Here is a 57,169-nt window from a genome sequence, read left to right on the forward strand (position 1 = left end):
CCATCAGCGTCTGGCCCAACCCCAGCCCTGACGGGCGCTACGTGCTCGGCGCCACTGAGCCGGCCCTGCTGGCCGCCCCGCTCACCGTGCTCGATGCCACCGGCCGCGTCGTGCGCCGCGAAGACGCCCCCGGCCGGAGCGCCGTCGCCACCCGCGCCCTGGACCTGAGCGGGCTGCCCACCGGCATCTACACTATGCAGCTCGCCACCCCGCGCGGACTCGTTACCCGCAAGCTCGTTCGCTAGAGTTTCAGAAGGTTGTTTAAAAAAAGGAGCGCCCCCTCAGGGCGCTCCTTTTTTGTTTCCCATTTATAAGCCGCAGCGCCAACGGCCAGGCCTACTGCGGGGCCGCCTGCCGGCGCTGCCGCCTACCCCCCCCGGCAGCGGCCGAGTCGCGTGTTTCTTCGGACGTGCGGCTGCCCTCGCTGATGTCGCGGTTGAACTCGGCCGCTTCGGGCGAGGAGGCGCGCATCTCACCGCCGCCCACCGCTTCGCGGCTGCACGCGGGCAGGCCCAGGGCCAAAAGAGCAAGCGCGGCAGCGGACAGAAAGAGGGCAGATTTTTTCATGACGGTGTGATTATGAATAAGTTGAGCTGACAGCTTTCGGGGCCGGCCAACGCTAGGCGACGGGCGCCGCCGACGCCGTGGGCGGCGCAACCGTCAGCCCCACGCGCAACTCCCGGAAGCCGGCGCTGACCACCACGCTGGGGTTGTTCAGGTCGGCTTCGAGCGGGTCGCGGGTGTCCTCTACCACCTCGCCGTTCACCGAGACGATGGCCGGTGGCTCGGGCAGGCCGTGCAGCACCACGCAGTAGGTGGCGTAGCTGGGCTCGTAGTCGCTGCCCTCGATGGTCTGGGTGATGGTCAGGGCCCGCGCGTCGCCGCTCACGCTGAAGCGGCGCAGGGTTTTGAGGTCCTGCTCCTGGTAGGCGTAGCCTTCGCCGCCGTCGTCGTAGAGCACGCTCTCGACCGTGCCGTGGAGGAAATACACGTGCAGGGTCAGCTCCTCGACCTTCTTTTCGCCCACGTACTGCATGATGGGCTGCATGGGCACCACGGCGCCGGCCCGCACGAAGAGCGGAATGCGGTCGAGGTCGGCGGTGGCCCACACTTCCTGGCCGCCGCTCTTCAGCTCATCGGTCCAATAGTAATACCACTGGCCCTTAGGCAGATACATCCAGCGGCCATCGACGCTGGGCTGCGTGATGGGACACACAAGCAGGTGGTCGCCGAGACTGAACTCGGCCATGCGCAGGTAGGTCTCGGGGTCGTTCTGGTCCAGGAACGTCAGCGGGCGCAGCATGGGCGTGCCGTGCGTGGCATACTGCCAGAACGTGGTGTACATGTAGGGCAGCAGCTGGTAGCGCAGCTCAATGAAGTAGCGCGCCACGCTCGTAAAGGGCTCGCCAAAGCTCCAGGGTTCCTGGTCGCCGTGGTCGCCGGAGGAGTGGGTGCGGAAAAACGGGTGGAAGGCGCCCAGCGCAATCCAGCGCGAGTACAGCTCACCGCTGGGCGTATCGACGAAGCCGCCAATATCGGAGCCGACAAAGCTAAAGCCGCTGATGCTCAGGCGCTGGCACTGAATGTTGGCCAGCCACAGGTGCTCCCAGGAGGCGATGTTGTCGCCGGTCCAGCCCGAGGAGTAGCGCTGCCCGCCGCTGTAGGTGCTGCGGGTGATGGTGAAGGGCCGGTTGGGGTAGCAGAACTGCTTCACGCCGTCGTTGGTGGCGCGGGCCATCTGCATCCCATAGATGTTGTGGGCCTTTTTGTGAGAGGCCGAATGGCCGTCGTAGTCGAAGCGCACGTCATCCGGAAAAGTACCTTTTTCGAACACCGCCGGCTCGTTCATGTCGTTCCAGACGCCCTTCACGCCCACGTCCTGAATCAGCTCCTTGAACAAGCCCGCCCACCACGCGCGCACCGTGGGCTTGGTGAAGTCGGGGAAGTTGCATAGGCCCGGCCACACCGAGCCTTTCATCAGCGGGCCGTCGCCGCGGCGGCAGAAGTAGTCGTTGTCAATTCCCTGCTGGTACACGTCATATTCCGGGTCAATCTTGATGCCGGGGTCGATGATGACGACCAGCTTAAACCCGTCCTCGGCCAGCTTCCGCACCATCCGCTTGGGCTCGGGGAAGTAAGATTTGCTCCACGTAAAGCAGCGGTAGCCTTCCATGTAGTCGATGTCGAGGTAAATCGCATCGCAGGGAATGCGGCGCTCGCGCAGGCCCTGGGTGATTTCCTTGACGTTGCTTTCGGGGTAGTAGCTCCACTTGCACTGGTGGTAGCCCAGCGTCCAGAGCGGCGGCAGCTCCGGGGTGCCCGTGAGCAACGTGTATTCCTGGCTGACTTCGAGCAAACTAGGGCCGTAGATGAAGTAGTAGTTCAGCTCGCCGCCCTGCGCCCAAAAGCTCGTTACATCAGCTCGCTCGGCGGCGAAGTCGAAGCTGGCCTTGAACGAGTTATCGAAGAAGATGCCGTGGGCAATCTTCTGCTGGAGCACGTGGTAGAACGGAATGTTCTTGTAGAGCGGGTCGGAGCCCTTGGTGTAGCCGTAAGTGTCGGAGCCCCAGTTGGTGAAGCGCTTGCCGCGCAGGTTCATATTGTCGGGCTTGTCGCCGAGGCCGTAGTAGTGCACGCCGCTGGGCACCTGGTGGCTCATCTTGACGATGTCGTTGCCGGTTTCGTAGGGCTGCTCCCAGTGGAAGCCCTTCTCATCTTCGCTGAGCACCGTGCCCGAGCGGTCAAGCACCTTGGTGCGCAAATCCTCTTTCTGCACCAGGCAAATCAGGCGGCCCGTGGTGAGGCGGTAGTGGTCGGCTTTCTCCTTGAATTCCAAAAACTCGGTCGCGGGCCGCGGCCGGGCCGTTTCGGCGGGCAGCGCGTAGCTGAAATCGGGCGCCAAGGGTCCGTCGGTAAGGTAGCGGAAGCGCAGCACCTTGTCGCTGATGACGTAGAGCGCCAGGCGCACGCCGTTCTGGCACGTAAACACAAACCGCTGGCCGTCCTGCTCGGCGCCGACCACCGGGCCGGGGTAGTGTTCGTCCTGGCCGCGGGTGGCCAGGTCGTTTATCATGTAGTTGTTCTCCTGTATAGCGTTAGCCATGACTTAGTTAGGGCTGATTATGAAGCGTTTGCAATGGTTTGGCTCGTGAGCCATCGGCGTTGGAGCGCAATAGTTGGGCCAGCCGGGCTAGCTGAAGCCTGCAGGCGGGACCAAAGCGAGAAGTGGCTCAGCGGCGCCAGGCCTTACGCGGATTAAGCCCGCAAGATAAGGAGCCGCGCCAGGTTTTTTGCCGATTTCGCGGATTCCGGCGGGTGAGCGGGCCGGGTTTGCTTAGCTTGCGGCGGCTTGCCCCTACCCCTGTTCCGCCTCCGCCCTCATGCCCGTCCTCGTGAATGATGCCCCGCTTTCGGTTTTGCTATTGGCCTGGGATGATGCCGACCCAGCGCCCGCCCACCTGGGCGCGCCGCTGCCGGCCGGCGTTGCCCTGCAAGCCGCCCTGGCCGCCCGCGTCGCCCTGACGGCCATTTTGCCCCAGCTGCCCGCGCCGACCATCTCCGAGCCCTCAACCACAGCACCGGCCGCGACCCCGCCCGCCGACGACTTAGCGCTGGCCGTTTCCGCTGGTGAAGCCGCCGTCGGGTGGGCCTCTCTCGCCGGCCCGCCGGCGCCACCAACCGCCGCCGGACCCGGCAGCGCCCCGTCGGCCACGGGTCCGGCCGCCGCCGGCCAGTCATTCCCTACCCCCCCTGCCGGCCCCGAGCCGGGCGCGCCAATGCTCATCGGGCTGGCTGATTTGACCTTGCCCGAGCTGAGCGCGGAAGCCCGCCGCCGGGGCGACGCCAGTGGACAGCCCCGCCCGCCGGTGGGCGCGTGGCGCCCACCGGCCGCGCCGTACGTGGGCCGCGCTGCGCACGATACCGCCACCAGCTCAGCGGCAGCGGCCCCAGCGGCGCCAGCCCCTACCCCCCCCGCAAAGCCGGAACCCGGCTCAGCCCCGGTCGCCAGTCTGGCCCCGGACGAAGTCTTGGACAACACCTTGCGCCACAACTTGTCGTTCGGCCCCAGCCCGGCCCAGCCCGGCCCAGCGCCGGAAGAGCCTGAGGCCGCCGCCGACCCTGGTCCGGCCGAAGCCGCCGACCTGACGCAGTGGACCGACGACCTGACGCTGGACCCCGCCCCGCCGGATGCGCTGACCGCCCCGGCGGCGCGGCCGGCGGCGCTGGCCGCGCTGCGGCGCCCTACCCCCCCCGCCGGCGCCGAAGCCCTAGCGGCGGCGGCGGCGCTCTCGTTTCGCCTGATTCAGTTCGCGCGCTTTGCCACCCAGCTCACGGCGGGCGGGGCCGGGTTTGCGGTCATTTTCGCGGCGGCCTGGCCTACCTGGCTGGCGGCGGTCGAAATCCGGCAGCGCACGGGCCGCCCGCTGGTGCTCTACGTGGCCGGGCTGCCCTCCGAGCAGGGGCCGCGCCCGGCCCGCGGCTGGCTGCTGGAGCTGGAACGGCAGGCCTTCGCGCGGGCTGATTTGGTTTTGGTGCCCACGGCGGCGCTGGCCGAGCAGCTGGGTCGCCGCTACCCGCTGCGGCGCGCGGCGCAGGTGCTCGGCAGCGCCCCTCAGCCGGGCCAGGCCGACGACTCACCATTTGATTTCGAGCACTTTACCGCTGAGTTGCTGCCACAGCTACGGGCCGCGGCGGGCGGCCCGGCGTAACTTGCCACTCCCTACCCCCCTGCTACGCTGCCATGTCCGCCAACTCCGAATCAGCCCCCGAATTTTCTCCCGCTGCCCCGGCACCCGCCCCTCTGGCCTTCGAGGCCGAGCTGGAGCACGACAGCGAAACCGGCGGCGTATACGTGGTGGTGCCCCCGGCCGTGACGGCCGCTCTGGGCCCCGCCGGCGGGCCGCGCGCCAGGCTGGCCGTGCGCGCAACCTTCGATGGGTTTCCGCACAATGGCCTGCTCACGCCCCTGCCCGCGGGCGCCGAGGGTGAGTACATCCTGCTGGTACCCAAGCAGGTGCGCAAAGCCATCGGCAAGACCTGGACCAACGACGTGGCCGTGACCCTGGCGCCCGACCCTGAGGCCCAAGCCCTGGACCTGCCCGCCGACCTGCTGGTGGCGCTGGCCGCCGTGCGCGGCTCGCGGGCCCGGTTCAATCAGCTTTCCAAAGCCCACCAGCGCGAGTACGTGGCCTGGATTGCGGCGGCTAAAACCGAACAGGGCCGAGCCGAGCGCGTCGCGCAAACCGCTGAGCGCATGTTGATTGGCGTGCGCCGACGCTCAGCCTAGACGGCGATGCCCGCGCCGGCGTCCGCGCCATCACGCGCCGCGAAATCCGGTTTTTAGCTAACTCTGGCAGCTGCCTTTTCGCGCCTTGGCCAGGAGCACTGAATTTTGTTTAATTCCGCTTAAATTACTAGTCACTACGCACATCTTTAGTCTCCTGAATACGTACTACTACGTAGGTATTTGCAGCGTATCCGCCCTTTTCTAGTCGCCTGGCTTATGGTAGCGCTCACTCAGGAATTTTATCAGGTTGATTTTCAGGCGCTACCGCCGCTGTTGCGGGGTCTGACGCTGCGCCCGCTCACGGTGCCGGAATTTACGCTGGTCAGCGAGCAGCTGCTGGCAGAGGCCCGGCGCACCGGCTGTCCCTACTGGCTGCTCGACTGCCGGGCCGACCGCGCCCGGCAGCAGCCGGAGCTGTACCACTGGATAGAAGACGACTACCTGCCGCGAGTACGGGCGGCGCTGGGGCGCGTGCCGGTGGTGGCGTTTTTGGGTACGTCAGCGTTGTGGCAGCAGCTTGAGGACCAGGGCAATGCCGCGCCCGAGCCGATGCTGCTCTCGGGCGCCTTTCGCACCGAGTGGTTCGTGGAAGAGGGGCCCGCTCTGGCCTGGCTCGACCAGTTCAGGCGCCTCGACGGCTAAAGCCCGCGCCGCCAGGCCTAGCGGACGGGCAGCTCGCGCTGGAAGTTCACTTGCAGGATGGTGTTGATTTTTTCTCTGGTCAGGGGCTTGCTAACCAGGCCGGCGATGGGCAGCTCCTGAATGCGGGTCAAATCGCGGGCGTGCATGGTGGTGGTGAGCATGACGATGACAATGGCCTGGCGCTGCGCCAGGGGCAGGCGCTGGTAGGCTTCCAGAAACTCGATGCCGTTCATGATGGGCATGTTCACGTCGAGCAGAATCAGGACCGGGCAGGCCGGCGCGGCCGACTCCGGGCAGGTGCGGGCCAGTGTTTGCAGGGCCTCGGCGCCGTTCTCGGCTACCAGCAGCTGCTCAGCGACGCCCAGACTATTGAGCAGCAGCTGATTAAGAAAGTTGGTGGTCGAGTCATCATCGACCAGCAGGACGCTGGATAATTTTTGCATACTGACGGCTGGCTACTTAACTGCTGACGCCGGCTGGGGGGCCGCCAGCCCGGTTTCCGGCAAGAATACGCGAAACGTGCTGCCCACGCCGGGCTCACTTTCGACCGTGATGGTGCCGCTGGCATTGTCCACGATTTTCTTGACCATGTAGAGCCCAATGCCGGAGCCCTCGACGTGGGTGTGCAGGCGCTGAAACATGCCGAAGAGCTTGGCTTGCTGCGCCCCGTCCAAGCCCAGGCCGTTGTCCTGCACTTCCAGCACGACCCCGGCCCGGCCCCCGACGTCGGTGGCGGGGTAGGCGCGCAGCTCGACTATGGCCGGCCGGGCCGGGTGGCGGTACTTGACGGCATTGCTGAGCAGATTGTAGACGATGGAGCGTAGATTTTTGGGTGCGAACGAGATGTACGGCCTGGCGCTCACCTCCACGCGCACGTCGGCGGCGGCCCCGCGCAGCGCGGGGTCCAAATCCAGGCGCACGGCCTCCACCAAGGCGGCCAGGTCCACGGCTTCGGCGGGCTGGGTCTGGGCCTGCTGGAGCCTGGTGATGTCGGTGAGCTGGGTGATGGTGAGCTGAAAGCGCTCTACCGCCCCTTGCATCATGGCCAGCAGCTGCGGCACGGGCTCCACCTGGCGGGCCGCGGGCGGCAAATGCTGGCGCAGAGCGTCGAGTAGGCCCTCGATGTTGGTGATGGGCGCCTTGAGGTCGTGGGAGGCGGTGTAGATGAAGTTGTCCAAATCCACGTTGGTGCGCGTGAGCTGCTGGTTGGCATCGCTCAGCTCCTCATTCGTGGCTTGCAGCTCCTCGTTGATGGCGGCCAACTCCTCGTTCAGGTCTTGCACCCGCTGGCGGGCCTCGACCTGCCCGGTGACTTCCACGGCTACGCAGGTGATGGCCGCCACCCGGCCGGCGGCGTCGCGCAGGGGCTGGTAGGTGAAGGTGAAGTAGCCGGCCTCGCCGGCGCCGTGGCGGGCCAGGCGAATTTGCTGCTCCTGGGCCACGAAGGGTATGCCGGTCTGGCGCACACCCTCCAGCAGCGCGGGCAGGCCCTGGCTGGTCAGCTCGGGCAGGGCCTCAAAAAACGGCCGGCCCACCAGCTCGGCCAGAGGCCGCCCCAGCATCTCGCCCATCAGCGGGTTGACGACATCGAGCACGTAGTCGGGGCCGCGGAACACGCAGATGGCTACCGGCGCCTGGCTAAACACCTGGGCCAGCTGCTGCCGCTCGGTTTCGCGCTCCTGCCGGGCCCGCACCTGCTCCGTAACCCCGTAGGCAAAAATGGAGATGCCGGCTACCTGCCCGTTTTCCTGGTAGGCCTGGTACGTGAAGTTGTAGTAGGCCATCCGGGCCGGCTGGCCGGCGGCGGGCGGCACCTCAAACGCCGTGTCGGTGCCGAAATACGTTTCGCCGGTCTGGTACACGCGGTCCAGCAGGGCCACGAAGCCCTGCTCTTCCACTTCGGGCAGGGCATCAACCATGTCGAGTCCGACCAGCTGGCGGCCGGGAAAAAGGCGCTGGTAAGCTGGGTTGACGTACTCGAAGCGGTGACCGGGGGCGCGCAGCAGCGCAATCAGGGCCGGGGTTTGCTCAAACACCTGGTAGAAGGCCTCGCGCTGCTGGCCCTGGCGCTGGGCGGCGGCCAGCAGTTCGGCCTGCAGCGTCCCGGCCTGTTGGCGGGCGAGCACCTTGTCGGTCACGTCCACGGCGAAGACCATGATGCCCGTGGTCTGGTGCTGCTCGTTGGTCAGGGGCTGGTAGATGAAGTCGAGGTAGCGCGGCGCGGGCCGGCCGAGGGCCGCGTCGTAAAGCTCGACCAGCATTTCGGTGCCGGTAAAGGGCTGGCCGCTCCGATACACCTCGTCGAGCAGGCCAACGAACCCCTGCGCTATCGTTTCGGGATACACTTCCGCCACCGGCAGGCCCACCTGGGCCCGGTTGCCCGACAAGGCATGGTAGCCGGCGTTGAAGTAGGTGTGCTGGTGCGCAGGGCCTTGCAGCGTGGCAATAAAGGCCGGCACCTGCCCCAGAATCTGCCGCAGCAGCCCCTGCTGCCGCTGCAGCTGCGCGGTGCGCTCCTGCACGCGCGTTTCCAGCTCCTGGTTGAGCTGCTCGACCTGGCGGCGGGCCCGCACCTGCTCGGTTACGTCGTAGGAAAAGTCCAGCACGCCATCAATGCGGCCCTGCGCATCGCGCAGCGGATGATAAACAGCGTTGATGAACCGCCGCTTGCCGTTGTCGGGGGGGCTGGACGGCAGCTGCACTTCCCGCTCGTGGCCGTAGAACGGCTCGCCCGTCTGGTACACGCGGTCGAGCAGGGCCAGGATGCCCTGTTCGCCGGCCACCGGCAGCACCTCGTGCAGGGCGCGGCCCAGCAGGGGCAAGCCGGAAAAGTTCGTCTGGTAGCGCGAGTTGACGAAGTTGAACACATAGTCGGGCCCGTGGTAAACGGCCACCTGGGCGGGCAGCTGCATCAGCACCTCGTAGAAGCGTTGGCGCTGGGCCTCGGCGTCGGCGCGGGCGGCCTGCTCGGCGGCCTGGCTCTGGCGCAGGGCCTCCTCCACGGGCGTGCGGGGCTGGTCGCCGGTGTCGTTAAAGCTGACGACGAGCACGTCGCCGCAGCGCTGAGCGGCGAGGTGAAAATAATTGTCGAGGCCGTCGTGCTGGTAGTTCACGTCGTAGCGGCCGGGCGTGCCCGCCAGAAATGTATCGCGGTAGAAGGCGAAGATGCCCGCCTCGGTCGCGTTGGGGTAGAGCGTGAGGAAGGTCTGGGCGGGGCGCTCGGGCAGTTGCAGCATCCGCTGGGCGGCGGGATTGAGCTGCACGTAGGCCAGGTCAGTGATAGTAGCCGGGTCGGGCGAACCCCAGACGGGCCGGAAGATGATGACGCCGCTCAGCGAAATGGCCAGCAGCGCGGGCAGCAGGTCGTCGTCGGGCGCAGTGAAAGGGGCCGGCGCGGAAGAACTAGGAGCCATAAGCAGGCGAGGGGGTCAGCGAATCAAGAGGGGGTAGGCGCCGCGCCGGCCGGCAGCTCACCTGGCTGCGAGGCTCTCGGGAGTAAAGCCAAACCAAGCTTCCCCTATCCAAAACAGACAGTCGGCCCACTTTTCGGCCGGCGGGCCACAAACTTACGCCGGCCCCAGCACCAGGGCCGTGCGATTAATCAGGTAGAGGCGCAGCTTGGGCGCGTCAGCCGTGCCGCCCCCGCCGAGCGTGTCGTAGATGAGGCTGTCATCCAGGCGGTTGAAGCCGCCGAACTCGGGCCGGTCGGAGTTGAGCAGCACCTGGTAGCGGCCGGCTTGCGGCACGGGCAGCTGGTAGTCGGCCACGCTGCGCTCGACGTGGAAGCTGAAAATAAACACCAGGCCGCCGCGCTCGAAAATCAGGACCTGATTCACGTCGTCGATGTTGAGCAGCCGGGCCGGGCCGGCGGCCAGCACGTGGCGCGTGGCCGCCAGGTGCAGCATGGCCTTATCAAAGGCCAGCAGGTAGCCGTACTGCAAGTTGGGGTTGTCGGCCAGGCTCCACTGGCGGCGGGCGAAGTGGTAGCTCCAGTTGTTGCCCTGGCGCGGGAAATCCACCCATTCGGGGTGGCCGAACTCGTTGCCGATGAAGGTCAGATAGGCCTCGCCACCGGCGGCCAGGGTGCTCAGCCGAATGAGTTTGTGCAGGGCGATGCCGCGGGCCGTCACGGCGTCGGGGTCGTCGCGGCGCATGTGCTCGTAGATATTCTTATCCAGCAGCCAGTGGGCCAGCGTTTTGTCGCCGACCAGCGCCTGGTCGTGGCTTTCAGCGTAGGCCACGGTTTTCTCGCCCGCCCGGCGGTTGCTGAGCTGATGCCAGAGCCCACCCAGCGGCCAGTCTTCATCGCGCGAGTGCTTAAGCAGCTTAATCCAGTAGTCGGGAATGCCCATCGCCAGGCGGTAGTCAAACCCTACCCCCCCCTCGCTGAGCGGACGGCACAAACCCGGCAGCCCGCTCATATCCTCGGCGATGAGCAGGCTGCTCTTCTTGATTTCGTGGGCCAGCGTGGTGGCCAGCTGCAAGTACAGAATGGCATCCTCATCGGCCTCGGGCCCGAAATACTGCTCGTAGGAGCTGAAGGCGACGCCCTCGCCGTGGTGGTGGTAGAGCATACTCGTCACCCCATCGAAGCGAAAGCCGTCGAAGTGAAACTCTTCGAGCCAGTAGCGCAGATTAGAGAGCAGAAACTGCTGCACCTCGGGCCGGCCGTAATCGAACAGGCGCGAATCCCAGCCGGGGTGCTCGCCGCGCGCCCCGGCGTGGAAATACAGCCCGCCGGAGCCGTCGAAGTCGGCCAGCCCCTCGGCCTGATTTTTCACGGCGTGGGAGTGCACCAAATCCAGCAGCACGGCCAGGCCGCGGCGGTGCGCTTCATCCACCAGATACTTCAAATCCTCGGGCGTGCCGAAGCGCGAGCTGACGCCAAAAAAGTTGGCCACGTGATAACCAAACGAGCCGTAGTAGGGGTGCTCCAGCACGGCCATCAGCTGCACGCAGTTGTAGCCGCCGGCCTCAATGCGGGGCAGAATTAGGTCGGCAAACTCGCGGTACGTGCCCACGCGGCCGTCCTCCAGGGCCATGCCCACGTGCGCCTCGTAGATGAGCGGCTCGGGCACGGCTTTTTGCAGATTAAACTTCTGGTCGGTCCAGGCAAAAGGGTGCTCCGGGCGCCAGAGCTGGGCGGCGAAGTCTTTGGTGGCCTCGTCCTGCACGGCGCGGCGCAGGTAGGCGGGCAGGCGGTCGTGAGCGCCGTTGGCCGCCACCACGTGCACTTTGTAGCGCGAGCCGTGGGTGAGGCGGTCCTGGTAGGTTTTGTCGGGCAAAAACACCTCCCACACGCCGTCGTCGCCGCGTTGCAGGGGCGTGGCCTGCCGGTCCCAGCCGTTGAAGTCGCCAATCAGAAACAGGCCCTGCGCGGCCGGCGCCCACTCCCGATACTGGTAGCCGCGGCGGCGCCCATCGTAGTGCAGGCCCAGGCGCTGGTGGGCGCCGGCAAACTTCAGCAACGAGCCGTGCTGGCGGGCTATTTCCTCTAATCGGGCCGCCAGGCGCTGCTGGCGGCGGCGCAGCACGGGCTCGTAGGGCAACAGCCAGGAGTCCTGTTGAACAAGGGCAAGGGCAGGGGCGGCGGGAACGGCGGGCGGGTTCATGGGGGCAAGTTAACGAGTCGCCAAACGGAAAAGTCCGGCGGCGCCGGCCAGTTTCGCCCAATTCCCTACCCCCCTCTGAAAAAGCAAAGCCGCGGCCCTGAAAACAGCTGCTGCCGCCGAGCTTACTTTTAATTTATCATTTTTAATTTATCATTTTTAATTCTTAACTGCCCCGCTTTGGCGGCCGTTACGCCGCTCTTATGACGCGCTTACTCAGCGAAAAATAACGAGTGCGATTTCCCTACCCCCTATCTTCCGTCCCATGATGCGCTACTCCCGCCTGCTCCCGCTCCCGCTGCTGGCCACGCTGGCCTGCACCACTGGCCAGCCTGCCGCGCCGCCCACAGCCCCAGCCCGGACAGCCTCTCCTGATGCCGCTGCTTCGGCCACCGCGCCGGTCACGGCCAGCCGGGCGATGGTAGTTTCGGCTCACCCAGAGGCTTCGCGCATTGGGGTCGAGATTCTGCAAAAGGGCGGCAATGCGTATGACGCGGCCATTGCCGTGCAGTTTGCGCTGGCCGTGGCCCTGCCCGTGGCCGGCAACATTGGCGGGGGCGGCTTTATCGTGTACCGCCACCAGGACGGCACGGCCGGCACGCTCGACTTCCGCGAAACCGCGCCCGCCGCCGCCCGCCGCGACATGTATTTGGATGCGCAGGGCAACCCCGTGGCCGAGCGTAGCCTGGCCGGCCCGCTGGCCGTGGGTGTGCCCGGCACCGTGGCCGGCATGGTGGCCCTGCACCAGAAGCTAGGCAAGCTGCCCTGGGCGGTGCTGGTGGCGCCCGCCGTGGCCCTGGCCGCGCAGGGCGTGCTGCTGACCGAGAAAGAAGCCGCCGGCCTCAACCGCAATCAGGCTGATTTTCAGAAGTACAACCCCGGCCCTACCCCCCCCGCCTACGTGCGAGCCGCCGGCCGCCCAGCCTGGCAGCGCGGCGACACGCTGCGCCTCACCGAGCTGGCCCAGACGTTGCAGCGCGTGCAGCTATTGGGCCGCGCCGGCTTCTACGCCGGCCCCACGGCGGCGGCGCTGCTGGCCACCATGCAGCAGCAGGGCGGCATCATCGCCCAAAAGGACCTGGATGCCTACCAGCCCAAGTGGCGCGCCGCGCTGCGCGGCCTCTACCGGGGCTACGAAGTCATTACGATGCCGCCGCCCAGCTCGGGCGGCGTGGCCTTGCTCCAGCTGCTGCAAATGCTGGAGCCCACGAACCTGGGCAAGCTCGGTTACCACTCGCCGGCCGCCGTGGCCCTGCTCACCGAGGCCGAGCGGCGCGTGTACGCCGACCGCGCCACCTATCTCGGCGACCCGGATTTTGGACGCGTGCCAGTGGCCCAGCTGCTGGCCCCGGCCTATAACAAGCAGCGCCGCGAAGGCATCCGGGCCGGCGGCCGGGCCACGCCCAGCGCCCAGGTGGCCGCCGGCCAGGGCCTACCCCCCTACGAATCCGACCAGACCACCCACTACAGCATCATCGACGCCCAGGGCAATGCCGTGAGCTGCACCACGACCCTCAACGGCGCCTACGGCAGTAAAGTAGTGGTGGCCGGCGCGGGCTTTTTGCTTAATAATGAGATGGATGACTTCTCGGCCAAAGCCGGCACGCCCAACGCCTACGGCCTGGTGGGCGGAGCAGCCAACGCTATTGCGCCCGGCAAGCGGATGCTGAGTAGCATGACGCCCACCATCCTGACCAAAAACGGCAAAATCGCCCTCGTCACGGGCTCGCCGGGCGGCTCGACCATCATCACCAGCGTGCTGCAAAGCATCCTGCACGTGGTGGACTACAAGATGAGCGCCCCGCAGGCCGTGGCCGCGCCGCGCCTGCATCACCAGTGGCTGCCCGACTACATCGACGTGGAAGCCGGCGCCCTGCGCCCCGCCGCCGCCGACTCTTTGCGCGCCCGCGGCTACCAGCTCCACGACCGCGCCCCCTGGGGCCGGCTCGACATCATCCGGGTGCTGCCCAGTGGCCGGCTCGAAGGCGGCGCCGACCCGCGCGGCGACGACGCGGCGGCGGGGTATTAGCGGAAGGAATAGAGAGTTGCTTAAATCAAGAAAGGCCCGCTACACGGTTGTAGCGGGCCTTCTGATTAAAAACAAGTTAGGCAGCTGACTCGCCGCTACTTGAGCTGGCCGGCGGCGGTGGTCAGCAGCTGGCCCAGCTCTTGCAGCTTCTCGACCGTAGCACCCTCCGCCTTATCGGCGGCTTTGGTGGTGTGCTCGCCGAGCTGGCGCAGGGTTTGGCTGAGCTTGGCGGTGTCGGGGCTCTCGTCTTCGAGGGCGGCTTTCAGGTGCTCAAGGTCGCGGGTGAGCGGGCCGTAGGAGCCGCCGTCGAGGGCTTCAATCCAGGAATTGATGCTGCGCGTGGCGCCCTGGCGGGCGTCCTGCACGCCGCCGCTGAGCGAGCGGATGGTAGAATCGAGGTGAGCGAGGTCGTGGGCAGTGGCCATGATGAAAGAGGTTTTTAAGGATATTATTCTCTTATCCTAACGACTGGCCGGGCGCGGGGTTGGCTGGCCGTGGGGCAGAATTTTGGCGTTTGATGCGCGGCCGGGCTGGCTTCAAGTCCCTACCCCCCTCGCCGACCCGACCTGGCTTCGCTCCGAGCCCGGCTTAGTGGCCGGCCGCCGGCTGGGGCGCGCCGGCCACGAGGCGCAGGTTGCCGGCCGCCGACACCAGTTTCTGGCTGAGCTGGCGCAGCTTGTCGCCGGTGCCCTCGAAGCTGTGAATGCTCTGGGCGGCCACGGCGGTGTGCTCGCCCAGGGCCTGCAGGCTGGTGGCGGCGGCACCGAGGTTGTTTTGCTGAAAGTGGCCTTGCAGCTGCTCCATCTCGGTGGTGAGGGCGCGCAGGCCGGGCGCGTCGGCGTGGCGCAGGTGCTGGAGCCAGTTGTCGAGCTGGCCCAGGCCGGCGTCGGACGAGTTCATAAAGCCGCTGCCTTTGGCATCAACGAGGGTTTGGATGGCAGCTTCAATTTCGGCGGAGGCGTTCATTTCTTTGAGTTTATGAGTTAGAAATTATGAATTATGAGTTGGAGTGGCGGCGCGGGGCGGCGCGCTGCAAAGTAACGGCACGGACAAGTGAACGTTGGCGGGCGGCGGGGTTGGGAGACCAGAGGGGGGCGGGTTTGCCCAACCAGGAGGGGGTAGGAAGTCGGGTGGGCAGAAGGGCGGCAAAGCGGCGGCGGGCGTAAGTTGCCGTTGCGTTCGACTTCGTTTCCTTCTTTCCATTGATGAAAAAATTCCATTGTTCGTTCGGATTCGCCAGCCGCCGGCGGGGCTTGGTGATTACTGTTTGCCTTTTCCTGGGCCTAAGCGCCCTGCTGGCGCCGCCGGCCGCCCGCGCTCAGCTCGTCAGCGGGCCGGCCGCCGATGCCAGCGCCGGGCCGCTGCTGGCGCCGGGCGCGTTTCTGGGCTATGCGCTCGGCAGCCGCTTCACGCCCCACAGCGAGGTGCTGCGCTACGCCGCCCACGTGGCGGCCCACACGCCCACTAGGATGCGCATTCAGCGCTACGGCAGCACCTACGAAAACCGGCCGCTGGAAGTGGTCATGGTGGCGTCGGCTGAAAACTTCCCGCGCCTGGACAACATCCGCCAGACCAACCTGAGCCGCGCGGGGCTGGGCGAGACCGGCAGCAAGCCCGCCGGCAGCGTGGCCGCCCAGCCGGCTGTGGTCTGGCTCAGCTACAATGTGCACGGCAACGAGTCGGTCTCGACCGAAGCTTTTTTGCAGGTGCTCTACGAGCTGGCCGACCCGCAAAACCAGGAAGCTCAGAACCTGCTGCGCAACACCGTGGTCTTGCTCGACCCCTGCGTGAACCCCGACGGCCGCGAGCGCTACGTGCAGTGGTACAACCGCGTGATGCAGCAGACGCCCAATGTCTCGGGCTACGCCTGGGAGCACCATGAGCCCTGGCCCGGCGGGCGCTACAACCATTACTTCTTCGATTTGAACCGCGACTGGGCCTGGCAAACCCAGCAGGAAAGCCGCCAGCGCATCGTGCTCTACAACCAGTGGCTGCCGCAGGTGCACGCCGACTTCCACGAGATGGGGCCGGAGGCGCCCTACTACTTCTCGCCCGCCGCCAAGCCCTTCCACGCCGCCGTGACGCCGTTTCAGCGCACGTTTCAGAACACCATCGGCGACTACAACAAGGCCGTGTTTGACAAGAACAACTGGCTGTACTTCACCCGCGAAACGTTTGATTTGTTTTATCCCAGCTACGGCGACACCTGGCCCACGTTCAACGGCGCCATCGGCATGACCTACGAGCAGGGCGGCGGCCCCCGCGCCGGCTTGGGCATCATCAAGGCCGACGGCGATACGCTCACGCTGGCCCAGCGCATCAGCCACCACCACGCCGCGAGCCTGGCCACGCTGCGCGCCGCCGCCGAGCACCACGACGAGCTGCTGACCAGCTTCAGCAAGTATTACGACGACGCGCAGAAGCGGCCCCAGGGCGAGTTCAAAACCTTCATTATCAGCGGCAGCAACCGCCCCGGCCAGCTGCGCGCCTTCACTGATTATTTGGAGCGGCAGGGCATCCGCTACGGCTATGCTGGCAAGAGCAGCAAGGCCCGCGGCTTCAGCTACGCCACGGGCCAGCAAGAGAGCGTGGCCATCGAGGCTAATGATGTGGTGGTGAGCCTCTACCAGCCCAAATCGACGCTGGCCAAAGTCCTGTTCGAGCCGCGCCCGGCCCTGGAAGACTCGCTCACTTACGACATCACGGCCTGGGCCCTACCCTACTCGTTTGGCCTGAAAGCCTACGCGCTGAAAGACCGGCTGACTGGCGCCACCAGCCAGCCGACCGCCGGCAAAACCAGCCGCACTCCGGCCGGCAAGACTGTCCCGACCAACAACCAGCAGCTGCTCCCTACCCCCTACGCCTACGTTGCCCGCTGGAACTCGCTGCCCGACGTGCGCTTCTTGAGTCAGCTCTTGCAGAAAAAAGTGAAGGTGCGCGTCACGCAGCGCGCGTTTGAGGCCGACGGGCAGCAGTACGGGCCAGGCTCGCTCATCATCACGCGCAGCGGCAACGAAAACCTGGGCGCCCGCTTCGACCAGCTGGTGCGGGCGCAGGCCGACTCGGCGGGCGTGCAGCTGCGGGCCGTGGCCTCGGGCTTCGCCACCTCGGGCACCGATATCGGCTCGGAATACGTGCACGGCGTGGCCCGGCCCAACGTGGCCGTGGTGGCCGGCGACAACGTCTCGCCCACCGCCTTCGGCGAGGTCTGGCACTTTTTCGAGCAGCAGCTCGGCTACCCCGTCACGGTGCTCGGCGCCGATTATCTGCGCTCGGTGCCGCTGGGCAAGTTCGACGTGCTCATCCTGCCCGACGGCGACTACGAGGAGCTGTTTGGCAACGAGCGGCAGCAGGAAACCCTTAAAACCTGGGTGCGCGGCGGCGGGCGCCTGATTGCGATGGAAGGCGCGGCGGCATTCCTGGCCAATAAAAAGGACTTCCTATTGAAAACCAAGCCCGCCGACTCCACCGGCACCAGGAAAAAGGACCCCTACCGCCTCTTGCGCCGCTACGGCAACGCCGAGCGCGAGGGCGCGGAGGAGCGGGTGCAGGGCAGCGTGTACCGCGTGCAGCTCGACAACTCGCACCCGCTGGCGTTTGGCTACGAGGACACCTACTTTGCCCTGGTGCGCGACACGCTCAACTACCGCTTCCTGGGCCGCGGCGGCTGGAACGTGGGCACGCTGCGCCGCAACAACTACGCGGCGGGCTTCGCCGGCCGCAGCGCCCGCCGCAAGCTCACCGATACGTTCGTGCTCGGCGCCCAGGAAATGGGCCGCGGCCAAGTTATTTATTTGGCCGACAACCCCTTGTTTCGCGGCTTCTGGCAGGGCGGCAAGCTCTTGTTCGGCAACGCCGTGTTCCTGGTGGGGCAGTAGGAAGGGTTAAGGGTTGAGAGTTGAGTTTTGAATTCTCGTTTGGCTTGAGATAATTGAAAAAGGGCTGCCCCAATACATTGGGGCAGCCCTTTTTGCAATAAGGTTGCAGGTTTTGAAATCAGAAGGTCATTCAAAACTCAACCCTCGAAACTTAGCCTTTCAGCTGGCTGGCGGCCGAGCTGAGGGCCTGGCCCAACTGACGGAGCTTGTCCTGAGCGTCGGGGGTGGCCGACGAGGCGGCCTGGGTGGTGTGCTGGCCCAGGGTGGTCAGGCTCTGCGAGAGGGCGCTGGTGTCGCTGGCGCCGCTGCTCAGGGCGTCGTGCAGCTTTTGCAGCTCCGAACTGATGCCCGAGAATTGTGGGTTGCCTTGCAGGGTTTTAATCCAGCCCGAGATGTTGGCCGGGGCCGCGCCGGCCGCGCCGCTCAGGCCGCCGCTCAGGGCGTCGATGGTGGCGTCGAGTTGGCTGGTGCCTTGGCTGCTTTGCGATTGAGGACTCATGGTGTTTGGGGTTGGTTAAGATGAATGATGCTGTACTAACGGGCGGCGGCCCCACTGGTTAAGTGCTTGAGGTACAACATTCGGGCTTTTAAAATTAAAGCTTTTAGGGCCGAACATTGCGCGGTAGCTCAGGTTATGCAGCCGCCTGGTGGCGGAGGGGGGGGGGTAGGAAAAATGCGCAGGCTCCACCGGAACCGGCGCATCGCCGTTGGGAGCCGCCACTTCCTTTTCCCAACCCGTTCTTGACTGGAGGCGCCTACCCCGGCAGCGCCGTGCTAAGCGCCGTCAGGGCTTCGCCGAGGCGGTGTAGCTTACTGCTGATTTCCTCGTCGGTGCCGGCATCGGCGGCTTTGGCCGTGAGCTTGCCCAGGGTCTGGAGTGAATGGCTGATGTTGGCGCTGTCGGCACGGCCGATGTAGTGCTTGAGGTTGGCCAGCTCCTGCGAGATAGCGCCCTGCGCGCCGGGCCCGGTGCCGTCGAGCAGGCGCAGCCAGCTCTCCAGCTGGCTGGTCGCGGCCGATGTATCAGTGCTCAAATCGCCTTGCAGGGCTTGTATGGTGGCGTCGAGCGAGGAGCCGGCGGATAAGGGATTGAAGGTGGCCATGTGGTTGTGGTGAGGGTGAATAAGAACTTTCGGCTGTACTGTGGCCGGGCCGGAAAGGATGCGGTTATCAGTGAACAGCTAGCAATTGACAGTGAGCGTTTGGTGGTTTGCCCCGGAGGGATGGCCCGTCGGTAGAAATTGCGGGGACCGGAAAACACCAAAGCCCCGGCGGGGCGACCCAACCGTCCACGCCATGCGCGGGTGTATGGGTCGCCCCGCCGGGGCTTTAGCCCAAACAAGGGGGTAGGGATTCTACCGATGGGCTGCCCCTCCGGGGCTGACCACCTCACTGCTCGCTATTTACTATTCACTGCCCTTCCCCGCCCTCCCCCGGATTCAGCTCCCACACGTCGGGGTGCTGGTAGTTGACCACGATAACCGAGAACGGGTGGGGCTCGCCGGGGCGCTTCTCGATGCGGATGGCGCCGGCATCGCGCAGGCTGTTGAGCAAACTGCGGCGCTCGTAGTCGGGCAGCTCGGGCAGCTCGTCGGCCAGGCGGCGCATGAAGGGGCCCAGCCACAGCTCGCTCACGGCGCGGGTCTGGTTGTAGCTGTATTTCTGCAGTTCGGCTAGGATGAAGGCCAGGCTGCGGCGCTCGGCCTCACGCTGCACCCGCCGCACCGGCAAGAACACCGGCACCTCGTCGGGCAGCTGCACGGGCGCCGCCGCGGCGGCCGTCAGGCGCGGCGTGGGCAGCGGGCGTTCCGGCGCCAGCAGGGGGGTAGGGATTCCGGCGGCGTCAGAAGCCGGCGGGGTGAACATTCCGGCCGAAGCGGCCTGGGCGGCCTGGGCGGCAGCGGTGGGCGTGCCGGTCAGGCCGGACTCGCGCAGGCGGCGGCTTTCGTCGGCCAGGCGCTGGCGCTCGGCGCGGCGCTTTTCCAGCTGCTCCACTTTGTCCGGGGCCAGCAGCTCGCGGGCGTCGAGGAAGTTGCTCAGGCCGATGTTCTGGAGCAGGTCGCCCGATACGCTTTCGCGGAAGCCGGCCACCAGCACCTGCCGGGCCTGCCGCCGCAGATGAGCCAGCAGCGGGATGTAGTCGCGGTCGCCGGCCACGAGCACGAAGGTGCCGATTTCGGGCCGCGTGTAGTGCACTTCCAGCGCGTCGATGCAGAGCTGCATGTCGGCCGCGTTCTTGTGGTCGGTGCCCAGCACGTTGCGCGTGATGACGCCCATCAGGTAGAGGGCGCCCTGCGGGGCGGTGGGCAGGCGCTCGAAGTCGGCGTAGGCATTGATAACCAGGCTGTCGAGGCCTTTCTCCAGCAGGTTTTCGCGCAGCCGCCGCACCAGCTCCAGCACGTAGTCATTCAGGTCGGGCGGGTCGGCAAAGTGGTTTTTAAGGAAGTAGTAGACGTTTTCGAAGTCAATGAAAACGGCGGCGTAGGGCGAGGAAGAGGCGGGGCGGGGGAGCATGGGGCAAAGGTACCGGGCGGGGACGTCGTTCGGGAAGTTACCGCAGAGGGGCGCTGGGGCTTCGCTGAGGCACACGGCGCGGTCAAGCGCGTAATTTGCGGCGCCCACTTTTGCTTATGCCACGTCGCCCTACCCCCCTGTTTTCGTTCACCCTTGCCTTACTCCTGCTGCTGGCCGCCGCGCCCGCCCAGGCCCAGCGCACCACTGACGCTGGGCCGCCGCAAAGTGACCCATTTGGGCGGCGCGAAGTGGCGGCGCGGGCCGTGCCGGGCGGGCGGTATCGGGCGCACTCGTTTAATGAAGAAAGTGGAGTTCTAACCATTCGCGCCACTGATGGCAGCGCCCGGCAGGTAGAAGAATGGAACTACGGCGTTGTGAAAATCAGCTACTTCGCGCCCGGCCGAGTGACAGAGGCCGATTCTTCGGTGGGCGTAGCAGCCAATTCGCGTGAATTTAGTCCGGATGGCGTGGTGGTAAGCGCACCGGGTAGCAAGCTTAGGATAATACTGGCTAACCCCTCATCAGCCACGGCCGGCACCGTGCGGCTGCTAACCAATCACGGCACCCTCATCATTCAAAAGAATACGCTGCAAGTAAGCTGGCTGTATGGAGACGCGGTGATTTTCAGTGAAGCTAATGCCGCCTTTCGGCGCGTCGCCCAGACGCCCGCCACGGCCGGCACCTCCGTCGCGGCGGCCACCTTTGCGCCCGGCGGCACGGCCGTGCGCTTCCGCCTTCGGCCCGGCGAGCGGCTCTACGGCACCGGCTCGCGGGCGCTGCCGCTGGACCGGCGCGGCAACCGGCTGGAGCTGTACAACCAGGCCCACTACGGCTCGCAGAACGGCGAGCAGAATCTCAACATCACGCTGCCCACGGTGCTCAGCAGCCGCGGGTATATGGTGTTCTTCGACCATCACGCGCCGGGTTATTTGGAGCTGGGCAAAGCGCAAAAAGACGTGCTGGAATACGGCGCCGAGAACCTGAACTCGCTGAGCTACTACGTCATCACGGGGCGCAGTCAGGCCGAAATCCTGGACCGCTACACCGCCCTGACCGGCCGCCAGCCCCTACCCCCCCGCTGGGCGCTGGGCCTGATTCAGAGCCGGTTTGGCTATAAATCCGAAGCCGAGATGCAGGCCGTGGCCGCCCGGATGCGCCGCGAAAACTTCCCGCTCGATGCGCTGGTGCTCGACCTCTACTGGTTTGGCGGCACCACCCGGCAGGGCGACTTGCGCTGGGAGCCGCGCGGCTTTCCCGACCCGGCCGGCATGATGGCGCGCCTAAAGCAGCAGGGCGTGAAAACCATTCTCATCTCCGAGCCCTACGTGATGCGCACGTCGATTAACGACAGCCTCGTGCGCACCCATCAGCTGGTTGGCACCGACGCGGCCGGGCGGCCGTTCACGGTGGGCTCGTTCTGGGCGGGGCCGGCCAGCATCCTCGACGTGTTCAAGCCCCGCGCCCGCCGCTGGCTCTGGGCCAACTACCAGCGCCTGCACGACCAGGGCGCCGCCGGCTGGTGGTCCGACCTCGGCGAGCCCGAAAATCACCCCGCCGCCATGCGCCACGTGGCCGGCCCCGCCCGCGCCGTGCACAACGCCTACGGCCAGGCCTGGGCCAGCATCTTCGCCGAAAACTACGCCCAGCACTACCCCGACGAGCGGGTATTTAATCTGGCCCGCTCGGGCTGGGCGGGGATGCAGCGCAACAGCGTCTTTCCGTGGTCGGGCGACATCAACCGCTCCTGGAGCGGCTACCAGGCCCAGGTGCCGGTGATGCTGGGCCTGGGCCAGGGCGGCGTGGGCTACATGCACTCCGATGCGGGCGGCTTCTGCGTCGGACCCATTGATGCTGAGCTGTATACGCGCTGGCTGCAAATGGCCAGCCTCTGCCCCATCCTGCGGCCCCACGGCGAGAGCGTGCCGCCGGAGCCCTACTTCTACCCCGACCCCTACAAAAGCAGCGTGCGCGACGCTGTGCAGCTGCGCTACCGCCTGCTGCCGTATCTCTACACGCTGGCCTGGCAAAATACTACGACCGGCGCCCCCCTAGTCCGCACTACAGACTATGACAGCCGGGTAGATGCGCTGCGGGTCAAAGGTGAAGAGTTGAGCGACAGCGCGCAGGGCTGGGAAGCACCCGTTCAAGCTGAAATTACTCCGCCTTCTCTTCCGAGTGCGGAGCTTGCAGTCCGCCTCGCTAATCTCAACGACCAGTATTTGCTTGGCCCTAATCTGCTCGTCGCGCCCGTGCTGCACGCGGGCCAGCGCCGGCGCAACGTGGTGCTGCCCGCCGGCAACTGGATTGACTTTCATTCAAACCAAATCTACGCGGGCGGCCAGACCGTGGGCGTGCCCGCGCCGCTGGCCCACGCGCCACTGCTGGTGCGCGCCGGCGCCTTGCTGCCGATGACCGCCTACCGGCCCAGCACGGCGCAGTTCCGGCCCGACACCTTGCAGCTGCGCTACTACCCCGACCCGCAAACGCCCGAATCCAGCTTCACGCTCTATGAAGATGACGGCCACTCGGCCCAGGCGCTGGCGAAAAATCAGTTTGCGCTGCTGACACTGGCGGGCAAATACAGCCCCACCAAAACCGACATTATCCTCGCCTCCAACGGCGGGCACTACCCCGGCCAGCCGGCCCGGCGCCGGGTGCAGCTGCTGGTGCAGCGCGTAGCCGCCGCGCCCACGGCCATATTCATTGGCGGTGCGCCCTTGCCAGCGAGCAGCAGCACGGTAGCTTTCGACGCGGCGCGGCAGGAGCTGCGGATTGAGTTTGTTCTGCTGGCTGCCAGGGTTGTCATTTCCCTACCCGGCCTGCGCCTGGCTACCACGCCCGCCGCCCCGGCCGACCCCAACGCGCTGACCCTGGAAACACCCGATAGCCGCAGCTTCGGCCGCGATGGCACGACGCTGCACCTCACCCGCCATCTCGCGCCAGGGGCCAGTGAACTCCCTACCCCCCTGCGCCTGCGCAATGCCCTGGGCGCCGTGGTGCGCGAGCTACCGCTGCCGGCCGCCGCTAGTACCCACAACCTGCCCTTTGATGCGCGCGACGCTCAGGGCCAGCCACTGCCGCCCGGCGTGTACACGGCGGAGGTGGCCGGCCAGCACCAGCGCCTGATTGTGCAGGCTGAGTAGCATTTCCCTACCCCCCTTCTTCATCCAGAACCCCGTTGGTTTTCCTACCCCCTGGCAAGCCAGTAGCCTGCGCCCGCCGCCGCCACGCCCAGCGCCACGCTGCCCGCCGCGTAGGCCGTCGCCAGCGCCAGCTGTCCGCCGCGCAGCAGGGCCACGTTTTCCAGGGCGAAAGCTGAAAACGTGGTGAAGCCCCCGCAAAACCCAGTGATGAGCAGCAGGCGCCAGCCCGCGCCCAGCCCGTGGCGCTCTAGCAGGCCCAGCAGCAGGCCCGCCAGCAGGCAGCCCAGCACGTTCACGCTGGCCGTGCCCACGGGCCAGGCCAGCGGCAGCCGCGCCTGCACGGCCTGCTGCAAAAAGTAGCGGCCGACAGAACCGGCAAAGCCGCCCACCCCAATCAGAAGCCAGGAATACGCCATAGGGAAACAGCAGAGTGGGCAAACTTACGCGGCCCGGCGGCAGCCGCACGGCTACTGGTTCAGCACGTTCAGCTCGGCGAGAATCTGCTCGGTGATGGCGCCGCCAGCCCACCAGCACAAAAGCCAAATCAGTGAACCAGCCATACGCGAAGGCGTTGGCTCCCCTGCCCACAACGTAGGCCGCCCGGCCGGCGCTGGGTTCGCAACCCATCGGCAGGGGCCCGCGAAACCGGCATTCCTGGCCCGCCCGGCCCGCTGGCTCCTACCCCCCTGTTTTTCCCCAACCTCCGCCTCGCCGGGCGGCTATGGCGGCCGGACCGGTGGCGGCGGCCATCGCGGAAGGCAGCGCTACTACCGGACCCAGCAGGAGCAGCGGCAGGCTGCCCATTTTCGGATGAATAGAGGAGTACGCATAAAGGAAAGGGGTTAGGGGTTGGGAAATAAACGCCTAGCTGGCATAGCTAGCTGGTGACACAGCGGGAGTTGGTAAGCAGACGTAATTTTTTAATAGACTGAAGTTCAATGTGGTTCAGCGTTTTAGCTCATCAGGCGCAGAGGTAGAACAAGGCGGGTAGTCCTACTTCGCAGCCGAAAGGACAAACGGGCAAGAATAGGGCTCATGCCTAACCGGCTCGGGCGAAAGACACGCGGGACGGGGCACTGCTGGCAACCGGCAAGGCAGGTTGCGCTGAGAGGAATCTGAGAGAAGTCACCGCAACGGTCGGCGCCGGGCTGATTAAATGGTCAACAATCTTGGCAAGCCGCTGGAAGGCAGGCTGGGAGAGCGCGGGAGAAGGCGCCGCGGGATTGTGGGCGAAAATGTAGGCACTATTTTTTGACTGGCCAGCTACGCTTAAACATTTTAGCATATTTGTTCCCTGACAAGTTCTAGTAGTTCCGCAATCGTTAGCGGTTCAGCGGGCTATTCACCGGCGGCGGCAAGCCGACTTGGACCAGCGGGCTGTCATTTACCTGTTTCCTACTCTCTCTCCCATCTATTATCGCCATGCCTAAGCTTTCTACCGGCTCGTGCCACCCTCTGACTACGCAGTTGCTGCGGAGACTACTGCTCGGCAGCGTGCTGCTGGCCGTTGCGGCCTCGGTTGCCCCGGCCCAGCGGCTGACTTCCTACGTCGACCCCATGATTGGCACCGGCGGGCACGGGCACGTGTTTTTGGGCGCCAACGTGCCGTTCGGGGCCGTGCAGCTGGGGCCGCAGAACATCTTCAAGGGCTGGGACTGGTGCTCGGGCTACCACTACTCCGACAGTCTGCTGATTGGCTTCTCGCACACCCACCTCAGCGGCACCGGCGCCTCCGACCTCGGCGACGTGCTCATCATGCCCTACACCGGCCCGCTGAAAACGGATAAGGGCCAGCAGAAAGCGCCCCACCAGGGCTACCTCTCGCGCTACTCGCACCAGCGCGAAACCGCCCGCCCCGGCTACTACGCCGTGACCCTGGACGACTACGGCATCCGCGCCGAGCTGACCAGCACCGCGCGCGTGGGGATGCACCGCTACACCTTTCCGGTCGCCGCCGCAGGAAGGGGGGGTAGGGCCGCCCGCGTCATCATCGACCTCAAGGAAGGTATCGACGACAAGGCCACCGACACTTATCTGGAGCAGGTGGACCCGCAAACCTTCGTTGGCTATCGTGCCTCGCACGGCTGGGCCAACCAGCAGCGGCTGTACTTCGCCATCAAAACGTCGGTGCCGGTGCCGCAGTTTGCGCTCTATAATGAGGCGCAGCTGCTGACCGGCAAATCGGGCAAGGGCCTAGCCATCAAAGGCATATTCAGCTTCGCCAAGGCGCCGGCCCCGCTGCTGCTGAAAGTCGGCATCTCGCCGGTCAGCTCGCAGAATGCGCTAGTGAATATTCAGGCTGAGCTGCCGGGCTGGGACTTTGCCGCCGTGCAAAAGGCGGCCGAGGCGCAGTGGAACCAGGAGCTGGGCAAGGTAACCATCGAAACCCCGGACCCAGCCACGCGGCGCATCTTCTACACGGCTATGTACCACGCGCTGTTCGCGCCGGCCTTATTCAACGACGCCAACGGCGACTACCGCGGCACCGACGGCCGGGTGTACCCGAAGGCGCCGTTTCAGAACTACACCACCTTCTCGCTCTGGGACACCTACCGCACCGAGCACGCCCTCTTTACGCTGGCCCAGCCCGAGCGCGTCAATGATATGATGCAGAGCATGTTGGCTATCGGGCGGCAGCAGGGTAAGCTACCCATCTGGCACCTGATGGGCAACGAAACCAACACGATGGTGGGCTACAGCGCCGTACCCGCCCTGGCCGAAGCCTACCTCAAGGGCACACCCGGCCTCGACGGCGCGCAGGTGCTGGCCGCGCTGAAAGCCAGCAGCACCCGCGCCGACCAGGGTGTAAATTTTGTCAAAACCCTGGGCTTCATTCCGGCCGATAAGGAAAATGAGTCGGTGGCCAAGGCGATGGAATACGCCATCGATGACTGGAGCATCGCGCAGGTGGCCAGAAAGTTAGGCCAGACAGCGGATTATAAAATCTACAGCGAGCGGGCGCAGTATTACAAGAAGTACTTCGACCCGCGCACCCGCTTCATGCGCGGGCTGACGGCGGACGGCAAGTTTCAGGTGCCCTTCGACCCCATTCAGTCTATCCACCGCCAGAACAACTACACCGAGGGCAACGCCTGGCAGTACACCTGGCTTGTGCCGCACGACGTGCCGGGCCTCATCGGCCTGTTCGGCTCCGACGCGGCCTTCGTGCAGAAGCTCGACAGCCTCTTTATTATCAAGGGCAGCCTGGGCGAGAGCGCCTCGCCCGACATCTCGGGCCTGATTGGCATGTACGCCCACGGCAACGAGCCCAGCCACGCCACCACCTACCTCTACGCCTACGCCGGCCAGCAGTGGAAAACGGCCGAAAAGGTGCGTCAGGTCTTGCGCGAGATGTACAAGGACCAGCCCGACGGCATCAGCGGCAACGAGGACTGCGGGCAGATGTCGGCCTGGTACCTGCTCTCGGCGCTGGGCTTCTACCCCGTCAGCCCCAGCAGCGGGGCCTACGTGCTGGGCAGCCCGGTGGTCAGCAAGGCCACCCTCCGGCTGCCCCAGGGCAGGACGTTCGTGATTGACGTGCAAAACAACGGCCCGCAGAACCTCTACATTCAGTCGGCCAAGCTCAACGGCAAAGACTACCCCAACACCTACCTGCTGCACCGCGACATCGTGGCCGGCGGCACCTTGCAGCTCACGATGGGCCCGCAGCCCAACCGGGCGTTTGGCGCCGCGCTGGCCGCGCGGCCGAAGGAAGTTTATCAGTAGAGATAAGCTAAGAAATAAGGCGACTTTGAAGAGCCAGCCGGCAGCCAGCGGGGCGCCCCTACCCCGCTGGTTTGTTTTTAACCCGCGGCCTACCCCCCTTGCTAAAAACCATCTCTTTGGGTAGAGTCACCGTAAGGTGAGGCAGATTAAAAAGGAAAATTCCGGCCCGCCGCCCAGCGCTCGTGGGCGTAGTCGACCAGCATCCGAGCCAGCGGCGCGTTGCGGCGCTCGTCCAGGCCATAAATCTGGAGCAGGGGCCGGGCGTTGAACGCGGCCTTGAGCACCAACTGATTCCACGCCTCCTCCGGCAGGTAGTCGTGGGGGTAGGGGTTGCGCAGCGCAATGGCGTCGAACACGCTGGTCATGGTCGTGCGCACCCCCTCGGCCGCCCGCCGGACGGGCGCTTCGGGGTAGGGCAGCAGCGGCAGCGCCGCGTAGAGCGCCGCCAGCTCACTCAAATCGGCTGTGCTGAAGAGCTGGTCCAGCCGGGTGACGTACTCCGCCGGGGTTTGGTGCGGGGCCTGCAAAAGCAGCAGGGTGCAGGCGGCTTGGTCGGCGGTCCAGGCCGCTGGGTTGGAGCCGGCGCGTAGCTGGTTTGCTGCAATTAGCTGCTTGGCCGTCAGGTGTAGCGGCGGCTTGCTGGCAAAGCGGGGCGCGGCGCTGAAAGCCAGGTAAAACCTCTTTTCGGCAGTGGTATCGGCTAGCTGCTTCTGCAACCAGGCCAGCCTGCTGGCCAGCAGCTGCGCCGTGAGGACGGTTAGCAAATACGTTTGATAGGCTTCTGCTGGCATACTCGGTTACTCCTGAAAGACGGCGCAGCACACGTCGTAAGAATTGAGTGTGACCTACTTAAGCAATGTCGCTAAAGTAGGTCACACACTAAATTCTGAAGACCATTTACCCGCCCGTAATCAAAGCTGGCGAATCTTAATATTCTTGTACGACACCTTGTCCCCGTGGTCTTGCAAGGCAATGTGGCCTTTCTTCATTCGGCCGTAGTCGGGCATGGAAACGAACTTGCTGCCTTTCACCAGGGCTTCCCACTCGGGGCTGCCGAGCTGGTACTCGACCACTTTTTTGCCATTCAGCCAGTGCTCGACGTGGCCTTTGTTGACTAAAAGTTTGGCCGTGTTCCACTGCCCGGCGGGCTTGACCGCGGGCGCAGACACGGGAATCAAATCGTAGAGCGTGCCGGCCTGGCGGTTGTTATTCTTGCCCATCTTGGAATCCGGGTGCCGTTCGTTGTCCAGCACCTGCATCTCGGGTCCGGTCATATACGTCGCCCCGTACTTCGGGTCAATCGACACGTTGTAGATAACGCCGCTGTTGCCGCCCTCGGCAATCTTCCAGTCCAGCAGCAGCTCGTAGTTCTCGTATTCGTTTTTGGTCAGAATGTCGCCGCCGCCCTTGCCTACCAGGGCCACCGCCCCCTCCTCAATCGCCCAACTGGCCGGAACTTCCTCCCGGTGAAACCCCCGGAAGTTGTCCAGGGACTTGCCATCGAACAGCAGCGTCCAGCCCGCCTTGACCTCCGACTTAGTGAGCGCATTGTCCGTTTGCTGAGCGCTGGCGCCGGTGTTAGCCGCACAGGCGAAGAGCAGATTAGCCCCAATGGCCAGGGATAAGAGAGCCTTCATTTTCCTCAAGTAAGCCATACAAGTTAAGTTGGTTGAGCAAGTTTATTTTTTGAGTAGGGTGCGGGGCTTGCCCCCGCCCGGCGTCGGCGCCGATAGATTAGTAATCAACTGGCGCTCATGCCGGGCGGGGGCAAGCCCCGCGCCCTACCCCCCTCCTAATTTTTAGCCGAACTCTTGGGCTGCGAGGCCAGCAAGTTAATCCAATTCGCAATTTTTAGCGCGTTGGCCTTCGTCACCTGCGGCATGGAAGGTATTTCAATTGCGTACTCTGGCCAGTTCTGAGAAGGTGTAGGATAATAAAAATAAGATTATTAGATGCATTCGTTTGGCGGGCCTGCAGAGCGACAAAGGGCTCTAATGGCAATGTATTCAAGCCCTATTAATTATTCTAGCCCCACGGAGACGTGTTGAAATGAGTCATGTTGAAACATCATAATGTACTTATCCTACACCTTCTAAGAAACCCAGACCCTCCATTTCAACTGCCTGAGCGTGGTTGAAATGTCCTTTAAGAAGCTGCTTAAGTTAATCGAGCGAGTCGGCGAATATTAGCCACATAGAGCCAAGCGTTCGCCCACTGCTGGAACCGGCCGTAGGCGGTAGAGCCGTTGCACAAGCCCGTTGTATTCAGGGCTTTCTGCTGGTAGCCCGTACGCAAAACAAAGAAAATGACTTTCAACCCGTCTCGGTCCGGAATGCGCCGCCGATGACAACCCAGCGGGTGGGCCTTCGGCATCTACACCGGCAGCAATAGCGCAGGAAACGCCGGCGCCTCACTTACGCCCGCCCACGTCCGTAAACACGTAAGTGCGGGCCACTTCCAGCGGCTTGCCATCGGCTTCGGCATACGGATAAACGAAATAGTTGAGCGGCGGACCGGCCTGCGCGGGGGCCAGCATCACGTCGCGGCCACGCGTGAACTCAACGCGGTTTTCGTCGTGGGCGCCGAAAAAGTAGCCACGGCGGCCGGGGTCTTTGGCGGCCTCAGACGCATCGATGGGCACCCAACCCGTCTCGCTGGTGTAAAACTCGGCCCAGCAGTGGTAGCCCTTAATTTCGGCCTCCGCTGCCGCCGTGCCGCGCGGCGCCGGCAGCGGCAGGCCGATGCTGAAGCGCGCCGGCACGCCCACGGCCCGGCAGTAGCCGATGAACACGGCGTGAAAGTCAGTGCAGTTGCCGCGGCGCGCGTCGCAGGCGTAGTAGATGTCGCCGCGGCCCCAGCCCTGGCCGGTTTTGTCGTATTTCATGGTGCCCACCACGTGCTCGTAGACGGCGCGGGCCTTGTCCAAATCCGTTTTGGCGCCGGCCTGCGCCACCACTTCCTGGGCCTGCTGCCGGATTTGCGCATCCAGCGGCACCAGCCGGTCGGGGGCCAGCCAGCGGGCCATGTCGGCGTCGGGCTTTTCTTTTTTGGCTGATTTTGCAGCCGCGGCCGGGTCGCCAGCTGCCAGGTTGAGGTGTTCGCGGCGCGTGATTTGGGCCGTGAGCCGGACCACGAGCGGCGCCGTGGGCACCGTGGCCGGCCGCAGGTGCAGCATCTGGTTGCCGTAGGCACCTTTTTCTATCTTGTAAGGCACCGGCGACTCAATCTGGAGCTTGCGCACATCCTGGCTGGCGTCGGCGTGGGGCAGCGGCAGCCACAAATCCAGGGTGTGGGTGCCGGCCGGCGGCACGGGCACGGTGGCGGTGCTGCGCAGCACAAAGGTGCGGCTGCGCGGGGCCGGGGCCGGCACCCGAAAGCCGGGCAGCAGCGCGGCTGCTCCCAGCAGCCCGGCCCAAATGGCCGGACGAATCAACAAATCTTTAAACACGACTACCGGGCACTAAGACGCTGCTGGCGGGCGTCGGCCAAGCTGGGAGACCTTTCTGAAAAGTGTCTTGCAACGGCTGCTTCACCTTTATTTGAAGGAAAACTTCCGTTGCCCGCCGGCCCAACGGACCGCGCCAGTCAGGGCCAACCAGACCCCAGCAGTGCTCAAAGATACGGCTCGGCCGCCGGGCGCCGGGATTTGGGCTATTTTGCCGGCTGGCTGGGCATCCTTTTATTCTTTCTATGCAGATTTCTACTCTTAAGCGCCGGCCCGCGCCGCACGGCCGGTCAGCGGACTGGCCGCGCGGCCGGCCTGTCCGCATTTGGCGGGTGTTGCTGCTGCTGCTACTGGCCTCCTGGCCGCTGCTGGCCCAAACCAGCCCTACCCCCCTGCCCGCCGCCAATGTCCCGGCCGCTACTGCCCCGCCCGCCGCGCCGGGGCTGCTGCTGCGCCCGGCCGCCGTCTTCGACGGGCAGGACCTGCACGCGGGCTGGGTGGTGCTGGTCGAGGGCGATAAAATCACGGCCGCCGGCCCGGCCGATAAAGTCCCTACCCCCCCACCCGGCACCAACGTGCTGGAGCTGCCCGGCCTGACGTTGCTGCCGGGCCTGATTGAGGGCCACTCGCACCTGCTGCTGCACCCCTACAACGAAACCAGCTGGAACGACCAGGTGCTGCAAGAGCCCGTGGCCCTGCGCGTGGCCCGCGCCACGGTGGCCGCCCGGCTCACCCTCAATGCCGGCGTCACCACCGCCCGCGACCTGGGCACCGAGGGCGCGGGCTACGCCGATGTAGGACTGAAACAGGCAATTAATCAGGGCATTATCCCCGGTCCGCGCCTGCTGGTGGCGACCCGCGCGCTGGTGGCCACCGGCTCCTACGGGCCCAAGTTCACGGCCGAAATCGAGCTGCCGCAGGGCGCACAGGAGGCCGACGGCACCGACGGCATTGTGCGGGCCGTGCGCGAGCAGATTGGCAAGGGCGCCGATATTATTAAAGTGTACGCCGACTACCGCTGGGGCCCGAACGAGCCGGCGCGGCCCACGTTTTCGCTCGAAGAGCTGACCCTGATTGTGCAAACTGCGCGCAGCGCCGGCCGCCCGGTGGTGGCCCACGCCAGCACGCCCGAAGGAATGCGCCGCGCCACGCTGGCCGGCGTCGAAACCATCGAGCACGGCGACGGCGGCACGCCGGAAGTGTTTCAGCTTATGAAGCGGCGCGGCGTGGCCCTGTGTCCCACCGTGGCCGCCGGCGACGCCATCAGCCAGTACCGGGGCTGGCAGAAAGGCAGCGGGCCCCTACCCCCCGGTATTGAGCAGAAGCACCGGAGCATGGCCGCGGCCCTAAAAGCCGGCGTGACCCTGGCCGTGGGCGGCGACGTGGGCGTGTTTGCCCACGGCGACAACGTGCGCGAGCTGGAGCTGCTGGTGCAGGACTTCGGCCTGACGCCGCTGCAAGTGCTGCGCGCCGCTACCAGCGGCAACGCCCAGCTTTTTCACCTCCCTGACCGCGGCAGCATCCGCCCCGGCCTGCTGGCCGACCTCGTGGCCGTGGCCAGCGACCCCACCCGGCAGGTGTCGGCGCTGCGGCAGGTGCGGCTGGTGGTGAAGGGCGGGCTCGTGGTGCGGGAGCCGTGAGCCGTGAGCCGTGAACAGTGAACAAAAAGACCGTCATGCAGAGCGCAGCGAAGCATCTCGCTCGTCACTAATCTAAATGATAGAACAACGATTGGATTACTTCCCCGAGCGAGATGCTTCGCTGCGCTCTGCATGACCGCCTTTGTTATAGCTAACTCCACTCAGCATATCCGCCTTTTAATTCTTCATTCTCAACTCCTAATTCCCCATGTCCCCTACCCCCCTGCGCTTGGCCATCCTCGGCTCCGGCAACATCGGCCTGGCCCTGGCCAAGGGCCTGGTCAAGGCTGGCCTCACCGCCGCCGAGCACATCACCCTCACCCGCCGCAGCGTGGCCGCGCTGGCCCCGCTGGCGCAGGCTGGCTACCAGACCACCAGCGACAACCGCGCCGCCATCGCGGCGGCCGACATTGTGGTGCTGGCCGTGCTGCCCCAGCAGCTCAACAAGCTCCTGGATGAGCTGGCCGCCGGCCTCGACCCGGCCCGGCACCTGCTCATCTCGGTGGTGTCGGGCGTGAGCTGCCAGGACATCCGCCAGCAAACCGGCCACGCGGCGCTGCGCGTGGTGCGGGCCATGCCCAACACGGCCATCAGCATCGCCCAGAGCATGACCTGCGTGGCCTCCGACTCAGCTTCGGACACGGATTTGGGTTTGGTGGAAAAGATGTTTGACACGGTGGGCGTCAGCATCCGCATCAACGAGGAGCTGATGACCTCGGCTACGGCGCTCTGCGCCTGCGGCATCGCCTTTTTCCTGCGCGCCATCCGGGCGGCTTCGCAGGGCGGTACCGAAATCGGCTTCCACGCCCACGACGCCCTGAAAATGGCTGCCCAAACCGCGCAGGGCGCCGCCGCGCTGCTGTTGCAGCTCAACACCCACCCCGAGCAGGAAATCGATAAGGTCACCTCGCCCAAGGGCTGCACCATTGCCGGCCTCAACGAGATGGAGCACCAGGGCTTCAGCTCGGCGCTGATCAAGGGCATCAAAACGTCGGCCGTGAAGGCGGGCAGCTTATACAAGGAGGGGTAGGCGCCTGCCAGCAGCCCCGGCCCGCCGGGCCGGGGCTGCTGGCAGGCGCAGCAAGTCAGTCTTATTTTCTTCAAATATTATAATATATATCACAATAAAGATAGTTTAACTATAGTTCAATACTTTTTTATTTTTATTTTTTGCTTTTTACTATGCTTGCATTAGAAAGTATAGCTACCTTGCATCACATATCCTCCCTCACTGCTATTATTTCGACCTATGCGCCGACTGCTACTTGGTCTGGGTGCGCTGCTCTACGGCGCGGTCCTGGCTTCTGGCTGCGCCGATAAAGCTGCCGAGCCTACCCCCGCCCTCCCCGTCAGCCGGCAGGGCATCACGAGCGCCAACGTGAGCTACGACAACTACATCGGGCTGCTCATCAACTCGCGCTGCCGCACCTGCCACAACCCCGCCTCGGACCTGAGCACCAAGGCCGCGCTCGACGCCTGGGTGAACGAGAAGACCTACGCCAATGCCGCCCGGCACAGCGTCAAGATTGTGGGCTCGATTGTGCAGAGCAACATGCCCATCGCCCGCCCGCTGCCCGCCGAAGAAAAAGCCCTGCTGCAAGCCTGGCTCGACCGTGGCGCTCCCCAGAAATAGCCCGATTACAGATTACCCTTCCGCTTCCTCCACCTTTTTTCTGCTTTAGCCGTGAAAAAACCTTTCCTCCTCCCGCTGGCCGTGCTACTGGCGCTGGCCGCCCACGCCAGCCAGGCCCAGACGCTGTTTCTGACCCGCCACGCGCAGCTCTCATTTTTCTCAAAAACGCCGCTCGAAGACATCAGCGCCCGCAGCACCTCGGCCGTGTCGGCCATCGACCTGAAAAGCCGCTCCATCTACTTCAAGGTCGATAACACCTCGTTCGCATTTCCGCAAAAGCTGATGCAGGAGCACTTCAACGAGAACTACATCGAGAGCAGCAAGTACCCGGTGTCGGAGTTCCGGGGGCAGCTGGCCACCGAAATCGACCCTACCGTTGATGGTACCTACCCCGTGCTGGTGAGCGGCAAGCTCAAGCTCCACGGCGTGGAAAAAGCCTATCAGCAGCAGGGCACCGTGACGGTGAAGGACCATAAGGTGCTGGTGGCGGCCACCTTCCCGGTGCTACTCAAAGACCACAACATCGACATTCCGAATATTGTCATTGCCAAGATTGCCGAGCAGGTGCAGGTGACGGTGAGCGCCGAGTATGAGCTGCACAGCGCCCTGACCAGTATTAAATAAGCCAGGCCGCCGGATTCGTCATGACCTACCTTTTCCGCTTACTGACCGCTGGCGCGCTGCTGCTCAGCTGCGCCCCGACCACCTACGGCCAGGATGACCTGAGTCAGCTCTTCGCCACGCCTGCCGACTCGCTGAGCACCGCCCGCAAGCCCGTGACGGCCACCTTCAAGGCCCCGCGCGTCATCAACCTGCGCTCGACCGAGGGCATTGCCCGCCACGAGCTGGACTTTCAGATTATGCACCGCTTCGGCGACATCGCCGGCAAGGCCGGCGGGGTGCGCAACTTCTTCGGCCTGGACTATTCGACCGACATCCGCATCGCGCTCGACTACGGCCTGACCGACCGGCTGACCGTGGGCCTGGCCCGCGCCAAGGGCATCTCGGCCGTGCGCGAGCTGTACGAGGGCAGCGCCAAATACAAGCTGCTGGAGCAAAACCAGGGGAACTCGCGGCCGGTGAGCGTGGCCTTGTTCGGCAACGCCGTGGTCTCGGGCATGAAGGCTACCACCGATGAGTCGCTGGCCAGCACCTTCTCGCGCTTTGCCAACCGCTGGAGCTACGTGGGCCAACTGATTGTGGCCCGCAAGTTCAACGAGCGGCTCTCGCTGGCCTTGCTGCCAACGGTGGTGCACCGGCAGTTTGTGGAAATCCACGACGACAACACCGTGTACGGGCTGGGCGCGGCCGGGCGCTTCAAGCTCACGCAGCGCCTGGGCCTGATTGCCGACTACGTGCTGGTGCGTCGCAGCGCCGGCAGCCGCGCCTACTACCGCAGCCGCGGCGTGCAGTTCTACAACCCGCTGGGCCTGGGCCTGGAAATGGAAACCGGCGGCCACGTCTTCGCCATGACTTTTACGAACTCCACGGCCCTGCTCGAAAACCAGTTCATCCCCGAAACCCGCGCCAGCTGGGCCAAGGGCGAGTTTCGCTGGGGCTTCACCATCTCGCGCCGCTTCGCGCTCGGGGGCAAGAAGAAAGGGTAATTCCCTACCCCCCTCGTGGCTGCCAAACGCCGGCAACCGGAATAAACTAAAAAGGCCCGCTTCGGTGAAGCGGGCCTTTTTAGTGGGGTGCCGCCAGCATTCGCAAGCAGCGCGCCGCGCAACTAACTTGCTGCTAAATTACTTTCTCTCGACTAACCTGCTTGCGCACCTGCCATGCCCTCCGCTCCTACCCCTGCGCTGCACCACGTTTCCCGCCAGATAGATGATAGATGTGCTGCGCCACGACCGACTTGTGTTCATTCTAACTCAAAAGCTGGAAACTGACGTGTCGTTCGAAGACTTGTTCATCATCCGTTGCGAAGCCCTTGACCTGACTGTGTGGGGCCAGACGCTTACCGAAGCCGAAGACGCGCTGGCGTTCAGCTTTTACTCGCACTATCAGAGCTATTATTTGGAAGCGGACGAAGAGCTAGCCCCGGATGCGCAGCGTCTGAAAGCACTACTGCACATGCTGATTTTAGATACCGTACAGGTATGAAGACCCGGAAAGTCAACGATTTGCAGCGTGTTCTGCAAGCCAAAGGCTTCGCACTCTATCCCGAGAAAGCGCATCACTAGTTCTACTACCTGGTCGTGGATGGCCAGAAAACGGCTGTCAAAACGTATTTCAGTCATGGTCTGAAAGAATACGGCGACCCCCTGATACAACTCATCAAAAAACAGCTCAAGTTCAGGCAAACGCGGCAGGCTGAAGACTTTCTTGACTGCCCGATGTCGGGCGAGCAGTACGTAGCGCTGCTGCGCGAAACCGATAATCTTGCCTGAGAGCAGCTGGCATCGTTTAACGGCGGCAGGCCGCCCCATCTTTACGCCCATGCCCGCCCCTACCCCCCCCCTGCTCCCCTACCTGGTCTTCGACTTCGACTCGACCTTCACCCAGGTCGAAGGCCTCGATGAACTGGCCGACATCGCTTTGCAAGGCCACCCCGACCAAGCCGATATTGTGGCCCAGATTCGGGCCCTGACCGAGCGGGGCATGGCCGGCGAGCTGGGCCTGGCCGAATCCCTGGCCGAGCGGCTGGCCCTGCTGGGCGCGCAACGGCGGCACCTGGCGCCGCTGGTGGCGCGGCTGCAAGGCAAGGTGAGCGAGAGCATCCGGCGCAACGCGGCATTTTTTTGGGCTAATTCCGAACGGATTTACGTGGTCAGCAGCGGCTTTCGGGAGTTTATTGAGCCCGTGGTGGCCGAGTTTGGAATTAAGCCGGAGCACGTGCTGGCCAACACCTTCACCTTTGACGAAGCCGGCAACATCACGGGCTGCGACGCTATAAACGTGCTGAGCCAGAACGGCGGCAAAATCCGCCAGCTCGTGCTGCTCGATTTGGACGGGCCGGTGTACGTGTTCGGCGACGGCTACACCGACTATCAAATCCGTGAAGCTGGCCTGGCCGACCGCTTCTACGCTTACACTGAGAACGTAGCCCGTCCCGCCGTGGTGGCCCACGCCGACCAGGTGCTACCCAGCTTCGATGAGTTTTTGTACCAACTCAAACTTCCCATGACGCTTTCCTACCCCAAGAACCGCATCAAGGTCTTGCTACTCGAAAACCCCGACCTCCGCGCCGCCGAGCTGTTCACCCAAGAAGGCTACCAGGTCGAGAGCGTGCCCGGCGGGCTGGATGAGGACGAGCTGATTGCCCGCGTGGGCGAGGTCAGCATTCTGGGAATCAGAAGCAAAACCCAGGTCACGCAGCGCGTGCTGGAGGCCGCCCCGCGCCTGCTGGCCGTGGGCGCCTTCTGCATCGGCACCAACCAGATTGCGCTGCCCGGCGCCATGCGCAAGGGCGTGGCCGTGTTCAATGCGCCGTTCTCCAATACCCGCTCCGTAGTAGAGTTGGCCTTGGGCGAAATTATCGTGCTGGCGCGCCGCATCCCGGAGAAGAACCCGAAGATGCACGCCGGCGAGTGGGATAAGTCGGCCCGCGGCGCCTTTGAAATCCGGGGCAAGAAGCTGGGCATCATCGGCTACGGCAACATCGGCTCGCAGCTCTCGGTGGTGGCCGAAGCCGTCGGGATGCAGGTTTTGTATTATGACACGGCCGAAAAGCTCCAGCTCGGCAACGCCGTGAAGTGCCGCACGCTGGAGGAATTGCTGAGTCAGGCCGACGTGGTGACGCTGCACATCGACGGCCGGCCCGACAACGAGAACTTTATTGGCGAGAAAGAATTTGCCCTGATGAAGCCCGGCGCCCTGTTCCTCAACAACGCCCGCGGCCACGTGGTGAACGTGCCGGCGCTGGCCGCCGCGTTGCGCTCCGGCCACCTCGGCGGGGCGGCCGTGGATGTATTTCCCTACGAGCCCAAAACCAACCACGAAACCTTCGAGAATGAGCTGCGCGGCCTGCCCAATGTGCTGCTCACGCCCCATATCGGCGGCAGCACCGCCGAGGCTCAGCGCAACATCGCCGAGTTCGTGCCCGAGCGCATCATGCAGTACATCAACACCGGCAACACCCAGCAGTCGGTCAACTTCCCCAACATCCAGTTGCCCGTCCAGCAAGCTCACCGCCTCATTCACATCCACGCCAACGTGCCGGGCGTGCTAGCCCGCATCAACAACGTGCTGGCCGAGCACCAGGTCAACATTCTGGGCCAGTACCTGAAAACCAACGAGCACATCGGCTACGTGATTACGGATATTGATAAGGAATACGGGCCTGAAGTCATCAAAGCCATGCGCGCCGTCGAGCACACAATTCGGTTCCGGGTGCTGTATTAGCAGATTAAAGCGCCCCGCGACAGCCTAGCCAATTCCTGAGCCAACAGGCGAGCCGCTTAGCTTTCCCGCTCCGCCAGCAGCGCATTATAGCGCTGCACCATTTCGGCGTACAGCGCATACACGTGCAGCAGCTTGTCTTTGCAGTCGGTCAAGCTTTCGAGTTGGTACGGAACGACGGGTTCCAAGGCGATGGCCGGGGAAAGCTCCCGAAAATCCTGTCCAAAATCATAGTGAATGAGATTGCCCACGCGCTTGATAAAGTCAAAGCTCAGATTTGGGTCCTCGAACCGCCGGTAGAGAGTCGGGCGGCTAATGGCTAGGGGACCTAGAAGTTGGCTAAGCTTGACTCCACTCTTGCGCACCGCCGCGGCCACAATTTCTCCGCGATGTTGCTTGGCCATATCCACTCAGACTAAAAGAGAGACAAATTTGGCAAGTTCGCGTCCGCACTTGATTATCAACTGTTTGTCTTTTATGCGTCATAAACCGACTTTTATGCGTCACTTTTGTATCAATTCTGATTCAAAAATTTCTGCATGGACGGCCACAGTCTCACTCCTACCCCCGAAAACATTGCCCGGCTGGGCCAGCTCTTCCCTGAAGTCATCAGTGAGGGTCGCATAGATTTTGAGCGGCTGCGGGCGGCGCTGGAAGCGGCCGACGCCCTACCCCCTGCCAGTTCCGAGCACTATGAGTTGCGCTGGGCCGGCAAGGCTGAAGCCCGCCGCGAAGTGCAGCGCCCGACTACGGCGACGCTGGTGCCGGACCCGGCGCAGAGCGTGGCCTGGGACACTACGGCAAACGTATTTATCGAGGGCGAGAACCTGGAGGTGTTGCGCGTGTTGCAGCGCGGCTACTTCGGCAAGGTCAAGATGATTTACATCGACCCGCCTTATAATACCGGCTCCGATTCGTTCGTATACCCGGATGACTACTCGGAGCGGCGGGAGGAGTACGAGAAGCGCACTGGACAGCGCGACGAAAACGGCTTTCTCAACAAGCAGGACCTGTGGAAGAAAAACACCCGCGAAAACGGTCAGTACCACTCGGCTTGGCTTTCCATGATGTGGCCCCGGCTCTACCTAAGCCGCAACCTACTGCGCGAAGACGGGGTAATTTTCGTGTCCATCGACGACAACGAGGTGCATAACCTGCGCCTGGTGCTGAACGAAATATTCGGGGAAGAGAATTTTATAGGAACAATTATCTGGAAAAAGAAAACCAATGGCAATAATGTCGGCGACATCCCGCCGGTGCATGATTATATCCTGTGCTTTGCCAAGCAAAAAGTCGATAAGCAGGATGCGCTACTAGGCTTTCCGATGACGGACGAGTACCTGAGGAAGACTTACAAAAACCCGGATAAAGACCCGCGAGGTCCTTGGACTACTTCTGATTTATCCGCCAATCACGAAGGACCCTATTTTCCTATTCTGAACGCCCAGACTGGCGTCGAGTATTACCCGCCGGAAGGCCGGTACTGGGTTTTCAACGAGGCGGAGGCCAAGGTCCGCATTGCGGATGGGCGCATCATCTTTGGTCGGAAAGGCCTGACGGCTCCCGTGCAGAAATCTTTCCTAAAAGACCGCCGCAGCACCCGGCTGAAGGCCGACTCCTGGTGGAGCGAGCACGGCCTGAATGAGGATGGCACCGCGGAGCTGGCGGGCTTGCTGGGCCCAAAGGCATTTGTGCACTCCAAGCCGTCGGATTTAATTAAGCATCTACTTAACATCACCACGGTTGACGGAGACTTGATTCTCGACTTTTTTGCGGGCAGTGGCACCACTGGTCAAGCAGTTTACCGCCTTAATGAAGAGGATAAGGCGCATCGCAAGTTTATCCTGGTTCAATTAGGTGAGCCAGTGGAAGACCAGAAAATACCGTTCCGCACCATCGCCGACATCACCCGCGCCCGGCTCACCAAAGCCGGCGAAAAGCTGCGGGCAGCGCGGGCCGGCCAGTTGCCGCTGGCGGCCCCTACCCCGCCCGATACGGGCTTTCGTGTCTACCGGCTCGACTATTCCAACTTCCGGGCGTGGCGGCCCGACGTGCAATTGGCCCCCGACATGCTGGCCCAACTGGAGCTGTTTCAGGAGCCCCTGCGCCGCGACGGCGGCCAGGGCGAGGCCGCTGACGCGGCCCTGCTCACGGAGCTGCTCCTGAAAATGGCGGGCGGCGCCGACGTGCTGCCCTTGTCGGTGGCCGTGGCGCGGCGCGAAGTAGCGGGTGTGGCAGTGCACGACGTGGCCGGCGGGCTGGTCTGGCTGGCCCTGGCCGGCATCAACCCCGCCGTCGTGGCCGCGGCCGTGGCGGCCCGGCCGCAGCGGCTGGTGGTGCCCGGCCGGCTCTTCACCGGCGACAATCCCGACGAGCAGGTCAGCAACGCCCGCCTCCAACTGGCCGGCGCCGGCGTGGCGTTGCAATTGATTTAGTTGGACTAGCCGTCTACCCCCGTCTGTCATCCTTCATCTGGCGTCCGCTTGCGAAGGACCCTCTGCCAATTGAATGACTTGCAGTAATAAGCTGCTTAGTGCTCGTTCTGACGTGATAAGGTCCTTCGCAAGCGGACACCAGATGAAGGATGACAGACGGGGGTAGGGCGTCAGAAAAATGAGAATAGCAACCCATATGAAACTCCAATTCGACGCCGAGCAGGATTACCAGAAAGCGGCCGTGCAAGCCGTGGTAGCGGCTTTTGAGGGACAGCCGCTGCGCAGGGCCCCGCTGGAAGTGTCGGTGAGCGCCAGCGGCGGGCAGGGCTCGCTGGCTTTCACCGAGACCGGCATCGCCAACCAGCTGGTGCTGGCCGAAAGCCAGCTACTGGATAACATTCGCCGGGGCCAGGCGGCGCGGGGCCTACCCCCCTCCGACGCACTGATGCCCTGCGTATTTCAAACCGCCGACGGCCAGACCGACGCCGAGAGCCTGCCGCTGAACCTGACCGTGGAGATGGAAACCGGCACCGGCAAAACCTACGTGTACCTGCGCACGATTCAGGAGCTGCACCGCACCTACGGCTTCCGCAAGTTCGTGATTGTGGTGCCGAGCGTGGCCATCCGGGAAGGGGTGTGGAAGTCGCTGCAAATCACGCACGAGCACTTTCAGGCCCATTTCGGCTACCCACCCGTGCACTACGAGCTGTACGACAGCGGCCGGCTGGCGGCGCTGCGCAACTTCGCCCTGAGCGACGCGCTGCAAGTTCTGGTCATCAACATTGACTCATTTACGAAGGACACCAATATTATCAACAAGGCGCACGAAACCGGCGTCCGGCCCATCGAATACCTGCGAGCCACGCGGCCCATCCTTATCATCGACGAGCCCCAGAACCTGGAAACCGACGCCCGCAAGGCGGCCCTGGCCGAACTGCGGCCACTGGCCACGCTACGCTACTCGGCCACCCACAAGAACTTGTATAATCTGGTGTACTCGCTCAACCCGGTGCAGGCCTACGACCTGGGGCTGGTAAAGCAGATTGAGGTGGACGGCATCACGGCCGACGGCAACTACAACGCCGCGTTCGTGCGGGTCCGGGCCGTGGAGAAAGCCAAAAAAACGCTCAAGGCCCGGCTCAGCATCTACAGCAACGAGAAGGGCGGCGTGCGGCAAAAGGACGTGACGGTGAGTCTGGGCAGCGACCTCTACGCGCTGAGCAACGGGCGCGACATCTACCGCGACGGCTTCATCGTCAATGAGCTGGACCCCGACGAGGGTAGCGTCACGTTCTCGGCGGGGCTGCGCGTTGTGGCGGGCCAGGACGTGGGCGGTCTCACCGAGGCCGTGCTGCGCTACCAGTTGGAGCGCACCGTGAAATGGCACTTTGAGAAGGCGCGCCGGCTCAAGCCCCGCGGCCTGAAGGTGCTCTCGCTCGTGTTCGTGGACCGGGTGGCCAGCTACCGGCGCTACGACCCGGCCACGAAGCAGCGGCGGCCGGGCGTGTTTGCCGAGTGGTTTGAAAAGATTTTCACCGAGTACGCAGCCCGGCCCGAGTACGCCGGGCTGATTCCCTTCCCGGCGGCGCAGGTGCACGACGGCTACTTTTCGCAGGACCGGGCCAACCCCGCTGGCAAGGACACCCGCGGCGACACGGCCCTCGACCGCGACACCTACGCCTTGATAATGAGGGATAAAGAGCGGCTGCTGAGCCAGGACGAGCCCTTGCAGTTCATCTTCTCGCACTCGGCCCTGCGCGAGGGCTGGGACAACCCGAACGTGTTTCAAATCTGCACCCTCAACGAGACGCAGAGCGACGTGAAGAAGCGCCAGGAAATCGGCCGGGGCCTGCGCCTGCCCGTGGACGCGAGCGGGCAGCGGGTGCAGGACAAGGCCCTGAACCTGCTTACTGTGATTGCCAACGAGAGCTACGAGGACTTCTCGGCGGCCTTGCAGCGCGAGATTCAGGAAGAAACAGGCGTCGAGTTCAGCGGCCGCACCCGCAACGCCGGCGAGCGGCGCACGCTGCGCCTGACCAAAGAGCTGACGCCGGAAGGCTGCCCGGCTTTTTTCGAGATTTGGAACCGCATCAAGCACCGTACCCGCTACCGCGTCGAGTATAAGACCGAAGACCTCATCGCCGGGGCCGTGGCCGAGCTGCAAGATTTGACCAAAACGCCCCCTACCCACCGCCCGCAGCTGCAAGCCCGCAAGGCCCGCCTGAGCTACACCGACGAAGGCATCGCGGGGATGCTGGCCGCCGAGGCCCAGCTCAGCCTCGATACGACCACCTACTCCGTGCCCGACGTGTACGGCTACCTGCAAAGCCGGGTAGACGTGACGCGCCCGACCATCTTTCAGATTTTGAAACGCTCAGGCCGCTATGCCGAGCTGCTCATTAATCCCCAGATGTTTCTCGATAATGTGGTGAGCGCCATCCGCCGTACCCTCAGCCAGTTGCAGGTAGCCGGCATCAAGTACGAGCAGGTGGCGGGCGACGAGTATGAGATGCTGCTTTTTCAGGACGACGAGGTAGCGCAATACCTGAGCAATCTGCACCAAGTAGGCAAGCCCGAGCGCACGCTCTACGACTACGTGCCCGTGGACAGCGCCACCGAGCGCAAGTTTGCCGAAAGCTGCGAGGCGGATGAGCGGGTTGTGTTCTATTTCAAGCTGCCGCGGGGCTTTCTCATCCCAACGCCCCTAGGCAAGTACCGGCCCGACTGGGCCATCGTGCTCGAAGGCGACCAGCGGGTCTATTTTGTGGTCGAAACCAAAGGCACGGCCGGGCAAACCGAACCCATCGACCAGCAAAGTCTGCGCGGCAAGGAGGGCTTGAAAATCGCCTGCGGCGTGCAGCACTTCGCCTTGTTTGCCCCGGAAGGGGTAGGTTATCAGGTGCAAGCTAATTTGAAAGACGTGCGGTAGGCTGTCCTGTCCGGCCTTTTACAGCCTTTCCCGCACCTGCCCCAGCAGGCGCTCCATCTCGTTGCGCAGGGGGTAGTCATCGGTGGGGAAATTGTTATTCATGAACACGACGGCCACGAGCCGGCCGGATTTGGTGCGCAGGTAGCCGCAGAGGTTGTGGTTGTTGCTAAGCGTGCCGGTTTTGCCCCAAAGCCAGGTTTGCTTGGGCATGGCGGGCACGCCTTTGGCGGCGGACCGGGCCGGGTCGAAGTAGCGCTTGCGCAAGGTGCCCTGCCCGCCGCCGGGCGCCAGTAAGCTCAGCAGACGCTTTTCGGGCACTTCCTGGTGTAGCTTGAGCAGCACGGCCAGCAGGGTGCGCGGCGTGACCAGATTGAGGCGCGAAAGGCCCGAGCCGTCGGCCCAGCGCACCGGGTCGGGCGCAAAGCCCAGGTAGTTTCGGCGGGCAAAGCGAATGACGCGCTCGGTGCTGAGCGAGTCGTCGGGGGCGGCGAGGGGGGGTAGGCGGCTGGCGCACATAAGCAGGAGCTGCTCGGCCAGGAAGTTGTCGCTCACGCGCAGCATCCGGCGGTAGAGTGAGTCGGCGGGCAGGCCCGGCAGCGTGCGCATGGCGGCCTCCGTGGCCCGGCTTACGCGCCCGACTCCCACCACGGCCCGCCGCAGCGTGTCGCCGAGCAGGCGCAGCAGCAGGCTTCGGCTGGGGCGGAAGGGAGTTTCATCAATCCATTTTTTGGGGCTGCGATAATACGCGAACCTGTTGTCTTCCAGCTCGCGGCGCACATGGTCGTCGGGGTCGGTCGGCCTAGTGGCGGCGGCGCTCACCAGCGGCCGGAACTGCCGCGGCAAGACCCGCGGCGCCTGCCCGGCGGCGGCATAAAAGCGCACGGTATGGCCGTATATCGGGAAAGCGCCGCGCTCGGGCTGAAAGTAGTAGTTGTAGTCATCCCAGGTCCAGGACGGGCCATAGGGCGCCGAGGTAGGTCGGTCGCAGTAAGCCAGAATCTTCTCGGGCCGCGTGCGCAGGAACTCCACCGCGCGGCGGCTGGGCACGTCGCCGTGTAGCAGCGTGGGGTCGCCGGTGCCCTGGAAAAAGAGCGTGTCATTGCGGCTCAAATAGCGCAGGCTGGGCAGCGAATCGCCGAGCAGATGCAGCCCGGTGTAGAAGCTCAGCAGCTTCATGGTGCTGGCCGGCGTGAAGTACTTAGCTTCATTCTGCCCAAATAATATCTCGCCCGTAGCCGCATCGGCCAGGCAGATTCCGACCTGGTGCTGCTGCATCACTTTTGAGGCCGTGAGCAAGGTATCGAGCCAGGCCAGCGGCCGGGCCGCCGTGGCAGCAGCAGCAGCAGCAGTAGCGGTGGCGGCGGGCGGCGGATTCTGGGCGCAGGCGGGCAGTTGGGCGGCGCTGAAAGCCAGCAGCGCGAAGACGAGCAAACGACGAAACATAGGCCGCAACTTACGCAGCTTTCGGGCCAAGTAGCAGGCCGCGCGGGGCCGGCACGCCATCCTTCTACTCAAGTAGAAGCCTGCCCGCCGGCTTCCTACCCCCCCGCCCCCACCCGACCCAGCCAGAGCCCGATGAGAAACACAATGCCGCCCCCCACAATCACCTGAAAAATGGTGCTCGCCAGGGGAGTCTTCATGAACCGGTAGCGGATGTAGGCAATCAGCAGCAGCTCAATACCCACCACGGCGTAGGCCACCTTCAGGGCCAGCCCCAGATTGGTGAGCAGGAAGGGCAGCGTGTGCAGCATCCCGCCCAGCGTGGTGGCCCCGCCGGTAATAAGGCCCCGCACCCAGGGGTTGCCGCGGCCCGTGACGGTGCCGTCGTCGGAGAGGGCCTCGGCCAGACCCATGCTCACGCCAGCGCCTACCGAGGCGGCCAGCCCCACGAAAAAGGCGTCGTGGGCTGAGTGCGTCAGGCCCGCCGTGGCGAAGAGCGGGGCCAGAGTCGAAACCGAGCCATCCATGAGGCCCAGCAGGGCAGGCTGCACTTTTTGCAGCACGAATTCGGCGTGGGCCGCCGCCTCGGCGGACGTGGAGGGGGTAGGAGGAGTCATGGCCATGAGCTAACGGAAACGCGCGCGAAGTAGCGGTGGGATGCAGACTTGAATCTTTACGACTTTCTGTTTCGCTCACTTGCCCGCGCCCGGCGGCAGTCAGGCCTCGCCAGCCGGAAGCAGCAGGCCAGCAGCGGGCCAGCAGCGGGCCCTGAGGGCCTGACCCGCCCGCGCCTTCAATCCCGCCGTACCTTTGGCCTCCGTAATGCCCACCTCCCCCCTCCCTACCCCCCCGGCCGCCGCCAAATACATCTTCGTGACCGGCGGCGTCACCTCTTCCCTCGGAAAAGGAATTATTTCGGCCTCGCTGGCCAAGCTGCTACAGGCCCGCGGCTTCCGGGTCACCATCCAGAAGTTCGACCCCTACATCAACATCGACCCCGGCACGCTCAACCCCTACGAGCACGGCGAATGCTACGTCACCGATGACGGGGCCGAAACCGACCTCGACCTGGGCCACTACGAGCGGTTTCTGAACGCGCCGACCTCGCAGGCCAACAACGTGACCACGGGCCGCATCTACGACACCGTGATTCGGCGGGAGCGCGAGGGCGCGTTCCTGGGCAAGACGGTGCAGGTGGTGCCCCACATCACCGACGAAATCAAGCGCCGGATGCTGCTGCTGGGCCAGAGCGGCGAGTTCGACGTGGTCATTACCGAAATCGGCGGCTGCATCGGTGACATCGAGAGCCTGCCCTTCGTGGAGGCCGTGCGCCAGCTGCGCTGGGAGCTGCCACCCAACGACTCGCTCGTTATTCACCTCACGCTGCTTCCGTATCTGAGCGCAGCCGGCGAGCTGAAAACCAAGCCCACGCAGCACTCGGTGCGCGACTTGCGCGAGGCCGGCCTCCAGCCCGACATCCTCGTGTGCCGCTCCGAGCACCCAATTCCGGTGGAGATGCGCAAGAAAATCGCGCTCTTCTGCAACGTCAAAATCAACTCCGTGATTGAGGCGCTAGATGCCGACAGCATCTACTCGGTACCGCTGCTCATGCTCAAGGAAAGCTTGGATGAGCGCGTGATTAAGCGGCTGAAATTGACCGGCGGCCCGGCTCAGCCCGATTTGGAGGTGTGGAAAGACTTCCTGGGCCGGCTCAAAAACCCGACCGAGGAAGTGACTATCGCGCTGGTCGGCAAGTACGTGGAGCTGCCCGACGCCTACAAGTCCATCAACGAGAGCTTCGTGCACGCCGGCGCCCAGAACGAGTGCAAGGTGCACCTGCGCAGCATTCAGAGTGAGCACATTACGAGTGAAAACGTGGCCCAGCTGCTGCACGGCTGCGACGGCGTGCTCGTGGCGCCCGGCTTCGGGGAGCGGGGTTTTGAGGGCAAGATTTGCGCGGTGCAGCACGTGCGCGAAAACAACATTCCCTTCTTCGGCATCTGCCTCGGAATGCAGGTGGCAGTAGTTGAGTATGCCCGCCACGTGCTGGGCTTGCCCGAAGCCAACTCCACGGAGATGGACGCTCACACGCCCTACCCCGTCATTGCGATAATGGAGGAGCAAAAGAACATCACTCAGAAGGGCGGCACAATGCGCCTGGGCGCCTACGCCTGCGACCTGCGCCGCGGCTCGCGCGCGGCCAAGGCCTACGGCCGCAACCACGTCAGCGAACGGCATCGGCACCGCTATGAATTTAATAATCAGTTCCTGACGCAGTTTGAGGAAGCCGGCCTGCACGCCACGGGCACCAATCCCGAAACGGGTTTGGTTGAGGTAATTGAGTTGCTTAATCACCCGTGGTTCGTGGCCGGGCAGTTTCACCCGGAGCTGAAAAGCACCGTCGAGAACCCGCACCCGCTGTTCGTGCGCTTCGTGCGGGCCGCCATTCAGCACCGCAAGGCGCAGTAGGTAGTTACGAGTTTTGAATTATGAGTTATGAGTTGGAAGTTATGCTAAGCGTCATAGCTCTATCAACTATAAGCCTCCTATGCAAAACTTATAACTCATAATTCAAAACTTATAATTCCACTAAATGGACCGCAACCAAGCAACCGGCCTCTTCCTTATCTCGGCCCTGCTGCTGATTTACCTGTTTTTCTTCGCGCCCAAGCCCGAAGACGCTAAAAACCAGCCCGCCAAGCCGACCACCGGCACCGCTGCCACGCCCGCCGCCCCGGCGCCCGCGGCTATCCCTACCCCCCCCCTCGCGCCCGAAGCCGCCCTGCACTCCGCTGCGGGCCCGGTGCGGGAAATCCAGCTCAAGAATGAAAACCTGACCCTGACCTTCTCTACCCGTGGCGGCCGGCTGACGGCCGTGCGCCTGAACAAGTACCAGACCTTCTTCGGCCAGCCGCTCGACTTGCTTGATGCTCAGAGCGCCCGCCTCGACCTGCGCTTTCGCCTCACCACGGGCCAGACAGTGAGCTTCGCAGGCCTCAACTTTCAGCCTTCGGCCATCACGCCGGAGGAGAAGGGCGGCCAGCGCCTGACCTTCACCGCGCCCGTGGCCGGCGGCACCATCGAGCAGACGTATTCCCTACCCCCCAACTCCTACGAAGTCGGCTACAACCTCAAGCTCAACGGCTTGCAGAACAGCGTGGCCCAGGAGCCGCTCACCTTCACCTTCCAGGACCGCGTGCGGCAGACCGAGCAGGACCGCCAGCAGAACCAGAACCACTCAACCATCAACCACCACACGGCTTCGGGCAACCACGACGCCCTAGCCGAAGCCAGCGAAACGCCCGAGGAAAAGAAAGTGGCCGAGCCCCTGCGCTGGGCCGCCCACAAGCACGACTTCTTCGTGGCCGGCTTTATCGCTGATGGGGCGCCCTTCGCCAGCGGTTCCTTCAACGCCGCCGCCGACCTGGCCCCCAACAGTCCGTTCATTAAGGCGATGAGCACCACGCTGGCCCTGCCCGTGGCCGACGTGACGAGCCCGGCCGGCGGCAAGTACCGCTTTTTCTTCGGCCCGAATCAGTTTAATCTGCTCAAGGAAGTCGCGCCGGAGTTTGACCGCAACGTGTACCTGGGCTGGGGCGTTTTCCGCGCCGTCAACCGCTACGTGATTCTGCCAGTGTTCCATTTTCTGGAGCAGTACATCGGTTCCTACGGCATCATCATCGCCCTGCTGGTCTTGCTTATCAAGCTCGTCACCTGGCCGCTGACTTATAAAACCTACGAGTCGCAGGCCCGCATGAAGGTGCTCAAGCCCGAGATTGACGCCATCAAGGAGAAAATCGGCGACGACCCGACCAAGGTGCAGCAGGAAACCATGAAGCTCTACTCGACCTTCGGCGTGAGCCCGCTTAGCGGCTGCGTGCCCACGCTGCTGACTTTGCCGATTCTGTTCGCCATGTTCCAGTTCTTCCCCAACGCCATCGAGCTGCGCCAGCAAAGCTTTCTGTGGGCCAAGGACTTAAGCTCCTACGACGTGTTTGCCAAGCTGCCGTTCGCCATCAAATGGTACGGCGACCACGTGAGCATGTTCACCCTGCTGATGACCGCTTCGACCCTGCTTATGACCTACCAGAGCAACCAGGTCAACACCCAGATGCAGGGGCCGATGAAGTTCTACAGCTACCTGATGCCCGTCATCTTCCTGTTTGTATTAAACAGCTTCGCCGCCGGCCTTACCTGGTACTACTTCGTGAGCAACGTTATCACGCTGGGCCAACAGGCCATCACCAAGGCCTTCGTCGATGAGAATAAAATCCGCGCCCAGCTCGACGCTAATAAGGTCAAGAACAAGGACAAGAAGCCCAGCGGCTTCCAGGCCCGCCTGGCCGAGGCCATGAAAACCGCGCAGGAGCGCGAGGCGCAGGCGAAGAAAAAGGGCGCTTAGGTGTGTCGTCCTCCGCGGCTAAGCCCACCCCCGGCGCCTCCCCGGCGGGAGAGGCGAGCCTGACCTTATCAGCTAATAAAAAGCTCACTGCGAGTATGCAGTGAGCTTTTTTCCAATATCCAGACTTGCGTCGGGTTGAGCGCCAGGCTCCCCTCTCCCGCCGGGGAGGGGCCGGGGGTGGGGTTAGCCGCGAAGGGCGAAACCTGCCTACTCTTTCCGCACCCGCTCCAGCAGCAGCTGATTCATCGGGTTGGGCGTGAGGCCGCGCACGTTGTTTTGCGTCAGGCGCACCACCTCATCATAATAAAGCGCCACGACCGGCGACTCCCGCACCACGAGCCGGTCCATCGCCTGGTAGAGCGCGAAGCGCTTTTGGGCGTCCTGCTCCTTGCGGGCCAGTTCGTAAAGCCGGTCATATTCTGGGTTTTTGAAGTGCGTTTTATTCGGGCCAGCGGGGGCGAAGTTGGGACTGTAGAACAAGCTGAGATAATTCTCCGCGTCGGGGTAGTCGCCGAGCCAGCTTTTAGTAAAAAAGGCGGTGCGGCCGTTGTCCACAATTTCCTGCTGGGCGGCGGATTGGTTGACGTCAATCTGGACCTGCGCGCCCACTTCGGCCCATTTCTTCTGCATGTATTCGCACACTTCCTTGCGCTCCTGCACCGTGCTCAGGCGCAGGCGCAGCGGCCGGCCGGGGCCGTAGCCGGCGGCTTGCAGCAAGGCGCGCGCCTTCTGCGGCTGGTAGGAATAGCCGGGCACGGCTTGCACGCTGAATGAGGGCAATGCCGCCGGCACGAAACCCGAATTGCCCGGCCGCCCGACGTGGTTGAGCACGTAGGCCAGCATTTCGGGCTTGTCGAGGGCGTAGTTCAGGGCCTGGCGCACGCGGCGGTCCCGCAAGAGCCGGCCCTGCGCGGCCTGCGGGCCGGTCAGGTTAGCCGAATCCAGCTGGAAGCCCAGGTATTCAGTGTTCAGATACGGCACTTTCTGCACCTGAAACCGGCCCCGGAAGTCGTCGCGCACCGTGCCGTCGGGGTTGAGAATCAAGTCTCGCGAGCCTTCGCGGATGCCGGACAGAAAGTCCAGCTTGCCCTGCTGGAAGGTCAGAAACTCGGTTTTGCGGTCCTGAATAAAGCTGATTTGCACCGCGTCGAGGTAGGGCAGCGGCCGGCCTTGCGTATCGCGGCGCCAGTAGCGCGGGTTTTTGTGATAAAGAATCACGTTGCCCTCATCCCAGAGCCTAAACTGAAACGGCCCCGTGCCCACGGGATGCTCCCGAAAGTCCTTGCCGTACTTGAGCACCGCCTCGCGCGGCACCACGAAGGCGTAGGGCATAGTCAGAATGCCCAGAAACGGGATGAACGGCTGCTGCAAGTGAATGCGCAAGGTTGAGTCATTCACGGCTACAAAGCAGGTGTCGCTGGGCTCACCCTGCTTGTTTTCCAGCACCTTACCCCGAAAAATCCACCCGCCGGGCGAGGCCGTGGCCGCGTCCAGCAGCCGCCGGAAGCTGTACACGAAATCCTGCGCTACCACTTCCCTACCCCCCCCGCCGGGAAAAACCTCGCTAGCCTGAAACCCTACCCCCCGCCGCAGCCAGAACGTGTAGGTCCGGCCATCGGGCGAGATGGCGTAGCGCCGGGCCAGCGCGGGCGCCGGCTGCATGGCCGAATCCAGCTCCAATAAGCCGTTGTAGAGCTGCGACACGGCCCAGGAATTGGCTTGGTTGCGGGCAAAGGCGGGGTCGAGCGAGGTTAGGGCTTCGGGCTGGTTGTAGTGGAAGACGCGGCGCTGCTCGGCGGCCGCGGCCGGGCGGGCGGCCTCGCGGCAGGCGGGCAGACCGGCGCCTGCCATTAGCAAAACCAGGCCGGCCGCGGCCGGCCGCCAGGCGAAACCGGGCCGCTCAGGCCGGAAAAAAGCGCGCATTCGACGAAGGAAAGACTGTATCTTTGTCAAAGGTAAGCCAACGAATTTAGCCCTTTCTTCGCGTTGCGCGCGCCTTTTTCTATATGACCCTTACCTACTTCGGCCACTCCTGCTTCCTCGCCAATTTCGACGGCACCCGCGTGCTTTTCGACCCCTTCATCAGCCCCAACGGCTTGGCGAAGGACGTGAACGTGGCCGCCATCGAGGCCGACTACATCTTCCTCTCCCACGGTCACTACGACCACGTGGCCGACGTGGAGGCCATCGGCTTACGCACCGGCGCCGAGCTGCTGGGCATGTTTGAGGTGCTGGGCTACTTCGAGGCCAAAGGTCTGAAAGCCAACCTGAAGATGAATCTGGGCGGCAGGGTGCAGCTGCCCTTCGGCCAGGTGCAGATGGTCGGCGCGGCCCACTCCAGCTCGCTGCCCGATGGCTCTTATGGCGGGCTCGCGGCGGGCTTCGTCATTAAAACCGCCGCCGGCCGCACGCTCTACTTCGCCGGCGACACGGCCCTGACCTACGACATGAAGCTGATTGGCGAGCGCTACGGCCGGCTGGATTTTGCCATCCTGCCCGTCGGCGACCATTTCACGATGGGCGTGAGCGACGCGCTGATTTGCGCCGACTGGGTGGGCACCAGCAAAATCATCGGAATGCACTTCGACACGTTCCCGCCGCTGGTCATCAACCACGATGTGGCCAAGGCCGAAGCGCAAGCCGCCGGCAAAGAGCTGCTGCTGCTGCGCGTCGGCGAAACGATTACGCTGTAAATTAGTTGTTTAGCTGTTTAGTATAGCGTCCCTACCCCCTTGTCATCTGTCATGCTGAGCTTGCGAAGCATCCTCTCGCCGCGAAACGACGCAGTAACTAATCGATTAGTGCTCGTTCTCCGGCGAGAGGATGCTTCGCAAGCTCAGCATGACAGATGACAAGGGGGGGTAGGGATGACAATAAGAGAACATGGGAAAAATAATTGCGGTAGCTAACCAAAAAGGCGGCGTGGGCAAAACCACGTCGGCCATCAACCTCGCGGCCTCGCTGGCCGCCCTGGACTACCGTACCCTGCTCGTGGATGCCGACCCGCAGGCCAACGCCACGTCCGGCGTCGGCTTCGACCCCAAGGACATCCAGAACAGCATCTACGAGTGCATGGTGGACGGCATCAACGCCCGCGACATCATCTTGCAAACCAACGTGTTGCCCCACCTCGACTTGATGCCCTCGCACATCGACCTGGTGGGCGCCGAAGTGGAGATGATTAACCTGCCCAACCGTGAGGAAAAGATGAAGGAGGCCCTGCGCCCCCTGGCCGACGAGTACGATTTCATTGTCATCGACTGCTCGCCGTCGCTGGGCCTCATCACGGTCAACGCGCTGACGGCCGCCCACTCGGTCATCATCCCGGTGCAGTGCGAGTATTTCGCCCTCGAAGGCCTGGGCAAGCTGCTCAATACCATCAAAATCATTCAGAGCCGGCTGAACCCGGAGCTGGAAATTGAAGGCATCCTGCTCACGATGTACGACGTGCGCCTGCGCCTGAGCAACCAGGTGGTGGAAGAGGTGCAGATGCACTTTCAGCAACTCGTTTTCGACACCATCATCCCGCGCAACGTCAAGCTGAGCGAGTCGCCGAGCTTCGGAATCCCCGTCATCCTGCACGACGCCGAGAGCAAGGGCGCCATTTCCTACCTGAACCTGGCCCGCGAAATCGTGGAGAAGAACAGCGTGGAAGCCCGGCCCGAGGAAGCGGCGGACGAGGCGTAGCGTAATTGTTTTTAACGGGTTGTTAAATTGCCAAGCCGGGCGTAGAGACACAATATTTTGTGTCTCGTCGTCAGCACGATTATCGTTCCTCTGTTAGAGACACAAAATATTGTGTCTCTACCGCAACCCGATTTTCGATATGGTCGACAAAAAATCTGCCCCCATAGCTTGGGCAACCTTGCTGTTTGAGTTGGAAGATACTCAGGAGCATCTGCAAAAAATGTGTCTGGAGATGAACGACAACCCTCAATATGATGAGGTGGAGTTTGCAATAGATATGGCGCACATCTACTCTCACCTGAACCGGGCTTGGAACGGGCGTAATGCAACAGAGAAACAAATCGACGACCAGAATCTTTGGCGACAATGGAGTCAGTTTCCTGCTGACTTAGAACCTCTATAAAGTTGCCATGCTTGTTTCCGCTGCTCATCCGCTAATTGGCATTGACCCGGAAATACGCTTCGGCCGGGCTTGCTTGATTGGTACGCGCATCAGCGTGGAAGATGTGCTGCGATGGCTAGGCAATGGTATGAGCATTTCGGAAATCCTGGAAGATTTTCCTGAGTTGAGCGAAGAACAAATTAGAGCTTGTCTGCGCTACGCGGCTGACCGGCAGCGCAACACGCGCTTAGTCCGGTGAGGCACCTTGCCCTTCCCCGCCAAATCCCTAAATTTGACGTTCCGCTGGCGCCGAGTTTTCGGCCCGCGCCCCCGATGCTATGGCTGTAGTCGAAGATAAGAACGAAGAAAAGGCAGTCCCTACCCCCCTGCCGGCGGCCAAGCGCAAGCTCGGCGGGCTGGGCCGGGGCCTCAATGCCCTGATTGAAGGCAGCTACGAGAAAAAGGGCGAGCGGCTCGTGCCGCACCCGGTCAACTCGGTGGGCCAGATTCCAGTCGACCAGATTGAAACCAACCCCTACCAGCCGCGCACGCACTTCGACCAGGAAGCCCTGCGTGAGCTGGCCGAGAGCATCCGCATTCAGGGCATCATTCAGCCCGTGACCCTGCGCCAGACCGGCACCAACGCCTACCAGCTCATCTCCGGCGAGCGGCGCCTGCAGGCCAGCAAACTCGCTGGCTTAGAGACCATTCCGGCCTACATCCGCAAGGCCGACGACCAGCAGATGCTGGAAATGGCCCTCATCGAGAACATTCAGCGCGAAAACCTGAATGCCATCGAAATTGCCCTGAGCTACCAGCGGTTGCTGAGCGAGTGCAGCCTGCGCCAGGAAGACCTCGGCGACCGGGTGGGCAAAAACCGCTCAACCGTCACGAACTACCTGCGCCTGCTCAAGCTGCCACCCGACATTCAAATCGGCCTGCGCGACGCCGAAATCAGCATGGGCCACGCCCGCGCCCTCATCAGCATCGAAGACCCGCAGCAGCAGCTGGCTTTGTTCCGCCGCATAGTGGCCGAGGACCTGAGCGTGCGCCGCGTCGAGGAGCTGGTGCGCGGCGGCTTCGGCCGATTCCCTACCCCCCCCGCTGGCGGCAAAGCCAACGGGGCCAGCGCTGAGCCGGCCCCGCCCGTCGTGCCCGTGGCCGAGCTGCGCCGTACCGAGCGGTTTCTGGCCGACCGGTTTGGCTCCCGGGTGCAGGTGCGGCCGGGGCCGCAGGGCCGGGGCGAAATCAAAATTGCCTTCGATTCGGTCGAGGACATGCAGCGGATTCTGCACATTTTGCAGCCGGCCTGAGCGGATTGATTCTTGCGGGACTTTGCAACGCGGACGGGGGGTAGGGACTCTTCCCAGGACTAGCCTCCGCCGGCCCGCACTTAGCTGGCGCTTTTATGCGTTGGCTGCTTTTCCGCCCGCTTATTTGCCTTCCTATGTTCCGACCCTTGCTATTACTGCTGCTGGTGCTGCTGGCGGCTGTGGCCTCTACCCAGGCTCAGGTTGTCACGGCCGGGCCGGATTCGACTCAGGTGAACACCACAGCGCCCACCAAAAAGCAGCTCTCCGCCGCCGACTCGGCGGCGCGTACCGAGCGCCTGTTTGGGCTGCGCCTGACCCGGCCTAGCAAGGCCGCGCTACTGGCAGGCCTAGCCCCCGGCGCCGGCCAGATTTATAATAAGCGCTGGTGGAAGCTGCCGCTCGTCTACGGCCTGCTCGGCGGACTGGGCTACGCCGAGTATTATTATCAAACCGCGTTTCGGGAGTACGCCGATGCCAGTGACTTATTAGCGGAGGGTAAAACTGTTATTGGAGACTCGCTTCTAGGTCCGCGCGCCAGCAAAGCGCGCAGCGCGGCGACAATTCAAAGGGGTGTTGTCGTCTACCGCCGTAATCGCGACCTATTCATTCTCTACCTCATGGGCGGCTACGGCCTGACCATCCTCGATGCGCTGGTCGATGCGCACCTGCGCGATTTCGATGTGAGCGACGACCTCACGCTGCACTGGGAGCCGGCCCTGCTGCCCGTGCCCGGCCAGCCTCTGCCCGGCGTGGGCCTCACCGCTTCGCTTTCCTTTAAATGACAATTAAATAAGTGGCAGTGAGTGAGCAATGTTGTTCGGTCAGTTTCCTGCTTGATTGCTCATTGCTAATTACTCACTGTTAATTAATTAGATGCGGCTTTTACTGATTGGCTACGGCAAAATGGGGCGGACCATCGCTGCGCTGGCCGAGGCGCGCGGCCACGAGCTGGCGGGCATCGTCGACCCGTCGCGGCCCGGCGTCCGCATTCAGGATTTCAGTTCCGGCCAAGTAGATGCGGCCATTGAGTTCACGCATCCCGATGCGGCCTTCGACAACGTAGCGGCTTGTTTGCGCCAGGGCCTGCCGGTGGTGTGCGGCTCGACGGGCTGGCTGCACCGCTTTGAGGAAGCCCGCGCGCTGGTGCAGCAAACTGGCGGCGCGCTGTTCTACGCCTCCAACTACAGCATCGGGGTAAACCTGTTTTTTCACTTCAATGAATACATTGCCGCCCGGATGCACCAGCTTGGGGCCGGCTACGACGTGCAGGTGCAGGAAATTCATCATACCCAGAAAATTGACCAGCCCAGCGGCACGGCCCTCACCGCCGCCGAGGGCATTTTGCGCCACTTTTCCGGTAAAACCAGCTGGCGCAACGCGCCCGCCGAAACCGCACAGGAGTTGGCCGTGCTCTCGGAGCGCACCGGCGACGTGGTCGGCACTCATAGGGTGACCTATACCTCGGCCGCCGACCTGCTGGAGCTGAAGCACGAGGCCCACAGCCGTGAGGGCTTCGCCGAAGGCGCCTTGTTGGCGGCGCAGTATATAGTTGGCCGTCAAGGTCTTTTTGGGATGAATGAACTGCTCGGCTTGCCACTTTTGGGCGGGAAGCTTTAACTTACGTCTTTATTGCCGGCTGCCGGCAAAGCCGAATTCCCTACCTCCTGCCGGCCCGCCAACGCGGCGCCCTCCTTATGGCTCTTCTGACCCGCCCCCGCCCCGACCCCAACGCCGCGCCGCCCCAGCCCAAAGGCAAGCTGCGCGAGTGGGGCGACTCGTTTCTGTTCGCCATCGTAGCGGCTACGCTCATTCGCTGGGCCACGTTCGAGGCCTACACCATCCCGACGCCGAGCATGGAAAACTCGCTGCTCGTGGGCGACTACCTGTTCGTAAGCAAGCTGCACTACGGCCCCATCACACCCCAGACGCCGCTGCAAGTGCCCCTCACCCACCAGACGCTCTGGGGCACGGGCCTGAAGAGCTACTCCGACGCCATTCAGCTGCCCACGTTCCGGTTTCCGGGGTTCTCGAGCGTCAAAAACAACGACGTCGTGGTGTTTCACATCCCGCATGAGGCCCAGTACCCCGCGGATTTGCGCACCAACTACATTAAGCGCTGCATCGGCATTGCCGGCGACGAGCTGCAAATCAAGGAAGGCCAGGTTTACATCAACGGCAAGCTGGCCCCGCAGCCGGCCGAGCTGCAAAGCAGCTATTTCTTCAAGGTGGCCGCCCCCAACGACGAAACCAGCCGGGCGTTGCGCGAGCAAGGCGTGGTGGACTACAACACGCCCAACGGCGAACCCATTGCGACAGCTGAGTACGGCAGCCTGGGCTACCTCGTGAGTTGCCCGCGGCGCGTGGCCGAGTATTTCCGCAAGCAGCCCTACGTGCAAGAAGTAGTCGAAACCAAGCCGGAGGCCACGCTTTTTCCTACCATAGTGGATTTTTCCAACCGCAGCAAGCTCAGCGCGCAGCCTACTAACTGGACGCTCGACAACTTCGGGCCGCTGGCCATTCCGAAGAAGGGCCAGACCATCACGCTCACCAAAGCCAACGCGGGCATCTACTATAAAATTATTGCCAGCTACGAGCCCAACGAAGGCATCACCTGGCAGGATGGCCTCATCTACCAGAGCGGCAAGCCCCTGACCAGCTACACGGTACGTCAGAATTACTACTTTATGATGG

46 protein-coding genes and 1 pseudogene (1 of these 47 cut by a window edge) are annotated in these 57,169 nt (G+C 63.7%); 28 read left to right on the forward strand and 19 right to left on the reverse strand.

The features are described from left to right. A partial coding sequence (locus ACFE70_RS10520; RefSeq protein ID WP_375417697.1) for a T9SS type A sorting domain-containing protein occupies positions 1-245 on the forward strand: 245 nt, incomplete at its 5' end. Between the two features lie 91 nt (positions 246-336). Here the strand turns inward: ACFE70_RS10520 and ACFE70_RS10525 are convergent. Both ACFE70_RS10525 and ACFE70_RS10530 read right to left on the reverse strand, forming a co-directional pair. Next, the gene (locus tag ACFE70_RS10525) at positions 337-567 is read right to left on the reverse strand and encodes a hypothetical protein (RefSeq protein WP_375417698.1); all 231 of its coding nucleotides are present in this window, start codon (positions 565-567) and stop codon (positions 337-339) included. 52 nt (positions 568-619) lie between these two features. Then, positions 620-3,103 carry a glycoside hydrolase family 31 protein gene (locus ACFE70_RS10530; RefSeq protein WP_375417699.1) on the reverse strand — a complete coding sequence of 828 codons (2,484 nt, stop codon included), beginning with the start codon at positions 3,101-3,103 and terminating at the stop codon, positions 620-622. Positions 3,104-3,380: 277 nt separating this feature from the next. On the opposite strand from ACFE70_RS10530, the gene ACFE70_RS10535 reads away from it, so the two are divergent. The 3 genes from ACFE70_RS10535 (at position 3,381) to ACFE70_RS10545 (ending at position 5,929) form a co-directional block, all read left to right on the forward strand. Continuing rightward, on the forward strand, positions 3,381-4,709 hold the full coding sequence (locus ACFE70_RS10535) for a glycosyltransferase (protein ID WP_375417700.1): 1,329 nt from the start codon (positions 3,381-3,383) through the stop codon (positions 4,707-4,709). Between the two features lie 32 nt (positions 4,710-4,741). Next, positions 4,742-5,287, forward strand: coding sequence for a YdeI/OmpD-associated family protein (locus tag ACFE70_RS10540; RefSeq protein WP_375417701.1), 546 nt, complete (start codon positions 4,742-4,744; stop codon positions 5,285-5,287). 216 nt (positions 5,288-5,503) lie between these two features. Further along, positions 5,504-5,929: a hypothetical protein gene (locus ACFE70_RS10545; RefSeq protein WP_375417702.1), complete on the forward strand. Its 426-nt coding sequence runs from the start codon at positions 5,504-5,506 to the stop codon at positions 5,927-5,929. Between the two features lie 17 nt (positions 5,930-5,946). On the opposite strand, the gene ACFE70_RS10550 is transcribed toward ACFE70_RS10545, so the two are convergent. From ACFE70_RS10550 to ACFE70_RS10560, 3 genes are all read right to left on the reverse strand, one after another. Next, the gene (locus ACFE70_RS10550; RefSeq protein WP_375417703.1) at positions 5,947-6,372 is read right to left on the reverse strand and encodes a response regulator; all 426 of its coding nucleotides are present in this window, start codon (positions 6,370-6,372) and stop codon (positions 5,947-5,949) included. Between the two features lie 12 nt (positions 6,373-6,384). Further along, positions 6,385-9,342: a PAS domain-containing protein gene (locus ACFE70_RS10555; RefSeq protein WP_375417704.1), complete on the reverse strand. Its 2,958-nt coding sequence runs from the start codon at positions 9,340-9,342 to the stop codon at positions 6,385-6,387. 153 nt (positions 9,343-9,495) lie between these two features. Further along, positions 9,496-11,541 (reverse strand): alpha-amylase family glycosyl hydrolase, encoded by a 2,046-nt coding sequence (locus tag ACFE70_RS10560; RefSeq protein WP_375417705.1) that lies wholly within the window; start codon positions 11,539-11,541, stop codon positions 9,496-9,498. Between the two features lie 262 nt (positions 11,542-11,803). On the opposite strand from ACFE70_RS10560, the gene ggt reads away from it, so the two are divergent. After that, positions 11,804-13,567, forward strand: a complete 1,764-nt coding sequence (gene ggt / locus ACFE70_RS10565) for a gamma-glutamyltransferase (protein ID WP_375417706.1) — start codon at positions 11,804-11,806, stop codon at positions 13,565-13,567. A gap of 95 nt (positions 13,568-13,662) precedes the next feature. Here the strand turns inward: ggt and ACFE70_RS10570 are convergent, their stop codons facing one another. Beyond that, entirely contained in the window at positions 13,663-13,992 is a 330-nt protein-coding gene (locus ACFE70_RS10570; RefSeq protein ID WP_375417707.1) for a hypothetical protein, read from the reverse strand. Between the two features lie 163 nt (positions 13,993-14,155). Then, entirely contained in the window at positions 14,156-14,533 is a 378-nt protein-coding gene (locus ACFE70_RS10575) for a hypothetical protein (RefSeq protein ID WP_375417708.1), read from the reverse strand. A 239-nt stretch (positions 14,534-14,772) separates the two neighbouring features. Here ACFE70_RS10575 and ACFE70_RS10580 point away from each other — a divergent pair, with 239 nt between their 5' ends. Next, positions 14,773-17,445 carry a M14 family zinc carboxypeptidase gene (locus ACFE70_RS10580; protein ID WP_375417709.1) on the forward strand — a complete coding sequence of 891 codons (2,673 nt, stop codon included), beginning with the start codon at positions 14,773-14,775 and terminating at the stop codon, positions 17,443-17,445. A 151-nt stretch (positions 17,446-17,596) separates the two neighbouring features. On the opposite strand, the gene ACFE70_RS10585 is transcribed toward ACFE70_RS10580, so the two are convergent. The 3 genes from ACFE70_RS10585 to ACFE70_RS10595 all read right to left on the reverse strand — a co-directional run bounded on the left by ACFE70_RS10585 (position 17,597) and on the right by ACFE70_RS10595 (position 19,959). Beyond that, positions 17,597-17,944 (reverse strand): hypothetical protein, encoded by a 348-nt coding sequence (locus ACFE70_RS10585; protein WP_375417710.1) that lies wholly within the window; start codon positions 17,942-17,944, stop codon positions 17,597-17,599. Between the two features lie 256 nt (positions 17,945-18,200). Further along, positions 18,201-18,548, reverse strand: coding sequence for a hypothetical protein (locus ACFE70_RS10590; RefSeq protein WP_375417711.1), 348 nt, complete (start codon positions 18,546-18,548; stop codon positions 18,201-18,203). Positions 18,549-18,855: 307 nt separating this feature from the next. Continuing rightward, complete coding sequence (locus ACFE70_RS10595) at positions 18,856-19,959, reverse strand: NYN domain-containing protein (protein WP_375417712.1); 1,104 nt, start codon at positions 19,957-19,959, stop codon at positions 18,856-18,858. Between the two features lie 116 nt (positions 19,960-20,075). On the opposite strand from ACFE70_RS10595, the gene ACFE70_RS10600 reads away from it, so the two are divergent. Further along, complete coding sequence (locus ACFE70_RS10600; protein ID WP_375417713.1) at positions 20,076-23,102, forward strand: TIM-barrel domain-containing protein; 3,027 nt, start codon at positions 20,076-20,078, stop codon at positions 23,100-23,102. A 44-nt stretch (positions 23,103-23,146) separates the two neighbouring features. Here the strand turns inward: ACFE70_RS10600 and crcB are convergent, their stop codons facing one another. Then, entirely contained in the window at positions 23,147-23,518 is a 372-nt protein-coding gene (gene crcB / locus ACFE70_RS10605; protein WP_375417714.1) for a fluoride efflux transporter CrcB, read from the reverse strand. Positions 23,519-24,524: 1,006 nt separating this feature from the next. Here crcB and ACFE70_RS10610 point away from each other — a divergent pair. Then, the gene (locus tag ACFE70_RS10610; protein ID WP_375417715.1) at positions 24,525-26,828 is read left to right on the forward strand and encodes a GH92 family glycosyl hydrolase; all 2,304 of its coding nucleotides are present in this window, start codon (positions 24,525-24,527) and stop codon (positions 26,826-26,828) included. A 146-nt stretch (positions 26,829-26,974) separates the two neighbouring features. On the opposite strand, the gene ACFE70_RS10615 is transcribed toward ACFE70_RS10610, so the two are convergent. The 4 genes and pseudogenes from ACFE70_RS10615 to ACFE70_RS10630 all read right to left on the reverse strand — a co-directional run bounded on the left by ACFE70_RS10615 (position 26,975) and on the right by ACFE70_RS10630 (position 30,276). After that, the gene (locus ACFE70_RS10615) at positions 26,975-27,619 is read right to left on the reverse strand and encodes an EboA domain-containing protein (protein WP_375417716.1); all 645 of its coding nucleotides are present in this window, start codon (positions 27,617-27,619) and stop codon (positions 26,975-26,977) included. Positions 27,620-27,739: 120 nt separating this feature from the next. Next, a complete protein-coding gene (locus ACFE70_RS10620; protein ID WP_375417717.1) occupies positions 27,740-28,465 on the reverse strand; it encodes a DUF1080 domain-containing protein in 726 nt (241 codons plus the stop codon). A gap of 574 nt (positions 28,466-29,039) precedes the next feature. Further along, a pseudogene (locus ACFE70_RS10625) lies at positions 29,040-29,189 on the reverse strand (IS5/IS1182 family transposase); the annotation flags it as partial. 49 nt (positions 29,190-29,238) lie between these two features. Beyond that, entirely contained in the window at positions 29,239-30,276 is a 1,038-nt protein-coding gene (locus ACFE70_RS10630) for a transglutaminase-like domain-containing protein (RefSeq protein WP_375417718.1), read from the reverse strand. 242 nt (positions 30,277-30,518) lie between these two features. On the opposite strand from ACFE70_RS10630, the gene ACFE70_RS10635 reads away from it, so the two are divergent. From ACFE70_RS10635 to serA, 8 genes are all read left to right on the forward strand, one after another. Continuing rightward, positions 30,519-31,913 (forward strand): amidohydrolase family protein, encoded by a 1,395-nt coding sequence (locus ACFE70_RS10635; protein ID WP_375417719.1) that lies wholly within the window; start codon positions 30,519-30,521, stop codon positions 31,911-31,913. A gap of 208 nt (positions 31,914-32,121) precedes the next feature. Then, on the forward strand, positions 32,122-32,943 hold the full coding sequence (proC, locus tag ACFE70_RS10640) for a pyrroline-5-carboxylate reductase (protein WP_375417720.1): 822 nt from the start codon (positions 32,122-32,124) through the stop codon (positions 32,941-32,943). Between the two features lie 219 nt (positions 32,944-33,162). Continuing rightward, positions 33,163-33,546 carry a hypothetical protein gene (locus ACFE70_RS10645; protein ID WP_375417721.1) on the forward strand — a complete coding sequence of 128 codons (384 nt, stop codon included), beginning with the start codon at positions 33,163-33,165 and terminating at the stop codon, positions 33,544-33,546. A 51-nt stretch (positions 33,547-33,597) separates the two neighbouring features. Next, on the forward strand, positions 33,598-34,170 hold the full coding sequence (locus ACFE70_RS10650) for a YceI family protein (protein WP_375417722.1): 573 nt from the start codon (positions 33,598-33,600) through the stop codon (positions 34,168-34,170). Between the two features lie 20 nt (positions 34,171-34,190). Next, positions 34,191-35,153 carry a DUF5777 family beta-barrel protein gene (locus ACFE70_RS10655; RefSeq protein WP_375417723.1) on the forward strand — a complete coding sequence of 321 codons (963 nt, stop codon included), beginning with the start codon at positions 34,191-34,193 and terminating at the stop codon, positions 35,151-35,153. A 253-nt stretch (positions 35,154-35,406) separates the two neighbouring features. Beyond that, positions 35,407-35,652, forward strand: a complete 246-nt coding sequence (locus ACFE70_RS10660) for a hypothetical protein (protein WP_375417724.1) — start codon at positions 35,407-35,409, stop codon at positions 35,650-35,652. A gap of 95 nt (positions 35,653-35,747) precedes the next feature. Beyond that, positions 35,748-35,939, forward strand: a complete 192-nt coding sequence (locus tag ACFE70_RS10665; protein WP_375417725.1) for a hypothetical protein — start codon at positions 35,748-35,750, stop codon at positions 35,937-35,939. A 49-nt stretch (positions 35,940-35,988) separates the two neighbouring features. Then, positions 35,989-37,893: a phosphoglycerate dehydrogenase gene (gene serA, locus ACFE70_RS10670; protein ID WP_375417726.1), complete on the forward strand. Its 1,905-nt coding sequence runs from the start codon at positions 35,989-35,991 to the stop codon at positions 37,891-37,893. 56 nt (positions 37,894-37,949) lie between these two features. Here the strand turns inward: serA and ACFE70_RS10675 are convergent, their stop codons facing one another. Beyond that, the gene (locus ACFE70_RS10675; protein WP_375417727.1) at positions 37,950-38,294 is read right to left on the reverse strand and encodes a hypothetical protein; all 345 of its coding nucleotides are present in this window, start codon (positions 38,292-38,294) and stop codon (positions 37,950-37,952) included. A gap of 135 nt (positions 38,295-38,429) precedes the next feature. On the opposite strand from ACFE70_RS10675, the gene ACFE70_RS10680 reads away from it, so the two are divergent. Further along, the gene (locus ACFE70_RS10680) at positions 38,430-40,325 is read left to right on the forward strand and encodes a site-specific DNA-methyltransferase (protein WP_375417728.1); all 1,896 of its coding nucleotides are present in this window, start codon (positions 38,430-38,432) and stop codon (positions 40,323-40,325) included. A 196-nt stretch (positions 40,326-40,521) separates the two neighbouring features. After that, complete coding sequence (locus ACFE70_RS10685; RefSeq protein ID WP_375417729.1) at positions 40,522-43,254, forward strand: DEAD/DEAH box helicase family protein; 2,733 nt, start codon at positions 40,522-40,524, stop codon at positions 43,252-43,254. 18 nt (positions 43,255-43,272) lie between these two features. Here ACFE70_RS10685 and ACFE70_RS10690 read toward each other — a convergent pair whose 3' ends face one another. Together ACFE70_RS10690 and ACFE70_RS10695 are read right to left on the reverse strand one after the other, a co-directional pair. Next, the gene (locus ACFE70_RS10690; protein WP_375417730.1) at positions 43,273-44,697 is read right to left on the reverse strand and encodes a D-alanyl-D-alanine carboxypeptidase; all 1,425 of its coding nucleotides are present in this window, start codon (positions 44,695-44,697) and stop codon (positions 43,273-43,275) included. A gap of 95 nt (positions 44,698-44,792) precedes the next feature. Then, positions 44,793-45,317 carry a VIT1/CCC1 transporter family protein gene (locus ACFE70_RS10695; protein WP_375417731.1) on the reverse strand — a complete coding sequence of 175 codons (525 nt, stop codon included), beginning with the start codon at positions 45,315-45,317 and terminating at the stop codon, positions 44,793-44,795. A 199-nt stretch (positions 45,318-45,516) separates the two neighbouring features. Here ACFE70_RS10695 and ACFE70_RS10700 point away from each other — a divergent pair, with 199 nt between their 5' ends. Both ACFE70_RS10700 and yidC read left to right on the forward strand, forming a co-directional pair. Continuing rightward, positions 45,517-47,163 carry a CTP synthase gene (locus ACFE70_RS10700; RefSeq protein ID WP_375417732.1) on the forward strand — a complete coding sequence of 549 codons (1,647 nt, stop codon included), beginning with the start codon at positions 45,517-45,519 and terminating at the stop codon, positions 47,161-47,163. A gap of 124 nt (positions 47,164-47,287) precedes the next feature. Then, positions 47,288-49,096, forward strand: a complete 1,809-nt coding sequence (gene yidC, locus ACFE70_RS10705) for a membrane protein insertase YidC (RefSeq protein ID WP_375417733.1) — start codon at positions 47,288-47,290, stop codon at positions 49,094-49,096. Between the two features lie 207 nt (positions 49,097-49,303). Here the strand turns inward: yidC and ACFE70_RS10710 are convergent, their stop codons facing one another. Beyond that, positions 49,304-51,019, reverse strand: coding sequence for an ABC transporter substrate-binding protein (locus ACFE70_RS10710; protein WP_375417734.1), 1,716 nt, complete (start codon positions 51,017-51,019; stop codon positions 49,304-49,306). A gap of 83 nt (positions 51,020-51,102) precedes the next feature. On the opposite strand from ACFE70_RS10710, the gene ACFE70_RS10715 reads away from it, so the two are divergent. The 8 genes from ACFE70_RS10715 to lepB all read left to right on the forward strand — a co-directional run. Beyond that, positions 51,103-51,789 carry a metal-dependent hydrolase gene (locus ACFE70_RS10715; RefSeq protein ID WP_375417735.1) on the forward strand — a complete coding sequence of 229 codons (687 nt, stop codon included), beginning with the start codon at positions 51,103-51,105 and terminating at the stop codon, positions 51,787-51,789. A 190-nt stretch (positions 51,790-51,979) separates the two neighbouring features. After that, the gene (locus tag ACFE70_RS10720) at positions 51,980-52,783 is read left to right on the forward strand and encodes a ParA family protein (protein ID WP_375417736.1); all 804 of its coding nucleotides are present in this window, start codon (positions 51,980-51,982) and stop codon (positions 52,781-52,783) included. 139 nt (positions 52,784-52,922) lie between these two features. Next, positions 52,923-53,186 (forward strand): hypothetical protein, encoded by a 264-nt coding sequence (locus tag ACFE70_RS10725; RefSeq protein WP_375417737.1) that lies wholly within the window; start codon positions 52,923-52,925, stop codon positions 53,184-53,186. A gap of 7 nt (positions 53,187-53,193) precedes the next feature. Beyond that, positions 53,194-53,424, forward strand: coding sequence for a DUF433 domain-containing protein (locus tag ACFE70_RS10730; protein ID WP_375417738.1), 231 nt, complete (start codon positions 53,194-53,196; stop codon positions 53,422-53,424). Positions 53,425-53,503: 79 nt separating this feature from the next. Further along, positions 53,504-54,478 carry a ParB/RepB/Spo0J family partition protein gene (locus ACFE70_RS10735; RefSeq protein WP_375417739.1) on the forward strand — a complete coding sequence of 325 codons (975 nt, stop codon included), beginning with the start codon at positions 53,504-53,506 and terminating at the stop codon, positions 54,476-54,478. Between the two features lie 134 nt (positions 54,479-54,612). Beyond that, a complete protein-coding gene (locus tag ACFE70_RS10740; protein ID WP_375417740.1) occupies positions 54,613-55,260 on the forward strand; it encodes a DUF5683 domain-containing protein in 648 nt (215 codons plus the stop codon). A 91-nt stretch (positions 55,261-55,351) separates the two neighbouring features. Beyond that, complete coding sequence (dapB, locus tag ACFE70_RS10745) at positions 55,352-56,095, forward strand: 4-hydroxy-tetrahydrodipicolinate reductase (RefSeq protein ID WP_375417741.1); 744 nt, start codon at positions 55,352-55,354, stop codon at positions 56,093-56,095. 77 nt (positions 56,096-56,172) lie between these two features. Beyond that, positions 56,173-57,169: the 5' portion of a signal peptidase I gene (gene lepB, locus ACFE70_RS10750; RefSeq protein WP_375417742.1), read on the forward strand. It continues 158 nt past the right edge of the window; 997 of the gene's 1,155 nt are visible here — the first part of the coding sequence; the start codon lies at positions 56,173-56,175; its stop codon lies off the right edge, out of view.

The organism is uncultured Hymenobacter sp. (genome assembly GCF_964243305.1).
Classification (GTDB): Bacteria; Bacteroidota; Bacteroidia; order Cytophagales; family Hymenobacteraceae; genus Hymenobacter.

Bases quoted from the DNA above. Each gene is read 5' to 3' on its own strand.
- ACFE70_RS10525 (WP_375417698.1), bottom strand. From the start codon at position 567: ATGAAAAAATCTGCCCTCTTTCTGTCCGCTGCCGCGCTTGCTCTTTTG.
- ACFE70_RS10530 (WP_375417699.1), bottom strand. From the start codon at position 3,103: ATGGCTAACGCTATACAGGAGAACAACTACATGATAAACGACCTGGCC.
- ACFE70_RS10535 (WP_375417700.1), top strand. From the start codon at position 3,381: ATGCCCGTCCTCGTGAATGATGCCCCGCTTTCGGTTTTGCTATTGGCC.
- ACFE70_RS10540 (WP_375417701.1), top strand. From the start codon at position 4,742: ATGTCCGCCAACTCCGAATCAGCCCCCGAATTTTCTCCCGCTGCCCCG.
- ACFE70_RS10545 (WP_375417702.1), top strand. From the start codon at position 5,504: ATGGTAGCGCTCACTCAGGAATTTTATCAGGTTGATTTTCAGGCGCTA.
- ACFE70_RS10550 (WP_375417703.1), bottom strand. From the start codon at position 6,372: ATGCAAAAATTATCCAGCGTCCTGCTGGTCGATGATGACTCGACCACC.
- ACFE70_RS10555 (WP_375417704.1), bottom strand. From the start codon at position 9,342: ATGGCTCCTAGTTCTTCCGCGCCGGCCCCTTTCACTGCGCCCGACGAC.
- ACFE70_RS10560 (WP_375417705.1), bottom strand. From the start codon at position 11,541: ATGAACCCGCCCGCCGTTCCCGCCGCCCCTGCCCTTGCCCTTGTTCAA.
- ggt (WP_375417706.1), top strand. From the start codon at position 11,804: ATGATGCGCTACTCCCGCCTGCTCCCGCTCCCGCTGCTGGCCACGCTG.
- ACFE70_RS10570 (WP_375417707.1), bottom strand. From the start codon at position 13,992: ATGGCCACTGCCCACGACCTCGCTCACCTCGATTCTACCATCCGCTCG.
- ACFE70_RS10575 (WP_375417708.1), bottom strand. From the start codon at position 14,533: ATGAACGCCTCCGCCGAAATTGAAGCTGCCATCCAAACCCTCGTTGAT.
- ACFE70_RS10580 (WP_375417709.1), top strand. From the start codon at position 14,773: ATGAAAAAATTCCATTGTTCGTTCGGATTCGCCAGCCGCCGGCGGGGC.
- ACFE70_RS10585 (WP_375417710.1), bottom strand. From the start codon at position 17,944: ATGAGTCCTCAATCGCAAAGCAGCCAAGGCACCAGCCAACTCGACGCC.
- ACFE70_RS10590 (WP_375417711.1), bottom strand. From the start codon at position 18,548: ATGGCCACCTTCAATCCCTTATCCGCCGGCTCCTCGCTCGACGCCACC.
- ACFE70_RS10595 (WP_375417712.1), bottom strand. From the start codon at position 19,959: ATGCTCCCCCGCCCCGCCTCTTCCTCGCCCTACGCCGCCGTTTTCATT.
- ACFE70_RS10600 (WP_375417713.1), top strand. From the start codon at position 20,076: ATGCCACGTCGCCCTACCCCCCTGTTTTCGTTCACCCTTGCCTTACTC.
- crcB (WP_375417714.1), bottom strand. From the start codon at position 23,518: ATGGCGTATTCCTGGCTTCTGATTGGGGTGGGCGGCTTTGCCGGTTCT.
- ACFE70_RS10610 (WP_375417715.1), top strand. From the start codon at position 24,525: ATGCCTAAGCTTTCTACCGGCTCGTGCCACCCTCTGACTACGCAGTTG.
- ACFE70_RS10615 (WP_375417716.1), bottom strand. From the start codon at position 27,619: ATGCCAGCAGAAGCCTATCAAACGTATTTGCTAACCGTCCTCACGGCG.
- ACFE70_RS10620 (WP_375417717.1), bottom strand. From the start codon at position 28,465: ATGAAGGCTCTCTTATCCCTGGCCATTGGGGCTAATCTGCTCTTCGCC.
- ACFE70_RS10635 (WP_375417719.1), top strand. From the start codon at position 30,519: ATGCAGATTTCTACTCTTAAGCGCCGGCCCGCGCCGCACGGCCGGTCA.
- proC (WP_375417720.1), top strand. From the start codon at position 32,122: ATGTCCCCTACCCCCCTGCGCTTGGCCATCCTCGGCTCCGGCAACATC.
- ACFE70_RS10645 (WP_375417721.1), top strand. From the start codon at position 33,163: ATGCGCCGACTGCTACTTGGTCTGGGTGCGCTGCTCTACGGCGCGGTC.
- ACFE70_RS10655 (WP_375417723.1), top strand. From the start codon at position 34,191: ATGACCTACCTTTTCCGCTTACTGACCGCTGGCGCGCTGCTGCTCAGC.
- serA (WP_375417726.1), top strand. From the start codon at position 35,989: ATGCCCGCCCCTACCCCCCCCCTGCTCCCCTACCTGGTCTTCGACTTC.
- ACFE70_RS10675 (WP_375417727.1), bottom strand. From the start codon at position 38,294: ATGGCCAAGCAACATCGCGGAGAAATTGTGGCCGCGGCGGTGCGCAAG.
- ACFE70_RS10680 (WP_375417728.1), top strand. From the start codon at position 38,430: ATGGACGGCCACAGTCTCACTCCTACCCCCGAAAACATTGCCCGGCTG.
- ACFE70_RS10685 (WP_375417729.1), top strand. From the start codon at position 40,522: ATGAAACTCCAATTCGACGCCGAGCAGGATTACCAGAAAGCGGCCGTG.
- ACFE70_RS10690 (WP_375417730.1), bottom strand. From the start codon at position 44,697: ATGTTTCGTCGTTTGCTCGTCTTCGCGCTGCTGGCTTTCAGCGCCGCC.
- ACFE70_RS10695 (WP_375417731.1), bottom strand. From the start codon at position 45,317: ATGGCCATGACTCCTCCTACCCCCTCCACGTCCGCCGAGGCGGCGGCC.
- ACFE70_RS10700 (WP_375417732.1), top strand. From the start codon at position 45,517: ATGCCCACCTCCCCCCTCCCTACCCCCCCGGCCGCCGCCAAATACATC.
- yidC (WP_375417733.1), top strand. From the start codon at position 47,288: ATGGACCGCAACCAAGCAACCGGCCTCTTCCTTATCTCGGCCCTGCTG.
- ACFE70_RS10710 (WP_375417734.1), bottom strand. From the start codon at position 51,019: ATGCGCGCTTTTTTCCGGCCTGAGCGGCCCGGTTTCGCCTGGCGGCCG.
- ACFE70_RS10715 (WP_375417735.1), top strand. From the start codon at position 51,103: ATGACCCTTACCTACTTCGGCCACTCCTGCTTCCTCGCCAATTTCGAC.
- ACFE70_RS10720 (WP_375417736.1), top strand. From the start codon at position 51,980: ATGGGAAAAATAATTGCGGTAGCTAACCAAAAAGGCGGCGTGGGCAAA.
- ACFE70_RS10725 (WP_375417737.1), top strand. From the start codon at position 52,923: ATGGTCGACAAAAAATCTGCCCCCATAGCTTGGGCAACCTTGCTGTTT.
- ACFE70_RS10730 (WP_375417738.1), top strand. From the start codon at position 53,194: ATGCTTGTTTCCGCTGCTCATCCGCTAATTGGCATTGACCCGGAAATA.
- ACFE70_RS10735 (WP_375417739.1), top strand. From the start codon at position 53,504: ATGGCTGTAGTCGAAGATAAGAACGAAGAAAAGGCAGTCCCTACCCCC.
- ACFE70_RS10740 (WP_375417740.1), top strand. From the start codon at position 54,613: ATGTTCCGACCCTTGCTATTACTGCTGCTGGTGCTGCTGGCGGCTGTG.
- dapB (WP_375417741.1), top strand. From the start codon at position 55,352: ATGCGGCTTTTACTGATTGGCTACGGCAAAATGGGGCGGACCATCGCT.